Origin of the sequence: Streptomyces sp. NPDC057697 (assembly GCF_042799335.1) — a bacterium.
In the GTDB taxonomy this organism is placed as follows: Bacteria; Actinomycetota; Actinomycetes; order Streptomycetales; family Streptomycetaceae; genus Streptomyces.
In genome coordinates this window covers 1-57,671 of sequence record NZ_JBHVJA010000013.1, presented here as the reverse complement: position 1 = coordinate 57,671, position 57,671 = coordinate 1, and the positions used below count along the sequence as shown (strand labels likewise).

The 57,671-nt window shown below is 71.5% G+C and carries 43 protein-coding genes, 2 pseudogenes and 1 riboswitch (1 of these 46 running past the window's edge); of the genes and pseudogenes, 25 read left to right on the top strand and 20 right to left on the bottom strand.

The features are described from left to right. Positions 1 to 12, top strand: partial view of a carboxylesterase/lipase family protein gene (locus ACFVFH_RS28500; RefSeq protein WP_383773777.1) — the 3' end only. 1,515 nt of this gene lie to the left of the window's left edge; only the last 12 of its 1,527 coding nucleotides appear in the window; its start codon lies off the left edge, out of view; its stop codon occupies positions 10 to 12. A 181-nt stretch (positions 13 to 193) separates the two neighbouring features. Here the strand turns inward: ACFVFH_RS28500 and ACFVFH_RS28495 are convergent, their stop codons facing one another. Beyond that, complete coding sequence (locus ACFVFH_RS28495; RefSeq protein WP_383773775.1) at positions 194 to 1,018, bottom strand: SDR family oxidoreductase; 825 nt, start codon at positions 1,016 to 1,018, stop codon at positions 194 to 196. A 289-nt stretch (positions 1,019 to 1,307) separates the two neighbouring features. Between ACFVFH_RS28495 and ACFVFH_RS28490 the strand changes: the two genes are divergently transcribed. Next, complete coding sequence (locus ACFVFH_RS28490) at positions 1,308 to 1,616, top strand: hypothetical protein (RefSeq protein ID WP_383773773.1); 309 nt, start codon at positions 1,308 to 1,310, stop codon at positions 1,614 to 1,616. A gap of 104 nt (positions 1,617 to 1,720) precedes the next feature. Here ACFVFH_RS28490 and ACFVFH_RS28485 read toward each other — a convergent pair. Further along, positions 1,721 to 1,849 (bottom strand): annotated as a pseudogene (locus ACFVFH_RS28485) (TetR family transcriptional regulator); the annotation flags it as partial. Between the two features lie 217 nt (positions 1,850 to 2,066). Here ACFVFH_RS28485 and ACFVFH_RS28480 point away from each other — a divergent pair. After that, on the top strand, positions 2,067 to 2,567 hold the full coding sequence (locus ACFVFH_RS28480; protein ID WP_383773771.1) for an NUDIX hydrolase: 501 nt from the start codon (positions 2,067 to 2,069) through the stop codon (positions 2,565 to 2,567). Between the two features lie 192 nt (positions 2,568 to 2,759). Here ACFVFH_RS28480 and ACFVFH_RS28475 read toward each other — a convergent pair whose 3' ends face one another. From ACFVFH_RS28475 to ACFVFH_RS28465, 3 genes are all read right to left on the bottom strand, one after another. After that, positions 2,760 to 3,083, bottom strand: coding sequence for a hypothetical protein (locus tag ACFVFH_RS28475; RefSeq protein ID WP_383773769.1), 324 nt, complete (start codon positions 3,081 to 3,083; stop codon positions 2,760 to 2,762). A gap of 126 nt (positions 3,084 to 3,209) precedes the next feature. After that, the gene (locus tag ACFVFH_RS28470; protein WP_383774084.1) at positions 3,210 to 3,860 is read right to left on the bottom strand and encodes a response regulator; all 651 of its coding nucleotides are present in this window, start codon (positions 3,858 to 3,860) and stop codon (positions 3,210 to 3,212) included. 50 nt (positions 3,861 to 3,910) lie between these two features. Next, positions 3,911 to 5,125: a sensor histidine kinase gene (locus tag ACFVFH_RS28465; protein ID WP_383773767.1), complete on the bottom strand. Its 1,215-nt coding sequence runs from the start codon at positions 5,123 to 5,125 to the stop codon at positions 3,911 to 3,913. 172 nt (positions 5,126 to 5,297) lie between these two features. Here ACFVFH_RS28465 and ACFVFH_RS28460 point away from each other — a divergent pair, with 172 nt between their 5' ends. From ACFVFH_RS28460 to ACFVFH_RS28445, 4 genes are all read left to right on the top strand, one after another. Next, the gene (locus ACFVFH_RS28460; protein ID WP_383773765.1) at positions 5,298 to 5,786 is read left to right on the top strand and encodes a hypothetical protein; all 489 of its coding nucleotides are present in this window, start codon (positions 5,298 to 5,300) and stop codon (positions 5,784 to 5,786) included. Positions 5,787 to 6,343: 557 nt separating this feature from the next. After that, entirely contained in the window at positions 6,344 to 7,609 is a 1,266-nt protein-coding gene (locus ACFVFH_RS28455) for an ABC transporter substrate-binding protein (RefSeq protein ID WP_383773763.1), read from the top strand. Between the two features lie 32 nt (positions 7,610 to 7,641). Continuing rightward, the gene (locus tag ACFVFH_RS28450; protein WP_383774082.1) at positions 7,642 to 8,556 is read left to right on the top strand and encodes a carbohydrate ABC transporter permease; all 915 of its coding nucleotides are present in this window, start codon (positions 7,642 to 7,644) and stop codon (positions 8,554 to 8,556) included. 3 nt (positions 8,557 to 8,559) lie between these two features. Then, positions 8,560 to 9,435, top strand: coding sequence for a carbohydrate ABC transporter permease (locus ACFVFH_RS28445; protein WP_383773761.1), 876 nt, complete (start codon positions 8,560 to 8,562; stop codon positions 9,433 to 9,435). Between the two features lie 44 nt (positions 9,436 to 9,479). On the opposite strand, the gene ACFVFH_RS28440 is transcribed toward ACFVFH_RS28445, so the two are convergent. Next, complete coding sequence (locus ACFVFH_RS28440; RefSeq protein WP_383773759.1) at positions 9,480 to 9,671, bottom strand: hypothetical protein; 192 nt, start codon at positions 9,669 to 9,671, stop codon at positions 9,480 to 9,482. A gap of 180 nt (positions 9,672 to 9,851) precedes the next feature. On the opposite strand from ACFVFH_RS28440, the gene ACFVFH_RS28435 reads away from it, so the two are divergent. Both ACFVFH_RS28435 and arr read left to right on the top strand, forming a co-directional pair. Next, positions 9,852 to 10,985, top strand: coding sequence for a glutathione-independent formaldehyde dehydrogenase (locus ACFVFH_RS28435; protein WP_383773757.1), 1,134 nt, complete (start codon positions 9,852 to 9,854; stop codon positions 10,983 to 10,985). Positions 10,986 to 11,148: 163 nt separating this feature from the next. Next, positions 11,149 to 11,559, top strand: coding sequence for an NAD(+)--rifampin ADP-ribosyltransferase (gene arr / locus ACFVFH_RS28430; protein ID WP_383773755.1), 411 nt, complete (start codon positions 11,149 to 11,151; stop codon positions 11,557 to 11,559). Positions 11,560 to 11,622: 63 nt separating this feature from the next. Here the strand turns inward: arr and ACFVFH_RS28425 are convergent, their stop codons facing one another. Next, a complete protein-coding gene (locus tag ACFVFH_RS28425; protein ID WP_383773753.1) occupies positions 11,623 to 12,192 on the bottom strand; it encodes a hypothetical protein in 570 nt (189 codons plus the stop codon). Between the two features lie 102 nt (positions 12,193 to 12,294). Here ACFVFH_RS28425 and ACFVFH_RS28420 point away from each other — a divergent pair, with 102 nt between their 5' ends. Then, positions 12,295 to 14,268, top strand: coding sequence for a trypsin-like serine protease (locus ACFVFH_RS28420; RefSeq protein WP_383773751.1), 1,974 nt, complete (start codon positions 12,295 to 12,297; stop codon positions 14,266 to 14,268). 64 nt (positions 14,269 to 14,332) lie between these two features. Here the strand turns inward: ACFVFH_RS28420 and ACFVFH_RS28415 are convergent, their stop codons facing one another. Continuing rightward, positions 14,333 to 15,802, bottom strand: a complete 1,470-nt coding sequence (locus ACFVFH_RS28415; protein WP_383773749.1) for a M1 family metallopeptidase — start codon at positions 15,800 to 15,802, stop codon at positions 14,333 to 14,335. A gap of 669 nt (positions 15,803 to 16,471) precedes the next feature. Between ACFVFH_RS28415 and ACFVFH_RS28410 the strand changes: the two genes are divergently transcribed. The 7 genes and pseudogenes from ACFVFH_RS28410 (at position 16,472) to ACFVFH_RS28380 (ending at position 31,630) form a co-directional block, all read left to right on the top strand. Further along, positions 16,472 to 17,143 (top strand): hypothetical protein, encoded by a 672-nt coding sequence (locus tag ACFVFH_RS28410; RefSeq protein ID WP_383773747.1) that lies wholly within the window; start codon positions 16,472 to 16,474, stop codon positions 17,141 to 17,143. Positions 17,144 to 17,386: 243 nt separating this feature from the next. Then, positions 17,387 to 18,253, top strand: a complete 867-nt coding sequence (locus ACFVFH_RS28405; RefSeq protein ID WP_383773745.1) for a DUF4132 domain-containing protein — start codon at positions 17,387 to 17,389, stop codon at positions 18,251 to 18,253. Continuing rightward, on the top strand, positions 18,250 to 23,172 hold the full coding sequence (locus ACFVFH_RS28400) for a DNA-binding protein (RefSeq protein WP_383773743.1): 4,923 nt from the start codon (positions 18,250 to 18,252) through the stop codon (positions 23,170 to 23,172). The genes ACFVFH_RS28405 and ACFVFH_RS28400 overlap by 4 nt, the downstream gene beginning before the upstream one ends. A 164-nt stretch (positions 23,173 to 23,336) precedes the next feature. Then, positions 23,337 to 24,491 (top strand): AAA family ATPase, encoded by a 1,155-nt coding sequence (locus tag ACFVFH_RS28395; RefSeq protein WP_383773741.1) that lies wholly within the window; start codon positions 23,337 to 23,339, stop codon positions 24,489 to 24,491. Continuing rightward, positions 24,488 to 28,609, top strand: a complete 4,122-nt coding sequence (locus ACFVFH_RS28390) for a DUF5682 family protein (protein ID WP_383773739.1) — start codon at positions 24,488 to 24,490, stop codon at positions 28,607 to 28,609. The genes ACFVFH_RS28395 and ACFVFH_RS28390 overlap by 4 nt, the downstream gene beginning before the upstream one ends. After that, positions 28,606 to 30,534 carry a hypothetical protein gene (locus ACFVFH_RS28385; RefSeq protein WP_383773737.1) on the top strand — a complete coding sequence of 643 codons (1,929 nt, stop codon included), beginning with the start codon at positions 28,606 to 28,608 and terminating at the stop codon, positions 30,532 to 30,534. The genes ACFVFH_RS28390 and ACFVFH_RS28385 overlap by 4 nt, the downstream gene beginning before the upstream one ends. A 463-nt stretch (positions 30,535 to 30,997) precedes the next feature. Next, a pseudogene (locus ACFVFH_RS28380) lies at positions 30,998 to 31,630 on the top strand (dihydrofolate reductase family protein). Positions 31,631 to 31,788: 158 nt separating this feature from the next. On the opposite strand, the gene ACFVFH_RS28375 reads toward ACFVFH_RS28380, so the two are convergent. After that, positions 31,789 to 32,250, bottom strand: coding sequence for an SUKH-4 family immunity protein (locus ACFVFH_RS28375; protein WP_383773735.1), 462 nt, complete (start codon positions 32,248 to 32,250; stop codon positions 31,789 to 31,791). A 152-nt stretch (positions 32,251 to 32,402) separates the two neighbouring features. On the opposite strand from ACFVFH_RS28375, the gene ACFVFH_RS28370 reads away from it, so the two are divergent. Both ACFVFH_RS28370 and ACFVFH_RS28365 read left to right on the top strand, forming a co-directional pair. Further along, positions 32,403 to 34,211 (top strand): Imm49 family immunity protein, encoded by a 1,809-nt coding sequence (locus ACFVFH_RS28370; protein ID WP_383773733.1) that lies wholly within the window; start codon positions 32,403 to 32,405, stop codon positions 34,209 to 34,211. Between the two features lie 338 nt (positions 34,212 to 34,549). Then, positions 34,550 to 35,842: a PP2C family protein-serine/threonine phosphatase gene (locus ACFVFH_RS28365; RefSeq protein WP_383773731.1), complete on the top strand. Its 1,293-nt coding sequence runs from the start codon at positions 34,550 to 34,552 to the stop codon at positions 35,840 to 35,842. 81 nt (positions 35,843 to 35,923) lie between these two features. On the opposite strand, the gene ACFVFH_RS28360 is transcribed toward ACFVFH_RS28365, so the two are convergent. From ACFVFH_RS28360 to ACFVFH_RS28350, 3 genes are all read right to left on the bottom strand, one after another. After that, on the bottom strand, positions 35,924 to 36,457 hold the full coding sequence (locus ACFVFH_RS28360) for an NUDIX hydrolase (RefSeq protein ID WP_383773729.1): 534 nt from the start codon (positions 36,455 to 36,457) through the stop codon (positions 35,924 to 35,926). A 42-nt stretch (positions 36,458 to 36,499) separates the two neighbouring features. After that, positions 36,500 to 36,868 (bottom strand): hypothetical protein, encoded by a 369-nt coding sequence (locus tag ACFVFH_RS28355; RefSeq protein ID WP_383773727.1) that lies wholly within the window; start codon positions 36,866 to 36,868, stop codon positions 36,500 to 36,502. A 460-nt stretch (positions 36,869 to 37,328) separates the two neighbouring features. Then, a riboswitch (Fluoride riboswitch) is annotated at positions 37,329 to 37,392 on the bottom strand. A gap of 760 nt (positions 37,393 to 38,152) precedes the next feature. After that, positions 38,153 to 39,097 carry a bacteriocin fulvocin C-related protein gene (locus ACFVFH_RS28350; RefSeq protein ID WP_383773725.1) on the bottom strand — a complete coding sequence of 315 codons (945 nt, stop codon included), beginning with the start codon at positions 39,095 to 39,097 and terminating at the stop codon, positions 38,153 to 38,155. Positions 39,098 to 39,393: 296 nt separating this feature from the next. On the opposite strand from ACFVFH_RS28350, the gene ACFVFH_RS28345 reads away from it, so the two are divergent. Next, a complete protein-coding gene (locus ACFVFH_RS28345) occupies positions 39,394 to 39,960 on the top strand; it encodes a hypothetical protein (RefSeq protein WP_383773723.1) in 567 nt (188 codons plus the stop codon). A 655-nt stretch (positions 39,961 to 40,615) separates the two neighbouring features. Then, positions 40,616 to 41,782, top strand: coding sequence for a cytochrome P450 (locus ACFVFH_RS28340; RefSeq protein WP_383773721.1), 1,167 nt, complete (start codon positions 40,616 to 40,618; stop codon positions 41,780 to 41,782). 293 nt (positions 41,783 to 42,075) lie between these two features. On the opposite strand, the gene ACFVFH_RS28335 is transcribed toward ACFVFH_RS28340, so the two are convergent. Further along, positions 42,076 to 42,768, bottom strand: a complete 693-nt coding sequence (locus tag ACFVFH_RS28335) for a class I SAM-dependent methyltransferase (RefSeq protein ID WP_383773719.1) — start codon at positions 42,766 to 42,768, stop codon at positions 42,076 to 42,078. A 158-nt stretch (positions 42,769 to 42,926) separates the two neighbouring features. Between ACFVFH_RS28335 and ACFVFH_RS28330 the strand changes: the two genes are divergently transcribed. The 3 genes from ACFVFH_RS28330 to ACFVFH_RS28320 all read left to right on the top strand — a co-directional run bounded on the left by ACFVFH_RS28330 (position 42,927) and on the right by ACFVFH_RS28320 (position 46,634). Beyond that, the gene (locus ACFVFH_RS28330) at positions 42,927 to 43,595 is read left to right on the top strand and encodes a macro domain-containing protein (protein ID WP_383773717.1); all 669 of its coding nucleotides are present in this window, start codon (positions 42,927 to 42,929) and stop codon (positions 43,593 to 43,595) included. Positions 43,596 to 43,719: 124 nt separating this feature from the next. Then, complete coding sequence (locus ACFVFH_RS28325) at positions 43,720 to 45,384, top strand: ADP-ribosyltransferase domain-containing protein (protein ID WP_383773715.1); 1,665 nt, start codon at positions 43,720 to 43,722, stop codon at positions 45,382 to 45,384. Positions 45,385 to 45,950: 566 nt separating this feature from the next. Then, the gene (locus ACFVFH_RS28320; RefSeq protein ID WP_383773713.1) at positions 45,951 to 46,634 is read left to right on the top strand and encodes a DUF4232 domain-containing protein; all 684 of its coding nucleotides are present in this window, start codon (positions 45,951 to 45,953) and stop codon (positions 46,632 to 46,634) included. A gap of 87 nt (positions 46,635 to 46,721) precedes the next feature. Here the strand turns inward: ACFVFH_RS28320 and ACFVFH_RS28315 are convergent, their stop codons facing one another. The 4 genes from ACFVFH_RS28315 to ACFVFH_RS28300 form a co-directional block, all read right to left on the bottom strand. Continuing rightward, positions 46,722 to 47,162 carry a VOC family protein gene (locus tag ACFVFH_RS28315; protein ID WP_383773711.1) on the bottom strand — a complete coding sequence of 147 codons (441 nt, stop codon included), beginning with the start codon at positions 47,160 to 47,162 and terminating at the stop codon, positions 46,722 to 46,724. A 366-nt stretch (positions 47,163 to 47,528) separates the two neighbouring features. After that, positions 47,529 to 48,812: a hypothetical protein gene (locus ACFVFH_RS28310; RefSeq protein ID WP_383773709.1), complete on the bottom strand. Its 1,284-nt coding sequence runs from the start codon at positions 48,810 to 48,812 to the stop codon at positions 47,529 to 47,531. 393 nt (positions 48,813 to 49,205) lie between these two features. After that, the gene (locus tag ACFVFH_RS28305; protein ID WP_383773707.1) at positions 49,206 to 50,801 is read right to left on the bottom strand and encodes a hypothetical protein; all 1,596 of its coding nucleotides are present in this window, start codon (positions 50,799 to 50,801) and stop codon (positions 49,206 to 49,208) included. A 393-nt stretch (positions 50,802 to 51,194) separates the two neighbouring features. Then, positions 51,195 to 53,297 carry a WD40 repeat domain-containing serine/threonine protein kinase gene (locus ACFVFH_RS28300; protein WP_383773705.1) on the bottom strand — a complete coding sequence of 701 codons (2,103 nt, stop codon included), beginning with the start codon at positions 53,295 to 53,297 and terminating at the stop codon, positions 51,195 to 51,197. Between the two features lie 324 nt (positions 53,298 to 53,621). Between ACFVFH_RS28300 and ACFVFH_RS28295 the strand changes: the two genes are divergently transcribed. Further along, positions 53,622 to 54,032: a hypothetical protein gene (locus ACFVFH_RS28295; protein WP_383773703.1), complete on the top strand. Its 411-nt coding sequence runs from the start codon at positions 53,622 to 53,624 to the stop codon at positions 54,030 to 54,032. A 108-nt stretch (positions 54,033 to 54,140) separates the two neighbouring features. Here the strand turns inward: ACFVFH_RS28295 and ACFVFH_RS28290 are convergent, their stop codons facing one another. The 3 genes from ACFVFH_RS28290 to ACFVFH_RS28280 form a co-directional block, all read right to left on the bottom strand. Next, positions 54,141 to 55,004 carry a DUF3592 domain-containing protein gene (locus tag ACFVFH_RS28290; protein WP_383773701.1) on the bottom strand — a complete coding sequence of 288 codons (864 nt, stop codon included), beginning with the start codon at positions 55,002 to 55,004 and terminating at the stop codon, positions 54,141 to 54,143. Between the two features lie 80 nt (positions 55,005 to 55,084). Next, positions 55,085 to 56,176 carry a hypothetical protein gene (locus tag ACFVFH_RS28285; RefSeq protein WP_383773699.1) on the bottom strand — a complete coding sequence of 364 codons (1,092 nt, stop codon included), beginning with the start codon at positions 56,174 to 56,176 and terminating at the stop codon, positions 55,085 to 55,087. Between the two features lie 1,260 nt (positions 56,177 to 57,436). Continuing rightward, a partial coding sequence (locus ACFVFH_RS28280) for a hypothetical protein (RefSeq protein ID WP_383773697.1) occupies positions 57,437 to 57,671 on the bottom strand: 235 nt, incomplete at its 5' end.

Sequence of the window (57,671 nt, the reverse complement as noted above, 5' to 3'; positions counted from 1 at the left end):
GCCAAGGGCTGACGGTCGGCCGGACGCCGCTACGGGCGCGCCTCTGAAGGCCGCACCCGGGTACGGATCGACGTACTCGGGTTCAGCCGTTCAGCCTTTGGGGCGTTCAGCCGTTCGGGTATTCGGCTGTCGGACATTCAGCCTTTCAGCCTTTCGGACGTCCAGGCGTCCAGGCGTCCAGGCGTCCACGCGGTCAGGCCTTCCGGCGGAAGGCGTCGACGTTCTCCGAGGCCCACTGCTGAAACGGCCGGGCCGGTGCTCCGGTGATCCGTGAAACGGTGTCACGCACCCTCAGCAACTCGTCGTTCACGTCTCCGCCGGTGACGTCGAGCACCGCGTCGGCGGCCTCCGCCTGCGCGTGGGCCTCCCGGCGGCTGATCCCGGCGAACGGAACCTCCCGGCCCAGCGCCGCCGCGATGGCCGCGACCTGCTGGCGGGCGGTCACCGGCTCCGGGCCGGTCAAGGCGTACGTGTGTCCCTGGTGGCCGGGCTCGGTCAGCGCCACCCGTGCCACCGCCGCGATGTCCGCGGGATGGATGGTCGGCAGCGCGGTGTCCGGGTACGGCGCGCGGACGGTCTCGTGGGCACGGACGGCAGCCGCCCACATCAGGGCGTTCGAGGCGAACTGGGTCGGCCGCAAGATCGTCCAGGCCATGCCGCTCGCCTTGAGCAGCTGCTCGACCGCCAGGTTCTCGGCCGCCGGGCCGAGGTGCGGGTGGGTCCGGACGGTGATGGACGACACCAGTACGACGTGCTCCACCCCCGCCTGCCGGGCGAGGTCGAGGACATCGGCGTCCGGACCCAGACGCGACACGAGAAACAGCGAGCGCACCCCGGCCAGCGCGGGTCCCAACGACGCCGGCCGCGTGAAGTCGCCCTCCACGGCCTCGACCCCTTCGGGGAAACCGGCCCGTGCGGCATCGCGGGTGAGCCCTCGTACCGGGCCGACACCGCGGGCGAGCAGTTCTTCCAGCAGAGCGCTGCCTATGTTTCCGGTGGCTCCGGTCACCAGGATCATGAGCGTGTCCCCCTTCTTCGGATGAGCAACCGGACGACACGCTAGAACCTCGATCATGCTTGAGGTCAAGGCGCCCGGCCGGACGGCGTCGGACGGTGCCGGACAGCGTCGGGCGGCATCGGACGGCGCCTGATGGCGTCGAAGGGTGACGTCGGCGCCTGATGGCGTCGAAGGGGAAGACCGAGCGGCAGCCCTGCGGGCGGGCCGGATGCGAGCCGCTCCGATCGAAGAACGGCCCGGCTCCGAGGGCGGCCCGTCGCCCCTTCGGCGACCCGTCTACCGTTGAGCCGTGACATGGGACGAAGCCGAGTACCTTGACTGCCTGCACTCCGAGCGGCATGGCTACGCCTGGGTCATGCGGCAGCACGGCGGGCTGACGCCCGAGGAGGCCAGGGAAGCCGCGCTGGAGCGCTACCCGTACCAACCGGCCGAGGCGCCGTACCGCGGGCTGATCTTTCACGACGAGGCATGGCACTGGGCGATGCGGGCGATCCATGGGGACCGGTACGCGGCGGACCACCCCGAGCTGGTTCATCCCTCGCCCGACTACCAAGCCCTTGAGTGGCCGGTCGACGAGCACGGCCGCACACCGAGGTGACTCCGCGACCGCTCCCCGGGATCCGCGCCGGAACCGATGGGATTGCCGCGCCGCCCGGACGTCGCGTTCGAGGCCGTGGGCGACGATGATCCGGACTGCCGACTGGCGGCTTGAGCCCAGCCGGCGACGTCTTTGACGCCGACCTGGTCGTAGCCGCGCTCAAGGAAGAGCTCAAGTGCGGCGTCGGCCGGAGACCGGCGGGTCTGGGCCTTCTTGCGCTCACGGCGCCCGGTGCGGTTGTTCGACGACTGGGACGAGAGCCTGCGCTCGGCCGCAGGGCCGTGCGCAGTCGCCGAGTGCCGGCTTGCGGGAGCGGAAGCGCTCCTGGAACGCGCCTGATGGCGGAGTCGGGCAGAGGAACTCTCGAAATGCCCTCTTGGAATGCCCTCTTGGAATGCCCGGACCGCCGACCTCTTCGACAGCGGTGTCCGGCACTGGCAGGCTGACCCCATGCGGATACCCAGACAGGCAGCCAGAGTCGCGGTCCTGGACCCGGAGGGGTCGATCTTTCTGTTCCGGTATGACAACGAGGAAGTCGGTGTCCACTGGGCGATGCCCGGCGGCGGGATGGATCCGGGCGAGACGCCGGGACAAGCAGCCGAGCGTGAGCTGTGCGAAGAGACCGGATGGACCGATATCGAGCTCGACGGCACCCTGCTGTGTCTTTGGGAGCACGACTTCACCCGGGCGGGTGTCCCTGTCCGCCAGCACGAACACATCTTTCTGGCGTACGGCCCCCGCCGAGATCCGGTCGGCGATCTCGCCGCCTCGCATGCCGCGGACAAGATCCTCCGGTGGCGCTGGTGGTCGCCGGAGGACCTGTCCGGTGGCACCGAGCCGCTGTGGCCGCCACAGCTGCCCGAACTGCTCGCCGACGTACGGAAAAACGGTGCACCGGCGACGCCGGTGGACCTGGGCTTCGTCCGCAGCGGAACGGACCGCACGGGCTGACCGAGCGCGTCCTCAGGAGACCTGTCGACCGCCGACTTCGGCGGTGTGGCCGCGCCGGTCCTCGGCTGCGGCCCGCCGCCGCATGACGGCAGCACCGATGTGGATGCCGGGAATGCGGGCGAACGAGCAGGGCTGACGGGCGCGCGTCTCACAGACCAGGATGCACCGGGTCGCCGGGGACGCCCTCGGTGATCAGGGGGGCAGGGGAGTCGCGAGAGCGCGGGGTGAGAACAGGTCGGGACCGCTGTAGTCGCCGATGTCCTGTGACCGCCACCAGCGGAGACCTCTGATGTTCGCGGCGGCGAGCTGATCACCCGTCATGGCGCCGCGTGGGTGGAACGACGCGGCGCGGACAAGGAAGTAGTCGTCGACCACGCCGTCGTAACTCTCCGCATGCCCGGGAGCGACGACTTCTTGGTGCCACACATGGGGCGGGCCGGTGCCGATGGCCAGGCCCACCTCTTCGTGCAGCTTCCGGCGTAGGGCTGCGAGCGGGGTTTCCCCGACGACTCGCACCCGGCCAACGACGAATCCCGGACCCGGACCCGGGCCACCAGGGGGTGTCCGACACGTGAGCGCCGGACACCGCGACGCCGCGGGCATGTGCCGGACACCCCCTGGGAAGTGTTCCGGGCCCCGGGGTCAGCGACCGGGCCGGGCACCCACCCCGAGGAAGCGCAGCACGGCCAGCACCCGGCGGTGGTCGGCGTCGTCCCTGGAGAGATCGAGTTTGGCGAGAATGCTGTTGATGTGCTTGGCGACCGCGCTCTCGCCGACCACGAGTCGGGCGGCGATGCCCGCGTTGGAGCGGCCCTCGGCCATCAGGGCGAGTACCTCCCGCTCACGGGCCGTCAGCCGGTCCAGGGGGTCGCTGGACCGGCGCACGAGCAGTTGGGCGACGACCTGCGGGTCCAGTGCGGTTCCGCCGTCCGCCACCCGCCGCAGCGCGTCGACGAACTCCTCCACGTCGGCGACACGTTGCTTCAGCAGATATCCCACACCGCTGGTGTTGGCCGCGAGCAGATCGGCCGCGTAGCGCTCTTCGACGTACTGGGAGAGCAGCAGCAGGGCGGTCGACGGCCGGCTGCGGCGGATCGACAGGGCCGCGCGCACTCCCTCGTCGGTGAAGCCGGGGGGCATACGGACGTCCACCAAGGCCAGGTCGGGCCGGTGCTCCTCGACGGCGGTCAGCAGCCCCTCCGCGTCGCCCACCTCCGCGGCCACCTCGAAACCGGCCATTTCCACGACCCTGACCAGCCCCATCCGCAGCAGCACGGAGTCCTCGGCGATCACCGCGCACCGTCTGCCGGTCCCGTCCCGTCCCGGACCGGTGGTGTCACTGCTCAGCTCTGGCACGGCAACTCCACACTCACCATGGTCGGTCCCCCCACGGGGCTGCTCATCCGGAACGTTCCGTCGACCGACCGTACGCGCTGGGCGAGCCCCGTGAGGCCGCTCCCCCCGAGGGGGTCGGCTCCGCCCAGGCCGTCGTCCACGATCACCACGCGCAGTATTCCGCCCAGCAGGGTGACCGTCACATCCGCCCGGGTCGCCTCCCGCGCGTGCTTGGCGACGTTCGCCAGCGCCTCGGACACCACGAAGTAGGCGACCGCCTCCACCGCCGGTGCCGGTCGTCGCGGCAGGTCCGCCCTCAGCCGTACGGGGAGCGGGGCGCGGGCCGCGAGTCCCGAAAGGGCGGCGTCCAGACCGAGTTCGTCCAGCACCGCGGGGTGCAGGCCGCGTACCAGATCGTTCAGCTCCTCGATGGCCTCCATCGCCTCCCGGTGCGCCGCGTCCATCACCTCGCGCGCCTCCGGCGGCAGATCCACCAGCGTGGCCCTGGCCAGGCCCAGGTTCAGCGCCAGCGACACCAACCGCTGCTGCGCGCCGTCGTGGAGATCCCGTTCGATGCGCCGCCGCTCCGCGTCCGCCGCGTCGACCGCGCCGGCCCGGCTCTCGGTGAGGTCCTGGACGCGTCGCGCCAGATCCTCCTTCCCGCCGGGACCGAGCAGGGCGGGCCCCACCCGGCTCTCCAGGCGTACGAGGGCGGCGGCCGCACCCGGTACGGCGAGCAGCACGAGCAGCCCCGCCAGGGAGACGTACACCGCCCGGGTCGAGTAGCCGAGGTGCTCGATCCGCCACTGCCAGGGCAGCGCGTACACCCACACGGTGGCCAGCGACGCGACCACACCGGTCAGCAACAGCCCGACCACGATCCCCTCAAGTGTGCCGAGCACCACCCCGGCCAGGCAGTGGTAGCCGATCCGTCGCCACGGCCGGTGCCGTCCCGAACGGCGGATGCCGATGCCGAGCAGCGTCCGGAAGCGCCAGTACTGGGTGGCCGTCAGCCCCGGCACGCAGAACGCAGCCAGCACCAGCACGATCGCCAGGGCCACCGGCGCGTTGCCGTCCCTGCCCTCGACCGTCTTCCACGCGAGGCCGAAGGCGATGAACAGTACGACCCCCATGGCGAGATGGAGCGGCACCCCCAGCGCGAGGAAGGAGACGTCTCGGACCAGGCGGGTGAGCGTTCGCCATGTCCGGGGCGGGATCTTCATCGTCCCACCGTAGGCACCCGCCCCGGGGCGCGCCATGAAACTGCTGTCCGTCCCTGGGGTGCAACTGGTGCCACCTCAGGAGGGAAAGCGGTGTTACTGACTCCGGCCGGTCGACATCGGAGGGTTGGTCGTGAGCCCGGAACCGGGCACACGACACCCGAAGGGAAACGCAGTGACCCTTGCCGCTTTCGGCCCACGCCTTCCCGGAGGCGGTTGCCGTACCGCCGACGCCGCCCGGGGCGCCGCCGCCCCTCCCGGCCGTGCCCGCCGCCGAAACGGCCTCGTGCTCACGGGCGCGGGCCTCGCCCTGCTGCCCTGGCTCGGCTACCTCGCCGGCTCCCTGCCGCCCGCCGAGTCCGCGGCCTGGGTCGCCCTCGACGCCCTGGAGGCCCTCGCGCTGCTGACCGCCGGTCACCGCCTGCTGCGGGCGGACGACCGTCACCGTGCGCCCGCCGCCGCGGCGGCGGTGCTCCTTCTGGCCGACACCTGCGTCGATCTCGCCACCGCCGCCCCCGGGGCGGAGCTGGCGGTCGCCGTCGCCATGGCCGTGGCCGCGGAACTCCCCCTCGCGGCCCTGTGCGCGGCGATCGCGCTACGCGGACACCCGTGCGCCGCCGGTCCGGACGGCTCGCACACGAAGGCTCCGGCGGACAGTCAGTGACGAGCCGCCCTCGCGGTCCCGCGCCCGCGCCGCCGGACTCCGCGCCACCTGAACGAACCTGGATACCCGCTGCGGGAGAGGGCCGGCCAGGACGTCGCCCCGCGGCCCGGACGCCATCCTCTCCCCGGACCTCGTCCAGCGTGCCTTCACCGCGCCCGGACCCGAACGGCTGTGGGCCACCGACCTCACGACGGTCCCCACCGACGAGGAACCGCTGTTGCTCTCCGCGATCCGCGACGCGAACTCCCGCCGCGTGGTGGCCGGGAGACCTCCGCCCGCGCCGCCACCGGCCTCGTCCTGCCCTCGCTGGAATACGCCCTCGCCTCTCTCTCCCTCCCCCCCCCCCCGCGGTTCCGGCAAGGCCGGCACCAGGGCCCCCGCACGGTCTCGTGGCCGGGGCCGAGCCCAAACCCCTCGCCACATGTCGACGACGGTCTGAACACCCCTGGCCGTATGTGACCGCCGAAGGCCCTGATCGCACTGCCCCTGCGGCCAAAACTGGCCGTTTCACGGACGGGCAACAACTCGTACACGTATCGGCGCCACACTGATGAACCATGCCCCCCTCACGCATCACAGCCAACAGCATCAGCCGCCGGCGTCTGCTGGCCGCCTCGGGCGCACTCGTCCTGACCGCCGCCTGCGGCTCCAACACCGGCCGGGCCGGCGGGACGGGCGATCGCCCCGCTCTCGACCAGTGGTACCACCAGTACGGCGAGGCCGGGACCGAACAGGCGGTGAAACGGTACGCGGCCGCGTACCGCAAGGCGGAGGTCACGATCGAATGGCGGCCCGGCAACTACGACCAGCAGACCGCCGCGGCGCTGCTGACCAAGAACGCGCCGGACGTCTTCGAGGGCAGTCCGACCCTGGACCAGATCCGGGGCGGACAGGTCGCCGATCTCACCGGCCTGCTGGACGGCGTACGTGAGGACTTCAACCCCGCGGTCCTCACGCCCAAGACGTACGAGGGCAAGGTCTACGGGATCCCCCAGGCCATCGACATGCAGATGCTCTACTACCGGAAGAGTCTGCTGGCCGCAGCCGGTGTCCGGCCGCCGCGGACCCTGGACGAACTGATCGACGCCGCGAAGGCCCTGACGACCAAGGAGGTCAAGGGCCTCTTCCTCGGCAACGACGGGGGAGCCGGTGTGCTCGGCGCCACCCCGCTGCGCGCCGCGGGCCTGGAACTGGTCACCTCCGGCGGAGCGGTGGGATTCGACGACCCGCAGGCCGCCCGGACGCTCGGCAAACTGCACCGGCTCCGCAAGGACGGTTCCCTGCTGCTCGGCGCCCCCACCGACTGGTCCGACCCGTCCGCCTTCCTCCAGGGCCTGACCGCCATGCAGTGGACGGGGCTGTGGGCCCTCCCGCAGATCGAGAAGGCGCTGGGCGACGACTTCGGCGTCCTGCCCTTCCCCCGCGACGGGGCGCACGGCAGGCCGTCGGTACCGGTCGGTGCCTACGGCGCGGCCGTCAGCGCGCACAGCGGGCACGTCGACGCGGCGAAGGCCTATGTGAAGTGGCTGTGGGTGGAACGGACCGACTACCAGGAAGACTTCGCGCTGTCCTACGGTTTCCACATCCCCGCCCGGATCTCGCTGGCGAAGAAGGCGGCCGGACTCGCCAAGGGCGCGGCGGCCGAAGCGGTCCACTTCACCACCGACCACGGCTCCGCGCAGCCCCTGCTGTGGACCGACCGGAGCCAGACCGCCTACCAGGACGCCCTGAGCCGGATCATCACCGAAGGCGCCGACCCGGAGGCCCAGATCAGGGCGGTCGTCGCGACGGCGAACGCCGAGCTGAAGCGGGTGCGGTCATAGCCCCCCGGACGGCTGCGGGGGCCAGAGAACCACTGGGACGGCGACTGCTGGGCCCCCAGAACCGCTACCTGTGGTTCTGGGTCTTCGTCGGCCCCTTCGCCGCCGGGCTCGCCCTCTTCACCTATGTACCGCTGCTGTGGAGCGTGTGGCTCAGCTTCTTCGACGCGCACAACACGGTGACCCCGACCGACTTCGTGGGCCTGGACAACTACACCGCGATCCTCGGCGACCCGGCCTTCACCTCCAGTCTCGTCACCTTCGTCGTCTTCTCCCTCTTCATCGTTCCGGCGACCTACGGACTCTCGCTCGCCCTCGCCCTGATGGTCGCCCGGCTGCGCTTAGCCCAGGCGTTCTTCCGTTCGGTCTTCTTCCTGCCGACCGCCTGCTCGTACGTCGTCGCCGCGATGATCTGGAAGCTGTCCATCTTCAACGGGGTGCGGTTCGGGCTGGCGAACACGGTGCTGGGCTGGTTCGGCGGCTCGGACGTCGCCTGGCTGTCGACCACCAGCCCGCCCTGGTACTGGCTGGTCATCGTGACCGTGCGGCTGTGGCTCCAGTCAGGCTTCTACATGGTGATCCTGCTGGCCGGACTCCAGCGGATCCCGCGCACCCTCTACGAGGCGGCGGCCGTCGACGGCGCCCGCCCCGGCTGGCAGGTCTTCAGGTACATCACGTTCCCGCAGCTGCGGGCGACCTCCGTCGCCGTGATCCTGCTCCTGGTGATCAACGCCTTCCAGGCCTTCGACGAGTTCTACAACCTGCTGTCGACGGCACGCGGCTACCCGCCCTACGCCAGGCCGCCCCTGGTGTACCTGTACTACCTGGCGCTGGGACAGGGCCAGGACCTGGGCCTCGGCAGCGCGGGGGCGGTCATCCTCGCACTGATCATCGCGGTCGTGGCGGTGGTACAGGCACGCTGGTTCGGCCTCGGACGCCAGGAGGACTGACGTATGCGACAGCACTCGACGGACCGGCCGACGGGCCTCTTGACGGCCCCCGCCCTCCGGCGGCTCGCGCGCGGACTGCGGCTCGTGCTGCTCATCGCGCTCGCCGCGCTCTTCCTCGTCCCGTTCTACCTGCTGGTGCGCAACGGTCTGGCCGCCGAGGCGGACATCACCGGGGCGGACTGGACGTTCTTCCCGCACAGCCTCCACTGGGGCAACCTGCGGGAACTGTTCGACGACAGCAGCGTCCCCATGCTGCACGCCCTGTGGAACTCGGCCGTGATCGCCGTCCTCACGACCGTCGGCACCCTGCTGCTCGCCTCGACGGCCGGATACGGGCTGGCCCGCATCGAGTACCCGTACGCGAACCAGGTCTTCTACGCGTTCCTGGTCACCCTGATGATCCCGGCCGCCGTCACGTTCGTCCCGAGCTTCGTCCTCGTGTCGTCGCTCGGCTGGATCTCCACCCTGCGCGGACTGATCGTCCCCACCCTCTTCAGCGCGTTCGCGGCCTTCCTCTTCCGGCAGTACTTCCTCGGCTTCCCCCGGGAGCTGGAGGACGCGGCCAGGGTGGACGGGCTCGGCCACTGGCGTACGTACTGGCGGATCGTCGTCCCCAACACACGGCCGGTCTTCGCCGCCGTGGGGGCGATCGTCTTCATCGGCTCGTGGAACTCGTTCCTCTGGCCACTGGTGATCGGCCAGCAGCGCGACTCCTGGACCGTGCAGGTCGCCCTCGCGACCTTCACCACGGCGCAGACGGTCAACCTGCACGAGCTGTTCATCGCGGCGGCCGTCTCGATCCTGCCCCTGCTGGTGGTCTTCCTGGTGCTCCAGCGCCACATCGTCGCGGGCGCGGAACGCTCCGGCATCGACGAATGACCAAGCGCCCGGGGCGCCGGCGCGGACCACCGCCCGCCCCGGGGTCAGCGGTCGACGACGTCCTCGCGGAGGCCGTCGCAGAACTCCCACCACGAGAGCGGCAGCCAGTCACCGTCGACGAAGGCATCGACAGTCGCGCCGCGACCGCGGACAGTCACCGCCGTTCCGGGCGGGTACGTGGTGCCGGACAGGCCGGGCACGGGGACGAGCAGGGTCCCGAGGCGTTGCGCAGCCACGCAGAGCCCTCCCTTTCCGATTTCGGTGCAATATCAGGGCAGTGGATATTCATCTATTCATTGCGATATTACCGGGTTGTCCATCTGCTCAAGCCGGAGAATCATGAGAGATGAGTCACGCGAAATACGGCAGTCGGGGGCGGGTGAAAAAGCGAACATCACCGAGCGGAGGTGGCAGCCATGAAGGCCGTCGTATACAAGGAACCGTTCACCGTGGCGGTCGAAGACGTCGAGAAGCCCACGATCCAGCACCCGAACGACGTGATCGTGAAGGTCACGTCCACCGCGATATGCGGATCGGACCTGCACATGTACGAGGGCCGTACCGCGGCCGAACCGGGCATCGTCTTCGGCCACGAGAACATGGGCATCATCGAGGAAACCGGTCCGGGCGTCACTTCGCTGAAGGCGGGCGACCGCGTGGTCATGCCCTTCAACGTCGCCTGCGGATTCTGCACCAATTGCGTCGAGGGATTCACCGCATTCTGTCAGACCGTCAACCCCGGCTTTGCGGGAGGCGCCTACGGATATGTCGCCATGGGGCCCTGGCCGGGCGGTCAGGCGGAATACCTGCGCGTTCCGTACGCCGACTTCAACTGCCTGAAGCTGCCTCCAGGAAAAGAGCACGAGACCGACTTCATGCTGCTCGCCGACATCTTCCCCACCGGCTACCACGGCTGTGAACTCGCCGGGGTCCGCCCGGGGGAGAGCGTCGCCGTGTACGGCGGCGGGCCGGTCGGGCTCATGGCCGCCTACTCGGCCCTGCTGCGCGGCGCGAAGAAGGTCTTCGTCGTGGACCGGGTGGCCGAGCGGCTGGAAAAGGCCCGCGAGATCGGTGCGGTTCCGGTCAACTTCGCCGAGGGCGACCCCGTGGAGCAGATCAAGGACCAGACCGAAGGCATCGGCACGGACAAGGGCATCGACGCCGTCGGCTACCAGGCGGCGGCGCGCGGCACCGGCCACGAGGAACCGGCGACGGTCCTGAACTCGCTCGTCGGTACGGTCCGGGCCACCGGGGCGCTCGGCGTGCCGGGCCTCTACGTACCGTCCGACCCCGGCGGCCCCGACGAACAGGCCAAGCACGGCATGCTGCTCGTCTCGATCGGCAAGCTCTTCGAGAAGGGCCTGCGCATGGGCACGGGGCAGTGCAACGTGAAGCGCTACAACCGGTATCTGCGCGACATGATCATCGAGGGCCGCGCGCAGCCGAGCTTCGTCGTCTCGCACGAACTGCCCCTGGACCAGGCGCCCTCGGCGTACGACAAGTTCGACAAGCGGATCGAGGGCTACACGAAGGTCGTGCTGCACCCGTAGCGGCAGGCCCGGCAGCGGCCGGTGGTCGCGGCCGCCGTGCGCGGGGCGGCGGCCGCCGGACGCCCGGGACGGTCCACGAGCCCGTGCGTGTCCAGGAGCGTCGGCGTCCGTGCTCTTCCGGGAAGCCCGTCGTCACGGCGGCCCCGTTTGGTAATCTGCGGCAATGGACGAGGTGTTGGACAAAGGGCCGTTCTTCCACGGTACGAAGGCCGAACTACAGGTCGGTGATCACCTCACCGCCGGTTTCCGTTCCAATTACCGGCCCGACATCGTGATGAACCACATCTACTTCACCGCCCTGCGCGACGGCGCGGGACTCGCGGCCGAACTCGCCGCCGGTGACGGGACACCGCGCGTGTACGCCGTCGAACCGACCGGCGAGTTCGAGAACGATCCGAACGTCACCGACAAGAAGTTTCCCGGCAATCCCACCCGCTCCTATCGCAGCAGGGAACCGCTCCGGATCGTTCGCGAGGTCACCGACTGGACGCGGCAGACCCCCGAAGCCCTCCAGATGTGGCGGGACCGGCTGGCCGCGACCCTTCAGGACGAGCGCGCCGAGATCATCAACTGAGCCCTTGAAGCGAAGAACGGAGCCGTTCGGCACCGGCTGGCGCTGAGGGCGGCGTTCCGGAGGTCAGGACGGGAGCCGGCGTCGGCGAAGGCGCAGCAGCACCCCGCCCACCGCCAGCGTCGCCACGGCGCCCGACACGGCCCCGATGGCCAGTCCGCCGCCGAACCCGGGCCCCTCGTCCGGCGCCACGCCCTCGTCCCGCTTCGCTACCGTCACTTTCGAGTGCAGGACGATCGCGGGATAGTCGCACACGTAGTCGCGGTCCTTTTCCGTCACGCAGTCGGCATTCGTGTGTCGGAGCGTGAAGGTCACCGGATACGTTCCGGGCTTCGCCGTCTTCTTGATCCGGCCCGCACCCACCCAGGCGCTCCCGGTGTCACCGAGCGCCGTGCCGTCGGTCAGCGCGGGACTCGACACCTCGACCGACGTCGGGTGCGGGTTGCCGGGGCGTTCCTTGACCGTGAGGTCCACCACCTCGCCGGATGCCGCGGGCCCACCGACGGAGTCGTACCCCTTTTCGGGAAAGGGGAGTTGATCGGCACGGGCCGCCCCGGCCGGTCCGAGCGACAACAACGGCAGGGCAATCGCGGCCAGTCCGCAACGGACGACGGACGAACGTGTGAAGTTGATCATATGCGTTTCCCCGTACCGGTAGTGGTTCTACGATCTTGACTGACCTTGACGCAGTCACGCCAGAAGGCTTGGTGTGCGTCGCTTTTCAGGTGGGGGAAATCCATGAGATTACGCAGAGCGCTGGGTACCGCGGCGGGGGCCGCGGCACTCATTCTACTGCCGGGCCTTCCGGCCATCGCCGACCAGGGCGAACCGACTCCTTCGGGGAACGTCACCCCGAGCATCCCGGCGGAGCGGCTGCCCGCTTCGCCGTCCGGCGTTCCGGAGCAGCCTTCCGTTCCGTCGGCCTCCGTCCGGCCGAAGGCGTCCTCCGTCTCGCCGACCCCTGCGCCGTCCGAGACGTCCTCCGAGCCGTCGCCCTCCGTTCCGGCGGAGGAGTCTCCCGTTCCGTCGACCCCCGTCCCGGCGGGCGGGGACGACGACGCGCGCGGGTTCACGCCCGCCGACGCCGACGACTACTGGACTCCGGAGCGCATGCGGGCCGCGAAGCCCGTCAAGGAGCAGGAGGCCAAGCACTTCCCCGTTCCGGCCAGGACGGAACGCGCCGCCAGCCGGCCGTTCGAAGGGCTGCCCGTCGTCGGCACCTTCTTCTGGAACGACGGCACCGAGACCGGCCGCTTCTGCGGCGGCACCGTCGTCAAGAGCCCCGGCAAGAACATCGTGATGAGCGCCGGTCACTGCTTCGACGACCAGGACGCGCGCAAGAACCTCGCGTTCGTCCCGCAGTACGACGACGGGAAGAAACCGCACGGCTCCTTCACGGTCAGGCCGGGGCGCATCTACGTCGACAAGCGGTACCTGGCCAAGGGCCCGGACGCCGCGGCCGACCTCGACTTCAACTTCCTGCAGCTCGAACCGCGCGGCGGCAAGAACGTGGAGGACGTCGTCGGCGGCGCCGAGCTGATGATCAACGCCGGGTACGACCACGACCCCGTCCGGCTCATCGGTTACCCGGCCAACCAGAAGCGCCCGCTGGACTGCACCGACAAGACGGTCCGGTACGACAGCACCGATCCCAAGATCCCGGGCAGCTTCCTGCGCATCGCCTGCGACAAGTACTCGGGCGGTGCCTCCGGCGGCCCGTTCCTCGTCGAGCGGGGCAGCGGCTGGGGCATCATCGGCGTCATCGGCGGCTGGAAGACGGGCGGCGACAAGGACGACATCTCCTACAGCTCCTACCTCGACGGCGACGCCAAGGCGCTGTACGACGACGCCGTCAACAACCGCCAGCCGGCGGGCCGCGGCGTCCTGGGCAAGGCCGAGACCTGGCAGCACGCCGACGTCATGGTGGGCGGCTACTTCACCGACGGCAACCCGGGATCCTGGGACTACTCCGATCTGATCGTGCGCTGGTCCGACGGCGAACTGACCCTGTACCGCGGCGCCGGGGAGGACGCCGACAACTTCGACAAGGAGATCCGTCTCGCCGCGCCCAACGACACCTGGAAGCACGCCGCGACCATGGCCGCAGGCGACTTCACCGGAGCCGACCGCGACGACCTCATCGTCCGGTGGACGGACGGCGAACTGACCCTCTATCCCGATGTCGACGAGAAGGGGCTCCACGAGGAGATACAGCTACAGAAGCCCAACGACCTCTGGAAGCACGCCACTTCCCTCACCGGGGGCCGCTACACGACCACCAACAAGTGGGCCGACGACCTCCTGGTCCGCTGGAGCGACGGCGAAGTCACCCTGTACACGGACGTCAACCGCGACGGCTTCCACGGCGAGAAGAAGCTCGCCGCGCCCAACGGCACCTGGACGCACGCCTCGACCATCACGTCGGGCGACTTCACCGGCAACGACCAGCACGACCTCATCGTGCGCTGGACGGACGGCGAACTGACCCTCTACAAGGACATCGACCAGAACGGTTTCCACGGCGAGACCCAGGTCAAGAAGCCCAACCGGCTCTGGACGCACGCCACCGTCCTGGGAGCCGGTGACTACACGGAGAACCGCCACCCGGACGACTTCCTGGTGCGGTGGTCCGACGGCGAGGTGTCCATGTACCCGGACGCCGACGAGAGCGGGCTGAGCCGCGAGATCACGCTGGTGTACCCGCCCGCGTAGGTCCTCCTGCCGATGGGAGAAGGGCCTTCCCCTCCGGGGAGGCCCTGCTCCGCGTTCGCCCTCCTCACACCCGGGAGGGCTTCTTCCTGCCGAAGAGCCAGGCGTCGAAGAGCGCGCTCAGGTCCTTCCCGGACCTGCTCTCGCACAGGGCGATGAACTCGCCGGTGTCGGCATTGCCGTGCCGGTGCTGCCGGGCCCAGAGCCGGAGGATGTCGAAGAAAACCGCGTCACCCACGGCCCTGCGCACCTGGTGCACGACCATGGCCCCGCGCCCGTAGACCGGCGGGTCGGAGACGCGCCCCGCGCTCGGCGGATCCGCGGGCGGAAACGCCCAGATGCCCTCGCTCTCGGAGTCCGTGCCGTCGTAGAAGTCCCCGAAGATCTCCGTGCTGCTCCTGCCGCCCCGCTCCTCCTCCCAGAGCCACTCCGCGTAGGTGGCCAGGCCCTCGCTGAGCCACATGTCCTTCCAGGTGCGCGGGGTCACGGAGTTGCCGAACCACTGGTGGGCCAGTTCGTGCACGAGCAGGGTCTCGTCGGGGGCCGCGCCGAAGTAGGGCCTGGTCTGGGTCTCCAGCGCGTAGTCGAGTCCGGGCAGGTGGTCGACGACGGCACCGGCCGAGGAGAAGGGGTAGGGACCGAAGTGTCGGCCGGCCCAGCCGATGATCTCGGGCACCAGGTCCGCGACATCGGCGGAACCCTCGGCCTCGTCGGGGTCGATGGCGATGTGGACGGGCACGCCGTCGTCCGTCCTGCCCCGGTGGATCTCGAAGTAGCCGACGGAAACATGTGCGAGATAGCCGGCCATGGGTTCCTCGACGCGCCAATGCCGGGTCACCGTCCGGCCGCTGTCCTTCTCCGCGACCAGCCTGCCGTTGCTGATCACGTCGTAGGGGTCGCCGTCCTCGTCCTTGGGCACGGTGACGGTGATGTCGTAGGTGGCCTTGTCCGACGGGTGGTGGTTGCCCGGGAACCAGGTCATGGAGCCGGACGGCTGACCCAGGGCCGTCGCCCCGTCGTCGGTCTCCAGCCAGCCCTCCAGGCTGCCGTCGTCGCCCTTGAGCGTGCGCGGTGTGCCGTCGTAGCCGACCACCGTCCTGAAGACCTCGCGGTCCTTCACCGTCTTCGCCGGTGTCACGACCAGTTCGTCCTCCGAGCGGGCGACTTCGGCCTCGGCGCCCTGCACGGTGACGGTGCGTACATGCAGCCCCGACAGGTCGAGGTCGAAGCGGCTGAGATCCTGGGTGGCCCGCGCCGTGATGACCGCCGTGCCCTTCAGATGGTTGGTCTCGGGTACGTAATCCAGCGTCAGCCCGTAGTGCACCACGTCGTAGCCGCCGTTGCCGAGTGCCGGAAACAGCCGGTCCCCCACTCCGGCCGCACCGGGCGTGCCGGCCGCGACGTCACCGTTTCCCGGCGCCGAGCCGGTGCAGGACGTCGTCACGGCCAGGAGGAGTGCCGTGGCCGGAGCCCAGCCGGACAGACGGCCCAGGACCGCGGGCCGGGACCGGCGGTTCCCCACCGTATGCGGTGTCATTTCGTGTCTCCTGTCGATCGCGGGGCGCGAGACGTCAGAAAGCCGGAGCCGTCCGTTGGTTGCTTCGGCACGGGAGAAAGTCCGAAGACCATTCTTCCGGGGCGCTCACGGGCACGGCCGTTCCCACCGCGACGGTCCCCGCCGTCACGGACGACGTCCCTGCCGCAGGGGCCCGGCCGGGTCGCGGAACCCGTACTTCCGGGCCTCCGCGATGGGTAGGATCTCGCCGCACGCGGGGCGGGCGGTCGCCGCGCCCCGCACGGCGCGGGCCCCGACACCGGGCCGCGCACGGCACAGGCCGAAACACCGGGGGTACACGGCATGAGCACGAGCGGCAATGGTCACTGGGGTCCGTCGGGCGCCCCCGGCCCCGGACCGGGCGGGCCACCGGGCCCGGGGCCCTACCCGGGGCCGGGCCCGCAGCCCTACCCCGGGGCGGGACCCCTCCCGTACCCCGGCGGTCCCGGCGCGGGGCCCTACCCGCCGCAGGGGCACCCGGGACATCCGCCGGGCTGGGGCCCGTACCCGCCACAGCCGCACGGCGGCGGTCCGCGGCCGCCGTTCCCGCCCCCGCCCCGGCCACCGCTGACGCGCGGCCGACGCATCCTGAAGTGCGTCTACAACCCGTTCTACGCCGCCCAGCGGGCCTTCCGCCCCTCGCGCCCGGACATGGTCGAGGACCTGACGGTCCGCAGGATCCAGATGTGGCGGACCGGGCTCGGCATCGCCGCCTGGCTCGTGCTGGTCATGTCGTACAAGCCGGTCGACACCGCCGAGGGCGTCGGGAGCGTCGCGGACGACAAGTTCGACCAGAGCTGGATCAGCACCCTCGTCCTCGTGTGCGCCTTCCCGTTCGTGATCGCCCTGTTCGTGTTCGCCGCACAGGGCGCGCTGCGCGGGCTCTACCTGCGCCGGTCCCTGAAGTCCTTCGGGGCGGTGGCGGCCCTGATGGGCTCCATGGCCACGTTCCCCCTCGCCGTGGCGCCCGACCCGCAGACCACCGGCTTCCGCGACGCCATCGGAACCCCGGGAATGGTCGTCCTCATCACCCTCTGCGCCTGGTCACTGGGCTTCGCCCTGTACGGGATCGCGCTCTGCCTCATGCACGTGTTCCGCACCGCCGACATCCACGAGGTGCTGCCGCCGCTCCTCGCCACCTTGCTGGTGTGGGTGATGGCCGCGCTCGACGTGATCAACAACCAGAACGCGGAGGTACCCGCCGTCGCCCGGATCGTGTTCCTGCTGGGTGCTCCGGTGTCGGTGACCGCGCTGTCGTGCTGGGAACTGCACCGGCTGCGTAAGCACCACGGCCTGACCGTACGACGGGCCCTCGGCCGCTGAAGGACCTCCCGTGAGCGCGCCGGTCCTGCCGTGAGGCGCCGCCCGCCCCCGCCGAACCGGCGTCGCCCTCCGCCGGGCACCGCACGGCAGGCGGCAGTTCGAAGACAGGTCCGAGGGCACCATGCGCCGACCCGCTCTGTCAGTGGCCCTCGTTAGTCTCCCCTCATATCGCAGTTCAGGGGCTTCGCGGTCCCTGGTTCGCGCTGCGCTGACATCTGATGGACAGGCGGAGGGGCACGGCTGATGGCGTGGCTGACAGCGGGTGAGGGGTATGAGATCACCCTTGAGGACGGACGTGTGGTGGCACGGCGCGCCGGGGGGAGGCAGCTGAAGACGCTGCCGAAGGCCCTGCGCGACAGTCCCGAGGTCGACCGGCTGAAACAGCTGGCCGAGTGGCTGGACCGGCACGCGGTCTCGTGCGTGGCCCAGGTGGATGCCTGGATGGTGTCGTCGCTGCCGGTTCCGACCGAGCTGATCGCCCGGGTGTGGCCGGACGAGGCGTGGCAGGCGGCGCTGCGCGACATGGCCGTCGTGGGCGACGATCCGGACGAGGTCGGCTTCCTGCGCGACGTCACCGGCGACGGGGAGCTCAAGGTGGTCGACCTCGACGGCGAGACCGTGCGGCTCTCGCCGCGCACGGTGACGCTTCCCCACCCCGTGCTCCTGCCGGACCTGGACGACGTACGGGACTTCGCGGCCGACCTCGGCATCGCCCAGAAGGTCGAGCAGATCCACCGCGCGACCTGGGCCAGGCCGGACGGCCCGGACGCCGGCAGCCCGGAGACGGCCACGGAGGTGCGCGACTACGCGGGCGGGAAGTTCGCCTCGCGGTTCGGTCTCGCGGCGCGCGCCACGGGCCTCGGCTACCGGGTCTCCGGCGGCTACGCCACGTGCAAGGTGCGCGACGGGGGCCGCAGCACGGTGGCGTCGGTGTGGATCGGCGAGCCGTACTGGGACGGGGAGTCCGAGACCGGCGGGCTGAGCTGGCAGGACGAGGACGGCCGCGCGGTGCGGCTGACGGAGGTCGGGCCGGTGGCCTGGTCCGAGGGGATGCGCATGGCCGCTGCGCTGTACGCCGGCCGCACGATCGAAAAGGGTGGGGACGCGTGAGCGGGACGGTCGGGAACGACAGCAACAAGGACAACGAGGAACTGCTCGCGGCAGGCGCGGTCCTTCCGGCCGACGTGCCGGACGCGGGCCCCTCGGCGGTCGAGCTGACCGCGCGGGCCTATCGCCACCCGGTGCTCGGCGAGGGCCGGGCCGTCGTGCGGCTGGCCGCGGCCGAACTGGGCCCCGCCGAGGACCTCGCCGCCGGCTTCCTCGGACTGGAGCCCGAGGGCGAGCCCGCCGTGGTCGGTCTCGGCCGGCGCCAGGAGCTCGGCTTCCCCGAGTGGGTGCTGGTGCACCACCCCGAGGACGGGCACCACGCCCTTGCGGTCGTGCCGGAGCTGGACCGGCTGGCCCGGCAGGCCAAGACCAAGCCCAAGGCCGCCCTGGACGCCTGCCACGAGCTGGCCGGACGGCTCGCCTCCGCCGTCCCGCACTTCCTGCCCGTCTTCTACGAGCAGGCCGCGCGGATCTTCCTCGGTGTCGAGAACAGCACATACGCCGGACAGCTGTTCGGCCGTGCCCGCGCGAGTGAGGCGCAGCACGGGCTGACGGTCGACCAGGACCGGCTCGACGCCCTGTTCCTGGAGTTCGCCCTGGCCGGCGCGCTGCCGGTGAAGGTCCTGACCGGTTACGGCAAGGACCTGTCGGCCCGGCTCGCGCCCGCCGAGGCGTACGAGCGGTTCCGGCGGCTGTGCGTGCGCCGGACCGCCGGCGGTCTCGCGCCGTCCGCCCAGGCCGCGGTGGAGCTGAGGCGGCTCGCCCGCGCCGCGGCCCTGTCCGGCGCCGAGGCGGAGCAGGACTACCTCGCCGAACTCCTCCCGCTCCCCGCCACCTTGCGCGCCGCCGTCGGCTGGTGGAAGTCGCACCGCGCCGCGCTGATCGCGCTGGCCCGGCGCGTTCCGTCCGTGCGGGGCACGCTGCTGTCGATGATTCCGCCCGGGGACAGCGGGGAGATGACCGAGCTGTGGCTCGGCGTCCTGGCGGATTCGGGGGCCGACGCCGGTCTCGCGGACGCCGGCCTGCCGCAGGAGGAGCAGTGCCCGGACGGCGCGGCGGGCTGGCTGGAGCGCTTCCACGGCGCCCGGCACCGCGGCTGGGGACCGCGCCCGACACCGCCCGCCCTGCTGGAACTGGTCGAGCGGGCGGCCCCCCGGCTGCGCGCCGATCTGGCGGCGCGGCCCGAGGGCGAGCGGTTCCTGAGGATCGGTGTCGAGGACGTGAACCTGCTGGACCTCCTGCTCTCGCTGGAGATCGCGGTCGCCGACCCCGAGGAGAAGCCCGCCCGCCACCGCACCGACGCCCTGGGCCTGTCGGACTGGGCGTGCGGCGAGGAGCCGAGGGACCTGGTCGCGCTGGCGGCCGACCCGCGCTTCCGTCCCGCCTTCCAGCGCGAGGCCAACGGCTACAGCAACGCGTCCTCCGGCGCGGACGTGATGCGACGGCTGGCCGCCTCGCCCGGCGGACGCCCGATGCTCACCGAATGGATGCGCGAGGTGGCCGCCTCGTCGGTGGCGGCCGGTCTGCCCGGACTGCCGAAGGCGATCGAGCGGCTTTCCTGGCTGCCCTCCGAGGCGCTCGCGCTCGCGCCGCAGGAGGTCGCGACCGCTGCCGCCGCCGACCTCGGCGAGGCCGTGGCGCGCACGCTGCGGGGCGGGCTCCTGGAGGAGCTGCGCTGGCCGGCGTGGGAGGAGGCGCTGACGGAGCTGGCGCCGGGACCCCACAGCACCGACGGACTGACGGTCGCCGAGGCCTGGCCGTATCTGATCGTGGCCAACGCGACGCAGGTACGCGTCATCGACGCCGACTCCACCGTTCTCGTGCACGATCTGCGCGTGCCCGGCACCTCCGTGTGGCGGAGGGGCTTCCACTACGTGGACGGTGCGCTGCTGGTGTTCTGGAGCACGTACGGCCGCGGTGAGCCGCAGGGCTACTGGCACACCGCACCCGACACGGTCTTCGCCCTCACCGGCACCAGCCCCTGGGCCATGCGTTCGGACCATCTCAGCCTGCAACTGCCCGGCGGCGGCCGCACCACCGGCAGCGGGGTCCTCCACAGCGGCGACACGAAGCTGCCCGCGGAGCGCGCCCTGTTGTCCGACGGCACGTCGTACTGGGTGTGGCAGAACAACGACGGGGCGGACGAGGGCGGCTGGCAGGAGTACGACCCCGTGGGCGGCGCGTACGGCCGGCGCTCGCAGCCCGGCTTCCTCACCGACGCGTCGGCGCGGCACGCCCCCGGGGCCGAGCTGGTGGCCGTCTCGTGCCGGCTGCTGCCCGCCCCGGAGGTGCGGGGTTCGGCCCAGGGGACGTCCCCGGACGGGCTCCTCGGCTGGCGGGTCGTGCGGCTGCCCGGCGGCGGCTACCACGGCGAGGACACCACCGGACGGTCCGTCACCCTTCCCAGGGGCGCCGGCAGGCCGGTCGCCGCGCTGACGTTCCCCGGCGACGACCGGCCCCGGGCGCTCACCCAGGAGTGGCGCGAGCTGTCGCTCAGCGACCCGGAGGGCACCGTCACGGCCTCGGTGCAGTTCGACCACCGCAGCGAGCTGCACGCGACCGCGGCTCATGCCCTCCCGCCGCTCCCGTACCTGCACATGCTGCGCGCCCGTGACCCGCGGGGGTCGGCGGCGCTGCGGGGCGCCGACGCCGAGTCGGCCGGGCTCCTGCTGAAGGCGGCCGCCCTCGTGGAGCGGGTGGCGGACCTGCCCGAGCTGGTGAGCACCGCGCTGCCGCAGGTCACGGCACCGGAGATGATCGCAGGCGTGGTGAAGGTACTGCGCTTCGCGGTACAGCAGCAGAAGGCGCTGGACGCGGTGGCCGCACGGCTCGACCTCACCGCCGAGCCCACGGACGCCCGGGTCCAGGGACCGAGCGACCACGTACTCGCCAAGGCGCTGGACGGCATCGTCCACACCGGCTACTACCGCTACGGCGCGGACACCGACGTGACCCAGTGCTACCTGGAGGCCCTGGAGTCGGTGCGCACGGACACCGACGCCACGGCGCTGCCGGGCCTCCTGCACTTCGACCTGCCGTCGCTGCCCTACTCGGGACTGCCGTTCGTCTCGCTCCTGGACGAGCCGGCCGCGCTCGCCTACCGGGCCGTCGCACCCGGCAGCGACCCGGCGCACCGGGCGGCCCTGCTCGGCATACTCGGCCGGGTGGACGCGCTGGGGCTGGCCTCCGCGGCCGCCTCCGCCGCTCACTGGCGCCGCGTCCTGGTCCACCTGCCGACGCCCCACCTGCACACGCCGGACGGCCAGCGGCGCAGCGTCGCCCACCGCAGCGTGCTGCCCCTGGGCGGCGGAGCCGCGCTCGGCTTCACCGAGTACAACTCCGGCGTCGACGACGGCTGGGAGTTCGGCGCGCTGCTCCACGACCCGAGCGGTCGTTTCGAGGTGCCCGGCCCCTACACCCTCAAGAACGCCGCGCCGGTGGGCGACCGGGGGCGCGGCGCCGACTGGCTGACCGGCTTCCTCCGGGAGGCACGGTCCCATGAGGCGGCGCCCTTCCTGCCGGAGGCCGCCGACGAGTTCAGCCGACTCACCGGCGTGACCCGGGCGCTGGCCCGGATCGTCCTCGTGGGCATGCCCTACGTGGACAGCTGGGAGAGCAACTTCCTCCCCGCCGAGCTGCGCAAGGAGCTCGGCCTGAAGGTCGCCGAGGCGGGCCACGCCCGCGACGAACTGCGCGCCCTTCCGGTCGAGACACGCCGCGCGGTGCTCGCGGCCTTCCTGCCCGACGACCCGGCACGGCTGTGGAACGAGGGCCCGGACGTGGCATCGGCCGCCGCCGTGTGGAACGAGAAGGTCGGACGGCGCCGACAGGTGCCGGACTGGCTGGTCGCGGAGGCGGCGCGCGCCACGCCCAGCGGCTGGCCCGTGCACCGGGCGCTGCCGGCCCTGCTCGAACCGGCGTCGTCGCCGGAGCTCGCGCTCGACGTGCCGTGGCGCATCGAGGGCGATCACCCGGCGACGGCATCCCCCGCCGACGCGCCGTTCACCTCCGAGGTACTGGTCGGCTCGATGGCCCTGACGGCCTGGCTGGCCCACCGGCTGCCCGCAGGCGATCCGGTACGCGCGGCGCTGCCGAGTGCGCTGACCGCCGTGCGCCGGCGTCTCGCGGCACCCGAACTGCTGCTCTCCGTCGGGCACTACACCAGCCTCCCGGACTTCCGGAAGGTGGCCGGCGCCCCGACGGAGACCGCACCGGACCACGAGCGGTACGGCGCGGTGCTGATGGCCACCCAGGACGACCGGCCCCGGCCGGCCGTACGGCCCGTCCTGCTGGACTCCACCGGATCCGACCCGTACCTGGTGGCGCTGCGCGGCGCCGATCAGCAGCCGACCGATCCCGAGGCGGCCCTGCGGTGGGCGCACGACCCGGCGTTCGCACGGCTGCTGGCCGACCCGGGCGCGCCCGCGGCCGGCGCGGCGGACGACGAGGGCCTGTGGTGGCCGCAGGATCCGTCCCGTTCGGTGCCCGAGCGGGTGGCCGAAGTCGCCGAGGCGCGCGGTCTGACCGCCGACGCGGCGACGCTGTACCTGATGCTGCTGGCCATGCCCGACCCGACGGACCGCAACACCGCGCGGTGGACGGGGTGGAAGCCGGCCCGTCTCAGGAAGGCACGGGCCGAACTGACCGAGACCGACCTGGTGGTGTCGGCCGTACGGGCGCGGGCGGGACGCTCGATGTTCCTGCCGGGCGCCTGGGCGGAGCACTCGGCGCCGCTCCTGCCCGTGGAGCAGTGGAAGCTGCCGATGTACGGGGCGGCCCCGGGCAGCCGGCCGGCACTGGGTGTCCTGGTGCCGACCGAACCGGTCGCGGAGCTGTTCACCCGGGCCTGGCAGCGCGTCCTCGACGGCGACCTCCCGCGCTTCGAGGAACTGAAGGTGCGGCGGACCAAGCGCCGCCGCTGACACACCATCACCACCAGGCAGCCGACAGGCTCCCGTGCCGCCGCTGACCGGCCGCCCGACGTCAGCACGGCGCGGCGCGCCCGCCCCCGGGCGGCGCCGCGCCGCTCCCCCCGTACGCACACCGCCGAACCACGACGCGCCGAACCACGACGAAGGAAACCCGCATGACCGTCACCGAACAGACCGCACCAGTCCGGCAGGGCCAGCCGGCCGAGGAACGGTACGCCGCCGAACTCGCCTTCCTCGCCGCCCAGGACCTGGGCCCCCGGCCGCCCGGCTGGGCGCTCACCCCTCGCGCGGTGGTCACGTTCGTCTGCGGCAGCGACGGCGAGGAACTGGCCCTGCCCCGGCGCCGCGCCGGTCTGCCGTCGAAGCTGGCGATCACCCCGAAGTTCGTCGGCGAGCGCGCACTGGTCGAACGCTGCGTGGTCACCCTCGCCGGAGAGCGCGGGCTCCTGCTCACCGGTGAGCCCGGTACGGCCAAGTCGATGCTGTCGGAGCTGCTCGCGGCCGCCGTCAGCGGGACCAGCGCCCTGACGGTGCAGGGCACGGCGGGCACCACCGAGGACGCGTTCCGCTACGGCTGGAACTACGCCCTGCTGCTCGCCCAGGGCCCCACCCCGCAGGCCCTGGTGGACTCCCCGGTCCTCGCCGCCATGCGGACCGGACGGGTGGTGCGGGTCGAGGAGATCACCCGCTGTCTGCCCGAGGTCCAGGACGCCCTCGTCTCCATCCTGTCGGACCGCCGGATCAGCGTGCCCGAGCTGACCGCCACCGAGGACGCGGTCGTACGCGCCGCCCCCGGCTTCACCGTCATCGCCACCGCCAACCTCCGCGACCGGGGCGTCTCCGAGATGTCGGCGGCGCTGAAGCGCCGGTTCAACTTCGAGACCGTCGACCCGATCGCCGACGCCGACGCCGAGTCGGTCCTGATCCGCCGCCAGGCCGTCGCCGCCGTGCAACGGGCGGGCGCCGCCTTCGCCGTCGACGACGCCGTCCTCGACGCCCTCGTCACCGTCTTCCGCGATCTGCGCTCCGGCCGCTCCACCGAGGGCTGGGACGTGGAGCGGCCCGGCACGGTCATGTCCACCGCCGAGGCCGTCCAGGTGACGGCGTCCCTGGGGATCGCGGCCGCCTATCTGCCCGCCGAGGACGTCCTCGACCTGCTCCCGGGACATCTGCTCGGCGTGGTCCGCAAGGACGACCCCGCCGACCACGCACGGCTGCTGGGCTACTGGGACGGCCCGGTGCGCCGCCGCGCCGAGAGCGGCTCGGCGATGTGGCGCCGGCTCTGGGACCTGCGCGGGAGCCTGCGTTGACGAACGTCGATCCACGGGCGGCCGTGGACGCACTGGCCGCGTCGCGCGCGCCGTACCTGCTGGGAGTGCGCCACCACAGCCCCGCGCTGGCCGCGGTGATACCCGCCCTGCTCGAAGAAGCCGGGGCCGAGGTCGTCTGCGTCGAGCTGCCGACCGACTTCCAGCCCTGGCTGGAACACCTCGCGGACCCCGAAACCATCGCCCCCGTCGCCCTGGCCGGGGCGGGCGGGGGCGGAGGGGTCGCGTTCTATCCGTTCGCGGACTTCTCCCCGGAGCTCGCCGCGATCCGCTGGGCCGCGAGCCGTGGGCTGGAGGTCGTGTGCTGCGACCTTCCCCTCGGCGACCCGCGCTGGTCGGCGAGGGCCCTCGGGCCGGTGCGCGATCCGGACGGCAACGAGGCCGTGGACCCGCGGACCGGCGCGCCCACGGGTGCCGAGGGTGCCACGGATCCCGAGGGCGCGCCCGGCACCGGCCCCGCCGCCGTACCCGCTCCCGCTCCCGGCGACGGTACGGCGCGGGTACGGCGTTCCTACGCCGAGGCGCTCGCCGCCGCCGGAACCGGCCGGGACGGCGACGACCTGTGGGACCGCGCGGTGGAGGTGCTGGCTCCGGGGTGCGCCCCGGACGCGGTGCGCAGAGCCGCGCTGGGCGTGGGCTGGGCCCTGCGCACCGACGCCGCCGTACCCGCCGTCGACCTGGCGCGGGAGGAACGGATGCGGCAGGTGATCGCCGCCGCCTCGGCGGACGGCCGCCGGGTGGCAGCCGTGATCGGCGCCTTCCACGCACCCGCGCTCCTGACGTCGGGGGAGACGGGCGCCGGGGCCGGAACGGCGGGAGTCTCCGGCGCCACGCGGCGGACGACCGCCCCCTCCGAATCGGACGGGGACACGGGACCTGGCGCACGGGCGGCCGGTAGAGGCGGGGACGACAGGCAAGCCGGGGGCGGCCGGGGCGGCGAGGAAGGCGGTGTTGCGGGCTCCGGGGCGTGTGGGGCCGATGGGACCGGTGGGGACACGGCTGGAGCGCGGAAGGCCGACCGGGCCGAAGAACACGGTGCCGCGGTGACCGAGGACCCGGCTGTGACCCCGGCTGTGACCTCGGCTGTGACCTCGGCTGTGACCTCGGCCGTGACCTCGGCCGTAACCTCGGCTGTGACCCCGGCCGTGACCTCCCTCGTGCCGTACTCCTTCGACCTGCTCGACTCCCGGTCCGGCTACCCGGCCGGAATCCGCGACCCGTTGTGGCAGCAGGCGGTCCTCACCGCCGCCGGCGATCCGGAACGCATCCGGGACGCGGCGGCCGACGCGCTGACCGCCCTGTGCCGCGAGATGCGGCGCGGCGGCCACACCGCGGGGACCGGCGAGGCCGCCGAGACGCTGCGCCTGGCCTGCGACCTGGCGATTCTGCGCGGACTGCCCGCGCCCGGCCGCGGTGAGCTCCTGGAGGCCGTCACCACCGTCCTCGGCCAGGGCGAACACCTCGGCCGGGGCCGGGCCCTGGCCCGCGCGCTGGAAGCCGTGTTCGTCGGCACCGTACGCGGCCGGATCAGCCCGCACGCCCCCCGGTCCGGCCTCGGCCCCTCGGTCGAGGCAGAGCTCGCGGAACTGCGGCTGCCCCGGCCGGACGACCCCGACCGCCGCGAGCTGCGCCTGGACCCGCTGCGCTCGCCCCTGGACGGCCGCCGCGAAGTGCTGCTCCAGCGGCTGCTGGTGATCGGCGCCTCGTACGGCGAACCCCTGGACGTGGCGAGCACGGGCGACGGCACCGCGCTCGGCACCAAGTGGCGGCTGACCTGGACGCCGACCGTGCCCGCGCGCTTGGACCTCGCGGGCGCGCGCGGGGTGACCGCGGCCCAGGCGGCGGCGGGCACGCTTGCCGCGACCGCGCGCCAGGAGGCCGCAGAGGGCGGCCCCACCCCGGCCCAGATCCTCACCGGGCTGACCGCCGCCATGCGCTGCGGCCTGCCCGAACTGGTCGACGCACGCCTGCACGAGGCATCCGCCGTACTGCCCGACAGCGCCGATCTGCCCGCACTGCTCCAGGCCCTGGACCTGTTGGAGGGGCTGCGGCGCGGTCACTACCCCGGCACGACGCAGGACGCCCGCACGACGGCCGGCTCGCTCACGGAGGAACTCCTGGAGGCGGCGGTGCGTTCCCTCCCCGGCCTCGCCGGGAGCGACAGCGACGCCGACGCCGGGGCGCTGGTGGCGCTGGCGGACCGGGCGGCCGCCCGCCATCTGGGCCTGCGGCTGGACCGGGCACTCGCCGAACTGGCGGCCGAGGGCTCCCCGCTCATCCAGGGCGCGGCCCTGGCCGTACGCGTGCTGCTCGACCTGGACGACGCGGCCGCGCTGGGCGAGCGCACGGCCGGCTGGATCGACGGGGCCACGGCCCCGGACACCCGCCGGGCGCTGGCCAAGCGCCTTGCCGGGCTGCTCACGGCCGCCGGCCCCCTGCTCCAGGCGTCGCCGGACGCGCTCGCCGCGCTCATGGACCGGGTCGACGCCCTGGCCGACCAGGACTTCCTCGACCGGCTCCCGGCCCTGCGCGGCGGCTTCGACACGCTGGCCCCGGCCGCCCGGGACGGACTGCTCACCACCGTGACGGAGCGGCTCGGCGACCGGCTCGACCTGTCCCTCGACGCCCCGCCGGAGCTGCTCGCCCTGTGGGCGGCGGCCGACGCGGCCGGATCGGCGGCGCTGAAGGCCCTGGGCCTGCCCGGCGCGTACACCGAAGCCGAAACGGCCCCGGACCCGCGCCGGGATTCGGACCCGCGCCGGGATTCGGATCCGCGCCGGGATTCGGATCCGCGCCCGGATTCGGATCCGCGCCCGGACTCGGCCGACGGCCCCCGCTCCGCATCCCCGTCCGGAGCACACAGCGCCACCGCGGACGGTACGGATGCCGCGGACGGTACGGATACCGCGGACGGTACGGATGCCGCGGACGGTACGGATGCCGCGGACGTCGTACACGCCACGGACGACAAGGACCGGCGGATCGGCCGTGCCGACCGCTGGCGGCTGCTGCTCGGCCGCCACAAGGAACGGCTCACCGGCGACGCCCGCCGCTACGCCCACGCCTTGGACGAGCTCTACGGCCGCGGCCGCGGCGAGGGCACCCAGGACCTGGACGGCGGCGTTCCGGGGCAGGGCGGCGGTCAGGACCCGTCCTTCCCCACCGCACGGGAGTGGGCCCAGGAGCTGGAGGCCCTCTTCGGCACCGACGTACGCGAGGAGGTCCTCGCGGAGGCCGCCGACACGGGGCGCACCGACGTGCTGGCGCAGCTCGATCCGGCGTCGGTACGGCCCTCGGTGGAACTGCTCGGTTCGGTGCTGTCCCTGGCCGGAGGCATGCCCGAGGCCCAACTGGCCCGACTGCGTCCGCTGGTGAAGCGGCTCGTCGACGAGCTGTCCCGGGAGCTGGCCACCCGCCTGCGCCCGGCGCTGAACGGTCTGGCCACCCCGCGCCCGACCCGGCGGCCCGGCGGTCGCCTCGACCTCGCCCGTACGCTGCGGGCCAATCTCGTCCACACCCGGCGGACGGAGGACGGCGGGCTCGTGGTCGTACCGGAGCGTCCGCTGTTCAGCACACGGGCGAGCAAGGAGGCGGACTGGCGCCTCGTCCTCGTCGTCGACGTCTCCGGCTCGATGGAGGCGTCGGTGATCTGGTCGGCGCTGACGGCCGCGGTCCTCGGTGGGGTGCCGACCCTGTCCACGCACTTCCTGGCCTTCTCCACGCAGGTGATCGACCTGACCGACCGGGTCGAGGATCCGTTGTCGCTGCTGCTGGAGGTCCGGGTCGGCGGCGGTACTCACATCGCTGCCGGACTCGCGCACGCGCGCTCGCTGATCACCGTGCCGAGCCGCACGCTCGTCGTCGTGGTCAGCGACTTCGAGGAGGGCGCACCGCTCGGCGGACTGCTGGGCGAGGTGCGTGCCCTGGCATCCTCGGGCGCCCATCTGCTGGGCTGCGCGGCGCTCGACGACACCGGCACGCCGCGCTACTCGGTCTCCGTGGCACGCCAACTCGTCGCGGCCGGCATGCCGGTGGCCGCGCTCAGCCCGCTCGAACTCGCCCGCTGGGTGGGCGACCGCCTCCGTGGAGAACCCCGTTGAGCACCGAACTCCTGCCTCCCGTCGCCCCCGACGTCCTCGCCGATGCCGTGGAGCAGCTCAGCGCACGACTGCGCAAGAAACTCGACGCGGCGATCTCGGGCTGCGCCGACCGGGCCTCCGCCACGGCCGACGGGGCGGTCGAGGTCCGCTTCGGCGAGGACGCCGCGGTCACACTGCGTCCGGGCCCGTCCGGCACGGTCACGAACGCGGAACAGGCCGTGTGCAGCTGCCTGTTGGCCCCGCGCTGCCTGCACCGGGCCGCAGCCCTGGGCGCGGCACCCATCGCCGAGGGCGACGAAACGGACCGGGGCGACGAAACGGACCGGGGCGACGAAACGGTCCGTGACGACGACGCGGTCCGGGATGACGACGCGGGTACGGGCAAGGCCGCGGGTCCGGACACCGCCTCCGACACGGGTACGGGACGGAAGGAGCCGGCATCCATCGCCCCCACCGACGGCATCGCGGCCACGGCGGCCGCGCCCACCGTCCTCACCCCGGCACAGGTCCTTGCCGCCACGGCGCTGTGGGACGCCGCGGCCGAGGCCCTGTCCGCAGGTGTCACGGCGGGCGGCGCCGTGGTCCAGGCCGAGCTGCTCCGCGCCGCCCACACCGCACGGCTGGCCGGACTCCCGCGCGCCGAGGCGGCCGCGCTGCGCGTCGTACGGGGCCTGAGGGCCGCGCGGGAGCGGAGCGGGGGACAACGACTCGCCGACCTCACCGGAGCCTTTCGCGAACTGCTGGCCGACGCCGCGCTGCTCGCCTCCGGGGCGGCCGACACGGACGCGGCGGGCTCCGCGCGCCGGGTTTACGGACAGGGCGGCAGCCTGCGGGTGTACGGCCTGTGCCGGGAGCCGGTGCTGTCCGCGACGGGGTACGGCGGAGTGACCACCCACCTGGTCGGTTCGGACGGCGCCGGTTACACGGTGTCCGACGTCCGCCCCGGCGGCCTCGCCCGCGTGAAGGGCGCGGGGACCGCCTCCGTGGCGCTCGGCGGCGGCGTTCTCGACCACGCCGGGCTGGCGCGCGGGGGACTGCGGATCGTCGGCGCGACCGTCTCGGCAGACGGGCGGCTCGGCGCGGGGCGGGGGGTCGGCGCGACGCCCCTGCGCGGAGTGGACTGGTCCGAGGAACCCGCCGCCGCCCTCTTCACACGACCGGTGCGGGAGGCGATGGCCGCCTTACTGGCCGACAGCGCGCCCGGGACGGGCGGGCCCGGGGCGGGCGGTACGGCGCCGGGTCTGCTGGGCTGCGACGTCGAGGTGATCGGTGCGGCCGGCGACTCCGTCGTCGTACGCGTCACGGGCGAGGGACCGCTGCTGCGGCTCCGCCCCGCCCACCCCCATCCGGAGCTGCCGCACGCCGCCAACCTGCGCCGGATCGCCGAACACCCCGGGCTTGTCCTGCGGGTGCTCGGCCGTCCCGACCTGGACCGGGCGGCGACGCTCCGGGCGCTGGCGGTCGGGCCGGTGCCGGAGGCGCCCGCCACGCTGCGGCTGCCGGACGCGTGGAAGGGCCATGCCGACCTGGGCTACGACCGGCTCCAGGGCGAGCACTTCCCCCGCGAGACAGCGGGGTCCGGGGCCCGAGAGCCGGTCACCGCGGGTCCCGACCCGTTGGCGGAGGCGCCGCTGTGGCGGGTGCGGAGCCTGCTGGAGACGGGCGTCGCGGGCGGTCGCCGTGCCGTGGCCGAGGCGGGCCGAGGGACGGACGCGGCCTCGCTCTCCGCCCGCCTGGGCCGGGCGGGACTCGGCGCGGCCGCCCGGCTCGCGCAGTCCCTGACGACAGAGGCGGCCCGCCGCCCCCGCGACGCCTTCGGCCGCCTGACCGACCCCTCGGCCGCCGCCTACGCGACGGCCTGGCTCGCCTCGGCCGTGCATCTGGCGGCTGCGGAACGCTCGTTGGTGGCCGCGTCCTGGTCGTGACCCGCCTGGGCCCACCGGACCGCCGGTGGGCCCGCGCGGCCCGCTGGGCCCTTCCAGCGGTCCGCACCCGGGCATGGCAACCGGCCCGCGAACCCCTCCCCGATCCGCTCCCGCACCACCGCCCTGCCACACCACTGAACCACCGCCCTGCCACACCACTGAACCACCGCACTGCCGGGCCGCTGAACCGCCGCACCGCCGCACCGCCGCACCGCCGCACCGCCGGGCCACCGCATTGCCACACCGGCGCACCACCGGCCCGGCAGTCATGGCCGACCACTCCCCACCGCGTCCCGACCGCACGTATCCCCGCGCCCACAAAGAGCGGCAGCCACGATCTCCCCAGCGGCGCCGACGCGTTACCGGCCTGCCCGACCGGGCGAACCAGGTGCGCGGCGATGATTCTGAGGCCGTCCACAGGTCTACCTCTTGACGGGACCGATCGATCCATCAGGAGCACCCCATGGGCCTCATCCACATCACAGCGTTCGCGACCCTCGACCTCGTCGGGCAAGCACCCGGCGGCCCCGACGAAGACCCCATCGGGTTCCCGTTCGGCGGCTGGCGGGCACCCCTGCTGGACGAGGCCACCGGCGCCAGGGTCAGGGCCGCGTACGAAGGCACGGACGCCCTCCTGCTCGGGCGGCGGACGTACGATATCTTCGCCGCCTACTGGCCGCACCAGCAGGACGAGTTCGGCACGCTCTTCAACAGCATCCCGAAGTACGTGGCCTCCCGTGGCGAGCCCGACCTCTCGTGGGCCGGTTCCTCGCGGCTCGGCCCGGACCTGGCCGGTGCGGTGCGTGAGATCCGCGACCGGCACGAGCACGTGAAGGTCGTCGGGAGTCTGAACCTCGTGTAGACGCTCCTGCGCGAGAAGCTCTTCGACCGTCTGGACCTCTGGCTGCATCCCGTCGTGCTCGGTGTCGGGAAGAAGGTGTTCGACGGCGGCGCGGTGCCCACCGACGTCACCCTCCTGGAACCCCCTGTGGCCGGCCCGAAGGGCATCGTGCACCTGCGGTACGGGCTCGTCGCGGGGACACCCGCCACGGGCGCCATGGCCGCTCCCGGCCATGGCTCCGGGAGCGACGACTGAGGCGCGCATTCCGGTGCCGCCGGGACCGGCTGCCCCCTCACGAGGGCGGCCGCCCGGCCCGAGCGACCGATCCGAGCGACCGATCCGAGCGACCGATCCGAGCGAGCGATCCGAGCGAGCGGGCCGAGCGGCCGGGCCGCTCCGCATGGCCTGAGTGGTCAGACGCTCATGCCGTAGCCCAGTTCCTCGGCCGCGATGTGCCAGTAGGAGTTCTCGTCGGCAACGGCCTCGGCATCGACCGCGCCGAACCGTTCCAGCAACGCTTCGGTGAGCGCGTCGGCCGCCTGTTCGGCCAGGTCCACGGCCTCGTCGTCGTCGAGACCGTCGCCGGGCCCCTCGTAGTCGGCGGCCTCGGCAGCGGCCTCCTCGTAGGCGCGGTTGAAGGCGACGAAGGCGTCGATTCCGGAGTTCACCAGCTGGGGAGCACCGTCCTCGGCCAGATACCACAGCGAACCGTCGTCACGGCGCAGGGCGAGCGCGCTCAGCCCCGGATCGACCGCGACCAGGGCGTACCGCACACCACCGACCGTGCGTTCCGCGAAGGGAGAGTCCTGCCACTTGCCCGGGTACGGGAAGCGAGCACATCCGGCCAGGAGCGAGGCGGCCTCGGCATCGTTCATGTCGTGAACATAGCCACCTCGTCGGCGCGTCATCAAGCCGGTGAACCCACGCGGCCCCAGCACGGCCCGGTTGCGGCCCGTGCCCGAGGGCCCGCAGCCTGTCAGACCCCGCACCTAGGCTGTCCGCAGGGATTCGAGCAAGGAGCAGGGCAGTGCGGATAGAGCGTCACCAGGTGGGCGGGGCCGTCGTGTCGGCGGCGCGCGAGGACTTCACCAACCGGATCGGGGGCCAGGTGCGGTCCATGTCGCGGGCCGACCGGATGACCACCTGCGAATGGCAGATGATCGCCGACGAGTTCCTCGACTACCTGGGCGCCCTCTCCGTCGAGACACCCGACCTCGGCACCCCGGAGGCCAAGGCCGTCCTGAAGGACGCCTCCGAAGCCGCTGCGGGCGCTGTCGCCTACGCCGCGTACCACCCGCACTGCGGCTTCCAGATCTTTCTGGAGTACGTGAACTTCGGCATGAGCTACGACCCGGGCGAGGACGCTCCCGCAGAGAGCGTCACACCGGGGCAGTGGACCGCTGCGCTGTGCCTGTCCGTCCTCCGGGACACAGCGCAGCACCACGGCGAGGCCTTCCACTTCGCCCGCCGGAAGTTCGCCGCACAGGCGCAGGGGACGCCCATCGGCGAGCTCGCCACAGGACTGATGGCCGTGGTCCTGGACGACACCGGCAACGACGAGGAGTACCCGCCGAGCGCGCAGGCCAGGCTTGCCGCCGTCGACGCGGCCCTGGAGCGCGTCCGCACCCGCGCCGCGGGGACCGGCGAGCCCCTGCTGAACCGGATGGACAGTGCGGCGCTGCGGACGCTGCGCGCGCTGGCCGCCGAGGACCAGGAATCCTTCGACGCCGCGCTGGGCGACCTCCTGACCAGGTACGCCACCCTGCACGGCCCCTCGGCCTCCCCGAGCACGCTCCTGCCGCTCGTGCCCCTCGCCCTCGCCGCGCTCGCCTACCGGACCCTGGGCTGGCGTCCGGCCGTCCGTACCGACTACCTGCCGCACGCGCTGATCACCGGCTTCGAGACGCCGGGCCCACGGGTCGCGGCGTTCGGCCGGGACCGGCGGCCGGACGCGGTCGCCGCGCTCGCGGCGGGCCCGCTGGTGGTGGAGCGGCCGTCCTGCGGTCGGACGGTGACCCCGGAGATGGAGGCCACGTACGAGAGGCGCCTGCGGAGGGCGTTCGACGCCGTCGACGGAGCGCCCCTCGACGTCTGGCGGCTCGGCAGCGTCCTGAGCGATCAGGAGCGTCTCTTCAAGTGGCGCGCGGAGGGATCCGGCCACATGACGGACGCCCAGCGCGCGAACCTGGAACTCGCCTCGCGGGCCGGGGCCGCCCAGTTCCGCATCGCCCTCGCGGAGCCGGGAACGGAGGTCGAGGTGACCATCGACGGCCGCGCACTGCGCTACCCGGCCGAGCGCGTCGAGAAGACGGGCGCCGGCACCTGGCAGACGGCCATCGCCTTCGCCCTGATCACCGGCGTACGCGAGAACCTGGCCCCGCTGGTCCTCGCCGGTCCTGCCTTCGCGGGCCCGGACGAGTCCGCCTCCGCCGCGTACCGGGAGGCCCTCCACACCTACCTCAAGGGCGCCGCCGATCCCGAACCGGCCGTGCGGCGGGCCGTGCGACAGGAGGAGAAGGCCAAGGAATGGGGCTTCGTGATGCCGCCGGCCGTGCTGTTGTCGCAGCTCGTGGAGGGTGACGAGGAGAGCTTCGATCTGGCCCTGGCCGACGCGCTCGAAGCACACCGCGACTACTACCAGGTAGCCGACCGCTCCGACGATCCGGACGCCTCCATCAACCTCGACATCCTCGCCCTGGCCTGCCACGCGCGCCGTCGCGGCTGGGCCGTCCGCGTCGAGTCCCCCTACCTTCCGCAGGAGCTCCTCCGGGCCGCGGAGCAGCAGCGCACCCCCGGACACCGGGCCGAGGAGCCGGAGCACCAGCCCGGGGGATGAGGCACGGCGCGGAGAGACGAGGCGCGGCGAGGGTGATGAAGCGCGCGAGGGAGGGGATGAGGCGCGGCGGGCCCGCGTCCGAGCCGCCGCCCGAGACCGGATCACGGAGATCGGCGGCCCCGTCCGCGTGTCGTACCCGAAAGAGCTCAGATCTGAGAAGTACGGGCGATGCATGCCGTGTCCGTCCTTGGGAGTGGGCCTTTTCTGGTGAACTCGTCCCACACGCCGCCGACGGACCGTTCGCGGGTCCTCGGTCGCTTCGGCCCCGGTCGCTCCGGCTCCTCGATCGCTCCGGCTCCTCGGTGACGGTGTCACAGCGGCACTAGGGAAGGAGCCTGATGAAGAAGGAGCCCCAACAACCAGGAGCGTTGGACCGGCAATCCACACTGGAGGCAGCGGCCCGACTGCGTCTGCTCGCGGAGGCAAGCGCGGCACTGGCCTCGGGCCTGGACGCCGAGGAGTCACTGCGCCGACTCGCCCGTCTGGTCGTCCCGCACCTGGCCGACGCCTGTGTCGTCGACGTGCTCGAAGGGGAGCAGCTGCGCCGTATGACGGTCACGGACCGGGATCCGGAACGGGTCCTGAGAGTGCTGCCGGGTGGGCTGCTGCCCGTGCCCGACGACTCGGCGGCGGCCCTGGCGAAGGTACTGCGCGGAGCGGGCAGCCTGGTGGTGACCGATTTCGGCGCCCCCGATCCGCACGACTCGTTGCTGGCCGCGCAGTGGGCCCTGTACCGCATGCTGGGTGCCGAGACCTCGTTGATCGTGCCCATGCGGGTGCGACGGCAGACCCTGGGCGCTCTCACCTTCGTCCGCCGGGCTCCGGCCGATCCGTTCGACGAACAGGAGCAGGCCATCGCCGCCGACCTCGGCCACCGTGCGGGGCTCGCGCTGGACAACGCACGTCTGTACGCACTCCAGCAGCACATCGCCGAGCAGTTGCAGCTTTCCCTCCTGCCGGATCTGAGCGGCCTCGCCCAGCTCCAGCTCGCTGCGCGCTATGTGGCCGCCCGCGAGCGGGCGGAAGTGGGCGGCGACTGGTACGACGCCTTTCCGCTCCCGGACGGCTCGGTGGTCCTCGCCATCGGGGACGTCATCGGCCACGACCTGGCGGCCGCCGTCCGCATGGGGCAGCTGCGCAACATGCTGCGTGCGCTTGCCTACGACAGCGGAGACGCCCCGGCCGGTGTGATGAGCCGCCTGGACAAGGTGATGCAGGGCCTGACCAACATCGAACTCGTCACAGCCGTCGTCGCCCGCATCGAGACGCCCACCACGGGACCGTGGCGGCTGCACTGGACCAACGCCGGCCACCTCCCGCCGCTGCTCGCCCAGCCCGACGGGCGCACCCTCTTCCTGGAGGGCGGGCACGCCCCCGTGCTGGGCGTCGACCCCGAACTCAGGCGTGAGACCGCGAACATCGCCCTGCCCGCCGACTCGACGCTGCTCTTCTACACGGACGGCCTCATCGAACGCCCCGGTGAGGACATCGGCCGCGGCCTCACACGGCTGCGCCAGCACGCGGCCGCGCTCGCCCGTGAACCCCTGTCCATCTTCTGCGACGAACTGCTCACCCGCATGGGCGATGACCAGCACGACGACATCGCGCTCCTCGCCCTGCGCACGCCCTGACCGACCGGGCGGATCACCCGATGGTGAGGAACCCGGTGATGAGGCACCCGGCGGTGCGGTCGACGGAGTCGGACCGGTACGTCACGGTCCGGCGCCGCCGAGGACCCGCCCGAGGAAACGCGAGAACGTGTCGGCGGACGTCGTCGTGCCGACGCTCTCCGGCCCGGGGCGCCAGAGGTTGCCGAGGTAGGGCGCGTACCGATGTGCGCTCTGGGCCGCCAGGCCGGGTAGGTGCCCGGCCAGCGGGGGACGCAGGTCCAGGTACGGCAGTTCGCGGAAGGGCACGAACTGCGGTTCCGTGTCCGGCTCACGGGCGCGGGGAGTCTGGCCGTGGGCCGATCCGGTCACGGTGAAGACGAGATCCACGGTCCGTGGTCCGCGGTGGGGTTCCATGGATTCGAGTACGAAGGCCACGCGCACGGGTTCTGCCGAGATTCCGGCCTCTTCGGCCAGCTCGCGGCGCGCGCAGGCGGCCATGCTCTCCCTCTCCTGCGGCGTACCGCCGGGAAGCACCCAGTAGTCCATCCCGGCGAAGGTGCGATGGAGCAGGAGCACTGTCTCCTCGCGGAACAGAGCGGTGGAACAACGGAGTTCGATACTTTCCGGCATGGCCATGGTGCGTCTCCCTTCGGTGGTGCGCGAGTGGGCCGCGGGACTTCATCGGTCGCCCGCCCTCATGTGCACGGTGACTCCGCGGTGCGGTCTCCCGGCCTCTCGCGCCAGGGCCCGAGCCGCCGCGCGCACGCTGCGGCAGGGGCCGATCTCATGGGCCGTGGCGGCGGGGACGGCGACCCAGCGGGCGCCCCGGCCGGCTGTGCGGCGGCGAACGCGCCCCAGGAGCCGGCCGTCGTAGGCGACGACCTGGATGACCGGGTGGCCCGGAATCAGGGGCGTACAGGTCAGTCCGGGGCGGGCGGCGAGTTCTGCCAGAGCCTGTTCCTCGTACCAGTGCCACTTGGCGTTGATGACGGTGCGTTCGGCCTCCCGGATCGCCTCGGCCGCCACGGTTTCCTCGAAGATCGGCATGATGTCCTCCGGTCGCGGCAGGCCACATCGGGCACGGGCGAGAGGTATGGGGCACGGGGGCATGGGGCACGGGGTGTGAGGCATGAAGGTGCGGGGCACGAGGCATGCGGCACAAGGCATGCGGGTCTTGCGCGTGGCGCGGACGTACGACGCCTCTGCCTCTGCCTCTGCCCCGGCCTCCGCCGTCCCGTCACGGAGGCAGAGGCACCGATGCGGCCCGGAACCATCCATCCCGGGAGAGGGGGCCGGAGACGTCTGCGGGGATCTCGTCCCGGCGCGGCGCGCGAGGGGATGCCTCGACCAGGGGCTCGGGATCCGGTCCCGGCGGATCGGCCATCCCTCATCCGTACGAAGCGCGCCGTGCCGCACGTACGAGACCAGGCCAGCCGCCACGGGCTGTGCAGGACCGCTTCCCGGCATGACACACCTCTGTCCTCGTATGCGCCCCGAGAGACGCACATCGGATACAGAGGCCATCAGCGGGGGAGTCCGCGGTTGTGGCGAGCCTCATCGCCGTATGAAATCAATCGTCCCGCGACCCCGCCTGATCAGCAAGACAGGGCCGGGCGGGTCGGTCGCGGCCCGGCCTCCGCCCGGACGGCACACGGCACATGGCACACAGGACACGGGGACACGGGGAAGCGGGCACACGGCTCATCCAGCGATCGGCTTCCGATAGCGGACGTACTCGTTCCGGCGGCGGCCCCGGCGACCTCGTCCGCCGTCTTGAGACCCTCCACGACCGAGCGGACATCGATCCGGTCCCGCTCCCCGCAGCCCAGCCGCACGGCCGCGGCCATGGCGTCGTGGTTCTCATGGCCGCGTTACGGCCGGAAGACACAGCCGAGCGGCCGTTCCAGCGGTGCGAGTCCGTTGCCGTTGCCCATGCTCACATCAAGGTCCCCGGTGCGTCGGATGCGCGGTGTCACCGATCGCGGTACTCCGCCGAGGTGCGGTGCCTCGGCGGAGCACGGGCAGTGGGCCCCTCCTGGCCGCACCCCCTCCTGGCCGCACCCCCGAGCAGCGCCTTCTACCGCGCGGAACCGCCCTCGTGGTGTCCGAGGCGGACGTACGCGGCCGGCGGCTGCGTATCCCTGGCACGGAGTGCGCCGGCCGAGCGGGACATCACGTTGACCTGTGTGTCGAACGACGTGGGCGGCCGCCACGCGGGCAACGCCCGCCGGACCGGCGTACGGCCGGCGGACCCGACCGCCGAGTGCGGCCCGACCGGCCTCACGTGCCCGGCCGCCCAAGGGGAGGCGCGAGCTCCGGGAAAGGGTGGCCTCAGGAGATGCAGAACCCGCTGCACGGTCCCAGCCACAGAGGGCCGCAGCCGTGATCGGTCCAGTTGCAATACCCTTGGTCGTAGCACACCGTGTCGCAGCTTCCGGACCCCGCGCACTGCGAATTGCAGTCGAGGACCTGGATGTTCTGATCGCCCCGGGGCGCCGCGCGGTGCGTGTCCGCCGGGCCGAGCATCATCAGAACCGCCCGCGCCTCGCTCTCGCCGAACGCCTCCGCGGTCGCCGCCTCCAGCTTCTCGACGGCTGCGCCCTGCTGACGACCCGCGATGATCTGCGGCGCCAGCCGCGTCGCGTCGTCCAGGGCGGCGGACTGCTCGGCCGACAGACCGGAATGCGTCTTCCGGTAGTGCGCGAAGTGTGCCACCCACAGATCGCTCCGGGCCGAAACGGACAGCGCGCCGTAGATCGCGCGCCGATACTCCGCGGGGTAGGAGACGAACTCGGAGTACTCGGAGGGCAGCCGGCCTCGGTTGGCCTTCACCCACCGCGACGCCTTACTGCCCTTGGCGCGGCTCACGGCCTGTGCGGGAGAGGCCGCCAGACCACCGGTGACCAGGAACGTTCCCAGGGCCAGCCCCGGTACGGCCTTGAGGACTCCTCGCCGGCTCGGAGGCCGCAGCACATCGAGGTCGCGGAGCGCACGCACCACCCGCAGTGAGTCCGACGGCCCCAGCAGCCGCGCCAGGCGGAGGGACAGTGCGGTTCCGGTCCAGGCCCGCACCTGCTCGCCGTCGACCGCCAGCAGAGTAGGGGCCCACTCGGCCCCTACTCCCAGGGCACGCTCGCGCAGCTCGCGAATACGGGGCTCCGTGAGGCCCGCGGTGGTCAATGTGCCGTCGACGGATAAGCGAACCCGATTCACGACTTCTTCACAGAATTGGCAATCGGCGTCGAATGCCAACACCCATTCGGTCACAAGCTTCACCCCATGTTTGTCTGACGACTCGTCTCATGGTGCTCGTCCGTTGCGAGTTTCAGGCCGTTCCGGAGCGCGCCGTTCGGGAACCGTCGCGTGCTTCGGCCGTACCCGAGGAGGAATTATTTACCGAGCCGTCCGGGAGCGTCAATCGGGCGTGGAAGCAAAGGATTTGATCGCGGGACGGAGCAATCGCGAGTGTACGTAATTGTGCGTACGGCAGACACCTTCTTCCTCTTTGGGTGTACGTGCCATCCTGCCGCTACAGGCCAGAAATCCGCAGATCGGATGAACAGGAGAAAGCGATGCTACGCAAAGCCGCCACCCTTGCCTCCGTTTGTGCACTGCTCATCGGCTTCGATGTCGCCGGTACGGCGTCGGCCGCCGCGCCCGACGGGGGCTCCCGGGCCACGGCCTTTGCGGCTCAGGCGCAGGAGGCGGGCCTCAGTCGCACGGACGCCGCCGCTCTTCAGCGCCGCGTGGACGGCTACCTGACCACCATGGGCGGGAAGCAGATCGCGGCCAACAAGATCGATCTCGGCGGCGGAAGCTCTGTCGTACTCACTCTGCCCGGGGAGAAACGCGCACGGGAACTCACCGGCTCGAAGAAGATCCTCGACAGCTGCAACAGCAAAACCTTCTGCGCCTTCCAGAACGCGCAATGGTGGGGCGACGAGATCCAGATGGTCGCCTGTAGCGACTACATGATCCCCTGGACCGCCGTCGGCTCCTGGATCAACAATCAGACGACGGGGACCGTCGCTCAGTTCAAGGACAACACCGCAACCGTCCGATGGGTCGATGGCGGGGCCTTCGCCCAGGACGACACGGCCGACTGGAGCTGGGTGCTTTATGTGAACAACTGCCGGTGAGCGATCGGCCGATCGCCCTCGGCGGTCAGGAAGGCGACCCGGAACGCCTGCCATTGCTGACACGAGGGAATGGGGGCCGCCTCCTGGTGTGACGGACTGGACCACCGGCGAGCGCGGTGCCCTTGGCACCGGAGCGCGCGGTCGGCTGCCGGACCGTCACGGACCACACGGCCCCGCAGCACGGTGCGGCGAAGGAACGGCACGGCCGGGACAGCGCGTCCTCATCGGTTCCTCCCTGGGGTCCTGGGGCCCTGGGGGCGACGGGCATCGCGACCGTCGACCCGCCCCTCGGGCAGGAGCATGACGAAGCGCCCCACGCCGGTGAGCTGCGCCGCGTCCGCGAAGGGCGGCCGAGCGCGGTGACCCGCCGCCCCCGGCCCGTGAGACGACGGGCTGCGGCAAGCACGCCCGGCCGTGACCAGCAGGACAACCACGCAGACTCGACACGTACAGTAATCGATCATGCACTCTCTGTTCAAGCAGATGTGCGAGAGTTGGCACCGAGGCTGCGCTGCCCCGGGCCGGAAGCGACGACCACTCCCCTCCGCCGCCGCCCGTCCGCAGCACCCGCCACACGCCGCCGCACCAGCCCGTATACGGGGATCCGGAATGCCGCCGCCCCCGCATCACAGGCCACCGCTCGCTCAGGAGAATCATGACCGACGACGAGGAATCCCTTCCCCTGCACCGGCTGACACTCGATGCTCCCGGGCCGCCCCGGCGCACGACCCTGCCCGACGGCAGCCCCGCCTGGCACTTCACCCGCTACGACGACATCCGCCAAGTACTGGCCGACGACCGGTTCGTCCGCGCCGTCCTGCCCGCCGCAGCCGCCTCGCCCCTCACCGACACCGCCGACGCCATGGCCAAACAGGACGGGTCCGCTCACGCGCGGCTGCGCCACACCGCCAAAGGGGTCTTCACCCCCCGTGCGATCGACCACCTCGCCCCGATGGTCGCCGAGATCGCCGACCGGCTGGTCGAAGACCTCGTCGGCCACGGCGCGCCCGCGGACCTCGTCGACCACTACACCCGGCCCCTCCCCATCGCCGTCATGAACGCGCTGCTGGGAATCCACGACCTCGACGACACCCGGCTGCTGCACTGGACCGAACGCGCCTTCCCCAACGCCTCGGTTCCGCAGAACGAAACGGCGCAGGCCGCCCAGGAGTTCACCGAGTTCGCCACCCGCCTCATGGCCGACCGCCGACACGCCCCCGGTCCCGATCTGATCAGCACCCTCGTGCAGGCCGCCGATCGCGAAGGAGGCATCCCCGAGCCCCAGCTCGTCAACCTCGTGACCTCCCTCGTCGTGGCGGGCTACGACACCACCATGACCATGCTGGGCAACAGCCTTCTCTATCTCCTGAACGAACGCCCGCAGGACTGGGCCCGCCTGGGCTCCGACGAAGCGGCCGCGGGCGCAGTGGCCGACCGCCTGACGCACCTGCTCCCGCTCAACGACCCCGACAAACGCACCAGCCCGCTCCGCGCCACCGAAGACCTGGAGATCGTCGGCACGGCCGTCCGAGCCGGAGACCTCGTCACCCTGGACCGCTGCGCGGCCGACCACGACCCCTCGGCGTTCCCCGGCGACCCCTTCGCCGACCTGTTCGCCCCGCTGGAGCACCCCACCCTCGCCTTCGGCGGCGGACACCACTACTGCCTCGGCGCCTCCCTGGCCCGCACGGAACTCCGCCTCGCCCTCCACCGGCTGGCCGCCCGCCTCCCCGACCTGCGCCTGACCGTCCCGGCCGACACCGTCGAATGGCGCAGGAGCGCCCTCACCAGGAGCCCTCTGCACCTTCCCGTGACCTGGTAGCCGCCTTCCCCGCCCGCCATCGGGGCGACACCATGGCCCCATGGATGCAAAGGACCCCAGTGAATTCGTCGTGCGTCGCGCCAGGGAGTCGGAGACGGACGAGCTGGTCGGCATCGACTCCGTTGCGGCCGAGGGCGACAGGGAGCGAGTCGAGAGTATCCGGCGGTGGTGCGGGCAGGGGCTGGCCGTCGTGGCGGAGGGGGCGTCCGGCCCGTGCGGCTACTGCGTAGTCGAGTACACCTTCTTCGAGCAGGGCTTCGTCCGTCCGCAACCGTGGGCCCGCCGAGTCCGTATCAGGCGGCAGGGCCGCGCAGTCGGCGCGCGCGCAGCACCAGGTCGTCGGTGTGGTGCGCGCCGGCACCCCCGTCCGGCGCCACCCGCGGCCGCTGCTCGTCCACCTCCACCACCCAGTCGTCGTCGAGCAGAGCGGTGACCATCGAGGGCCAGACGTAGTCGGCCGGGTCGAAGCCGCTGTCCTGTGCGGGCTGGGTGTCCATCCCCGCGTGGTGGACGAGCAGCAGTACGCCGCCGGGCGCGACGGCCGCCAGGAGCGCGCGCTCGGCGGCGGCGTCGGGGGTACGCAGCAGGGCCGGGTACTGCGCGGAGACCAGGTCGAAGGAGGCCGGCGGGAGCACCGCCTCCGTGAGTGCGGCGTGCACCCAGCGAATGGTCTGCCCGGCGTCCCGCGCGTGCCCGGCCGCCCGCTCCAGCGCGATGCCCGAGACCTCCAGCGCGGTCACGTCCCAGCCGTTGCGCGCGAGCCAGACGGCGTCCGCTCCCTCGCCACAGCCGACATCGAGCACCCGTCCAGGGGTGAGCCCGGCGGTTTCGGCCACGAGCGCACCATTGGGCTGGCCGCTCCACAGCTGTTGCCGGTCGGCGTACCGGCTGTCCCACTCCGCCCGCACCGCGGGATCTCCGACGTAGCCGTCGACGGACGAGGTGATGTCGGACATGGGTGCTCCTGCCACGATGTTGTCGGTCACGGGCCCACCGTCGCCCATCGCCTTCGAGCCACGCCACTCCTGTTGCCGGACCGGCAAAAACCCCACCGCCGGGCGCCAACGACTCTGTCGGACAGCACTGTCAGTGGTGCGCGGTAGCTTCGGGATTGTTCGAGATCACGGGTGAGAGGGGTGGATTCGTGGGCGTCAGGCATGCGTTGGGTGTCGTCCTGGTCGATGTCAACGATGAGGTGGTGACGGCCTGGCGGTCCGCGTTCGCGGACACGCCGGAGGTGGAGATCAGGCGGGGCTCCCTTCTCGACGTGGACGCCGACGCCTGGGTGTCCCCCACCAATGAGCGCGGCCGGATGGACGGCGGGGTCGACGCCGTCGTCAAGCGGTACCTCGGCGCGGGCATCCAGGTGCGGGTGCAGCGGGCGATCCGCGACCGGTTCGGCGGACGGCTGCCAGTGGGCAGCGCCGTGTGCGTCCCGTCCGGCGCGGCCATACCCCGGTACCTCATCTCGACCCCCACCATGCGCCAGTCGTCGCAGAACGTCAGCCACACGATGAACGTGGCCCTGGCCTGCGCGGCCGCCTTCCAGGCCGTGCACCTGCAGAACCGGGCGAAGCCGGGCAGCATCCGGTCGGTGGCCCTCGTCGGGATGGGCGCACAGACCGGGCAGGTGCCCGCGAAGGTGTGCGCCAACCTGATGTGGACCGGCTACACCCTCTTCCACGACCACGGCTTCACGGACTACGACGAGCTGCGGGCCGCCGTACTGGCACAGCTCGACGACATCGAGGGAGCGGGGTCCGTACGGCGGATCCGGATCAACGTGCCGCAGCGGCCTTCCTTTCGCCACTGACCCGAAGACCGCACAGGCCGGTGCCGCCCAGGGCGCGGACACCGGCGACGACCCTGCCACATCTGTTCAGCACACCGGGACGCCCGTGGAGGCGCCCGGTCCGAGCAACGGGAGTCCCACCCTCGTGAGTGAAGTCGACGCGACGGCCGCGGACGCCGCCGGTTCCCCCACCGGAGATCCGCTGGGCCTGGCCGGCCTGTTCACCGACGGCGGCGAACCCTGGCTGCCGCTGCTCGCACCGGTGATCGAGGCACAGCCGGGAGCCGCCGACTTCATCGGCCCGAAGCGCAGCCCGGAGGTCGTCCCGGTGCGCGAGCTGACGTTCCAGGCGCTGAAGCCGCATCCGCCGGAGAAGTGGAAGGTGGTCGTCTTCGGACAGAACCCCTACCCGCGGGCGGAGAGCGCGACCGGCATCGCGATGTTCGACAACACCTTCAACGACTGGAAGGACAGCCAGTTCGGCCGGGTCGTCAGCATCCGCTGCCTCATCAAGGCGGCCGCGATGTGGAAGTACGGCATCGTCAAGAAGACCCCGATAGCCGACATCCGCGCCCTCCTGAAGAAGGAGGACACGGTACAGCCGCCCGAGTGGTTCCAGGCGATGCTGACCCAGGGGGTGCTGCTGCTCAACGCTTCCCTGACGGCGAGCGCGGACGGCGCGATGGCCACCGACCGGCACACGTCGTTCTGGCGCCCCGTGGCCGAGCAGATCGTCGAGGAGATCCTCCGGGCGAAGCAGAACGCGACGGCGGAGGACGACCGCGGGGTGGTGTTCGCCTGGTGGGGCGCGCACGCCCGGAGCCTGAAGAGGGTCGTCCAGCGGCTGGAGAAGAAGTACCCGGAGGTGCAGGTCCGCCACCTGGACCATGCCAATCCGGCCGCACAGGGCGATCTGTTCTGCGAGGGCGACCACTTCGCCCAGGTGAACGACGCCCTGGCGGCGGTGGGGACCGAGCCGGTCGACTGGCTGCCGCAGAAGGGCTGGGACCAGGGCGCAGGCGGGACCGACGTGCCACAGGACAGCGGAGTCGCGCAACGCATGGGCGCGTTCATCGCATCCACGATGGAACTGCACCAGCTGTATCTGGAGCGGCTCACCAGCGTCAAGGACGAGGGCCTCGTCCTGCCACCCGTCACCGGGGTGTTCGACACCCCGCTGATGGACTTCCGCAAGGCCGTCGAGCCGGTCTCGCGGGTGCTCGCGCACCTGGAGCGGCACATCGACCTGGCGAGCCGGTTCGGGGAGACGAAGGCCGCAGAGGCGGCACCCGCGGGCACACCGTCCGCGAAGACCGTGGGCGCCCTGTCGGCCGACGCGATATCCGCCCTCTACCTGTACACGTGCGAGTCGGGCTTCTACCGCGAGATCAACGCCGTGCTGCGCTCGTCGGACCGCGATCGTGTGGTGCCGTACCTGCCGTACCTGCGGTTGCTGTTCTCGGCGATGGAGGCGCTGCCGACGCACGCACGGCCGCTGTGGCGCGGTGTGGCGCTGGACCTGCGGTCCCAGTACCAGCTGGGCCGGACGGTGACGTGGTGGGGCGTGTCGTCGTGCACGTCCGAGCTGGGTGTGGCCCGAGCGTTCCTCGGCGGACGTGGCCGGCGGACGCTGTTCGAGGTGACACCCGCGCGGGCGGTGGGAATCCGGCGGTTCTCCGCGTTCACGGGCGAGGAGGAGTACATCCTCGCGCCGGGAACACAGCTGGAGGTCACCGAGGTGAAGGCCGAGCGCGGCGGTCTCTGCACCGTGCGTCTGACCGAGCTGGAGGGGGCCGGCCTGGTGTCATGACGTCGCCGATGTTTCCCCGACCACCGGGACGAAGTGGCCGGGGGAGCGCAGGGCCCGCAGAGATGGAGCCCGCAGAGCCTCTGCGCCGTCCGGGAGAGCCGCCCGCATCCCCGGGAGAGCCCCCGCGGACGAGGCGTCCCGGAGGAAGGGACGACGGGCCCCGGCTCCGGGCAGTGCTGTCGCCGCCGGAGGGCAGTACGTCGGCCCCATGGGACCGACTCGATGGGGCCGGAGTCCCCTGAGCCGCAAGGGCTGTCCCGCCAGGAATCGCGGGACAGCCCGTAGGCGATCTTGGGCGGCGATCCGGACCGATCGCCGCCCTGCACCGCTGCCGCGGTCCGATGGGAGCCCCCCGCTTCCCTGACCGGAGCGGTGCTCGTTCGCTCTCCGCCCCAGAAAACTGTCGACCAGTCAGTTCGGCTTCACGGCGGCGATGTCCCGGCGGATCGTGCGGCCCCTACGCCTGTGACGGAATGAAGACGTCGCGGGGGACCGCCTGTGACTCGGTGCGAGATACAAATACTTCCGACCGACCGCAAGCACCGCGCAACTCCTGGGGGAACACCATGAAGTACACCCGCGTCACTGCCCTCGCCGCCCTCGGCGTCGCCGCCACCCTCTCGCTCACCGCCTGCGGGAACGACAGCTCCGGGAACGACAGCTCCGGGAAGGACACGACCTCCAAGGGCTCCACGTCCTCTTCGCCCTCGGAAGCCGGTTCGAAGCCGGAAGGGAACCCGGGCTCCGGCTCCAACGGCTCGGAGGCCGACAACGCGAAGTCGGGCTCCGGCGAGGACACCCGGGCGCAGGCAGCCTCGAACGGCACGTCGAAGACCGGCGGCAAGGTCACGTTCTGCAAGACGGCGGACCTGGCCATCGACGTCAGCGACGCCGCGCCGGACCAGAACGAGGGCCGGATCGACATCACCATGATCAACCGGGGTTCGACCACCTGCTCGGCGACGGGCTTCGCGGGTGTCGACATCAAGGACGCCGACAACACCTCGAATCCCATCGAGCGCGGCCACGCCCAGCCGCGCATCACCACCCTGAAGCCCGGCGACGCCGCGGTCTTCAACCTCGCCTACCACATCGACAACACCGGCAACAGCCTCACGTCCCCGACCAACATCCTGGTGACGCCCCCGAACGAGACCCACACCGTGAGCCTGAAGTGGCCCGAGGGCGCGGGCGACATCAAGGGCGCCTACACCGACGTCGAGGTCTACCCCACGCACACGACCGAGTAGGGGCGGCGTGGCCGACCTGACGGCATCCGGCTACCCGAGCGCCGCTTTCCTGCCCCCTCGGCCGCACGGTTCGTCTCCCTCTCCTCCTCAGCTCAGTTGCTCGGCCAGCCCGACGATGATGCCCTCCGGGCCGCGGACGTAGCAGAGCAGATAGCTGTCCTCGAACCGGGCGATCTCACCGACGAGTTCGGCGCCGTGCGGGCGCAGGCGGGCAACGGTGTCCTCGATGTCGTCGACAGCGAACATGACACGGTGCATGCCGAGAGTGTTGTGCGGCCGGTTGCGCGGCCCGGCGCTGATCACAGCAGGGCTGCGGTACTTCGCCAGTTCGAGCCGGCTGTGACCGTCCGGGGTCCGGACCATCGCGATGTCACAGCGGACGCCGTCGAGCCCGGTGCACTGGTCGGCGAAGAGCCCCTCGACCTCCGCCCTGCCCTCCAGCTCCATACCGAGTTCCACGAAGAACGCGATGGCGGCATCCATGTCCTCGACGACGATGCCGACGTTGTCCATCCGCTGAATCGCCATGCTGGTCTCTCCTTCTTCCTCGTGCGGCCGCTCGTGGCCGTCGATGTCCCTGGGACGGAGCCGGTGACACGTTCTCGACATCCGCAGACCACCGGATTCCGAATCGTCTCGGCAAGGCCAGAATCTTCCCCCACACCCACCGGTGCACCTACGCCCTACGACGTCCCGACGCCGCCTGTGTCGCGCCGACCATCCTCCGAGCGGTCAGGGACCGCCGTCGGCCCAGCACCACCCAGGCTGATGCAACCCCAGGAATCACATCGGACTCATGAGGACGGGAAACGACCTCCACGGCGGCTGCGCGGCCATGCACCCCTGCCCCCGGCCCCTCCATGGCCCGGGGCAAGATGCCGGCCATCGCAGTTCTCACCCGCGCACCGACCCCGGCGCGTCCAGGCGGTCGCGGAGGTGGGCGAGAGCCTGCTGCGGCCGGCCGCGCCGCACCAGACGTTCAGCGAGCGCGATGGCACCGTCCACCGTTCCGGAGCGCAGAAGCTCCTCGTCGGATCCGGGGAAATCGACCTGTCCGGGGAAATCGCCCTGCTCCGCCTCGGCGTCCACGGCAAGGCCGCTCGACCTCATGACCTCGGCCTTCATGAGCGCCTGTTCCCGGGGGTCGCCACCGTGGCGGGTGCAGTAGTCGTCGAGCCGGTCAAGGGCGTCCTCGGCCCGCCCGGCACCGACCAGCACGCGGCAGAGCAGGTGCATCAGCCACTCGCCGTCGCCGCCGGCCGTCTCCACGGCCGACCACAGCACCTCGACCGCCTCGTGGTGGCGGCCATGACGGGCGAGGAGTTCGGCGAGGCCGGAGGCCGCATGAGGGTCCCCGGCCCCGGCGGGCTGCCCGAGCAGGGCAACCGCTTCCGGGATCCGGCCCTGCTCCTCCAGCAGCTGGGCCAGCGCGGCCAGGGCGTACTCCCCGCCGTCGTCGGCCGGGAACGCGCGCAGCTCGGCCTCACGTCCGTGACGGCCCAGGAGACGGGCGAGTTGTTCGGCGTGGTCCGCGTACACGACACCGTCGACACGCACGTACCCGGCCAGCAGCCGGACCGCCTCGTCGATCCGGCCTCGAAGCTCCAGGAACCTCGCGTGCAGGGGGACCGTGTCCGCCGCGTCCGAGCTCCAGGGTCCGAACGGGTCCGTCGGGCCGGTACCGACAGCGGGAAGCAGCGCGGCGATTTCAGGGTCGCGACCGCGGCCCGCGGCGAGCTCCACCAGCTCCTCGGCGAGCATGAGGTCTGCGGCCCGCGGGCCGAGCAGGGCGATGACCTCGTCGAGGTGGTCCTGCCGAGCCAGCAGCCGGGCCAGGTCGCGCTGGGCGTACCGGTGCCCCGTCCCGGCTAGCGGCCGAAGCAGCGCGATGGCCTCGTCGTGCCGGTCCCACTCGGCGAGCAGCCCGGCGACGGTCTCGACGGCAGGCCACCAGCCGGTGGCCGCGAACGGCTGGAGCAACGCCAGAGCCGTGGCCCGTCCGTCCGGACCGGACCCGGCAGCGACCTCGGCGAGCCGACGGGCGCAGAACCAGTCACCGCGGGCAGCCGCCCGGCGCAGGATGTCATGGTGGCCATGCTCGTGAAGGAGCGCGGCCACGGTGGGCGGTATCCAGCCGTCGTACGTGCGATGGCGGTGCTCAAGGTCGACTCTGTCCATGATCGCGAACCCTAGCGGGAGCGAAAGGCACCAGAGGCAGACCATCCCGGGGCCCGGGAGCCCCGGCACACAGGCAGGCCCGGACCGATGGATCTACGGTCCAGGGCCTGCCGCCCGCGTGCCGACACGGGGCTCCCGCCGCCGTCCGGTCCGGCTCAGGGCGTTCCGGGAGCCCCGCCGCCCGCGTGTCGCTCTGGCAGTCGGCGGCGTCCCGGACGTTCGGTATGCCCCGACGACCAGCCGGTGGCCGTACGCGCCGTGCGATGTTGTGAACGGAGCCCGTGCCGCCGGGACGTCGGGTGTGTGCACCGGCTTCCCGGCGGCCGACCGCTGTCGGCTGCCGGGAGTTCGGCACCGGCACCTGATTTCGGGCGCCCTCGACCGCTGTCGCCCTCACCGATTGCTGAAGGTCACTTCCTTCCCCTTCTCGTCGTAGTCGTAGTTGCCGGTGAAGCCCCAGTTCTTCCAGCCGCCGTCGCCCTTGTTGGTGATGGTTCCGCCGTCGATGGCGAACACGTCGACACCGTCCACCACCGCGAGATGTTCGAGGCCGGACACCTTGGTGAACGAAAGGTCGTTGAACGACTTCGCCACGATGATGTTCTTGTCGGGGAAGCTGCGGCTGTACTCCTCGATCAGTGAGTGGGTCAGTTCGGCGTCGTCGCCCGGTACCTTGCCGGTGTAGTCGGTGCCGGGGTAGGGGCCGCCATCCTTGTATTTCGGCGTCTCGTCGTTGAAGTTCACCGTGCCCGATCCGACGGGGTAGGGGTCGGCGTCGAGATCGGCCGGGTCCGGGGTGTCGAAGCTGACTTCGGAGCCGTCGCGGTCGACGTTGCCGTACCAAGCCCAGTTGGTGTAGCCGCCGTCACCGTCGTTGCGGAACTTGCCCTTGTCGAAGACGTAGATGTCGAAGACGGCTCGGCCCGATTCGATGTCATCTCCCTCTTCGTCGTCGTGGTACTCGTTCGAGTTCAGCCGGTATCGGCCCTCGTGGACGAAGGAATCCGGCTTCTCGATCCAGTGCGACTTCTGTTCCGAGTGCATCGCGACGACGTTGTAGTCGGGATAACAACGGCGCATGTCGTTCACGAGCATCCGTACCGCCTGGGCCGACCCCTCGTTGTCCAGCGGACTGTAGGTGTCGTAGTACCGATTCCGGTCGGGCGGCTCCTGGCCCTCGACCTGGCAGCCCTCGTCGCCGGGCTTCCACCCTTCCTTCCGCTTGGGCTTCGACGGCTCCTTGAACGTGACGGTGCGGCGGTCCTCGCTGACGTCGTACACCCCACGGAACCCCCGGTTCTTCCAACCGAGATCGGCATCCTTCGCCCAGGTGAACTTGCCGGTCTTGAACGCGTAGACGCGGTACGTCGTGCCGCTGATCTGAACGGTCTCGACCATCGCCGTCCCGTCCATCTCCTGCAAATTGCCCTCGTGCGGCTGCGCGATGACGATGTTGTAGCTGGGCAGGCACCAGGCGAGGTCGGCCAGTGCCTGCTTGACCCGTTTCTCCTTGTTCTTCTCGTTGCTGATCTTTTCGATCACGAAGTTGACCAGCCAGGAATATCCCCAAGCCGCTATCTTCCCGGGAATGCTGTTGCCCGGAATGGATACCGACGACTGTGATTCCCGCGCCTCGAAGCACATGTCGGGAAGTGCGTTCACCGACTTTTCGGGGGAGGTTCGGGCCGACTTGACGACGGGCTCGTCGACTTCTTTGCGATGGAGAGCACCAGACTTGACGGGCTTTTTCGAATCGGCCCGCCGAGCGGTGTTGACATCGTTGTCATCCGGGCAGTCGCCACCGCCGCCCGTCACCACACCGAGGCGGCAGATCTGACGGTGGGCGAGCTCGGTGATATCGCCCCCGATGGTCGCGGCGGTGATCGCACCAACCACGACTGCCACGATCCCCAACAGGGCCAGATACTCGATTGCAGTCTGTCCGCCGCATGCGCGGAGGTCCATGCGCACTCGGTCGCTTCGTTTCATGTGTCACCTCGTCATGGTTCTCTCTTCACCGCGGCCGTCTGCCTGCTGGCGCTTGGACTGTACCTATGACAACGGGGCCCATGAGTAGGGCCCGGGGGCCCGTGACCGGGGCCCAAAATCAGACCCACCCGCAGAGATGCGATCCGCAACGGGCGGCGCGGCGACCCGGAAGGGAACTGACGGCCGTTCTTGAGCAGGACCGGGTAGCACACCTCGGTCGTACTACGTCGCGAAACTGCGGTACGTGGCAGGTGGTAGGCGGCAGGCAGGCAGGTGACCGGCGACTGGTCGGTTTGTCGATTCGCCACGTTGTCCGGGGGACCGGACGGCAGTTCGCCGACGAAGGTCTCGCGGGTGAGCGGTGCCCAGCCCCGGGGCAGTTCCGCGGGCCGGTCAGGACCTCGGGATCTTCCACAGGTGGACGACATCGTCGGAGCTCGCCGACGCGACGAGCGTGCCGTCGGGGCTGAACGCCGCGTGCAGGACGTTCCAGTGGTTGCCGGTCAGCCGGTACTTCAACTTGTTCTCGGCCGTGTCCCAGAGGTCGACATCAGTGCCGTTGTACACGGCGAGGGTGGAGTTGCGAGGGCCGTACTGCACGCTCTGGACTGGCACGACCATCGTCTCGTCGACGGTGCCCGTGGAGCGGCCGCCGGAGGCGTCCCACAGCTCGACCTTCCGGTCCTTGGCAGCGGTGGCGATGGTTTTGCCGTCGGCGCTGTACGAGAGGCCATAAGCCTCCTCGGCGCTGAAGAGCTCCTTGCGCGTCTTGCGCCGGGCCACGTCCCAGAGCTGCGCGACCCCCCGCGAGCCGGGGCTCCGGTCGCCGATGTAGCCCACCGTGGCCAGCGTCTTGCCGTCGCGGCTGAACGCCACCTGCTTGGCCTGCATGGTGTCGTCGAGAACGGCGATCCGCTTGCCCAGATTCGGGCCGGTCCTTGCGTTCCAGACACCGGCGCCGTCCAGGCCGGCCGTGGCCAGAAGCCTGCCATCGGGACTGAATGCCACGCTGTTGACGGTGTCCGAACCGTATTTGCTCGTGGTGATGGAGGCGACCTGCCGCCGCTGGGCCACGTTCCACAGCGCCACCATGCTGCTGCCCGTTCCGGCGGCGAGCAGACTCCCGTCGGGGCTGAAGGCGACCGCGGTCACCGACACCCTGGTGGCGCCGGGCGCCGGGCGCAGGGCCAGGGTCGCGCGGACCTTGCGGCGGGCCACGTCCCAGAGTCGTACCTTGCCGTCCTTGCTGCCCGTCGCGAGGGTTTTGCCATTGGGACTGAACACCAGACGGTACGGTCCCATGCCCCTGGGGTAGCCGCCGAGCGTGGCGGTCGGTGCCATCTCGGTGGGTGCGTCGTGGCCGGAGGAATTGCCGGGCAGCAGTACGGCGACGAGTACGGCTACCACGGCCAGCACCCCGACCCCGCCCACCAGCGCGCCGACGGACTTTGGCGGCGTGTCCGTGACAGGAACGGGCCGCGCGGGCCCGGGTACGCTCACCACGCCCGGCGCCGGCCTCTGCCCCTGCGGCGCCGCGGGCGCGGTGGCGGCGTCGTGCAAGGCGGCTGCGGGGTCGAGGACGGTTCGCTGCGAGGGCAGGGCAGGAGCCGGCGGACCGCCCTGGCCCGCACGGCACAGCCGGATGACCTCGCTCAGGTCAGGCCGGTTCTGCGGATCCTTCTCCAGACAGCGGGAGGCTATGGTCCGCACCGGCTCGGGGCAGCCGTCGAGTTCCGGGGCCTGCTCCAGGATGCGGTACAGCACGCTGTGCCCGGCGCCACCGAACGCCGGCCGTGCCGTCGCGGCGAACACGGCGATGGCGCCGAGGGCGAAGACGTCGACCGCCTCGGTGAGACTCTCGCCCCTGATGTACTCGGGCGCCATGTAACCGGGCGTCCCGGCCAGCATGCCCGTACTCGTCACCGACGTGACGTCCGCGGCTCGGGCGATCCCGAAGTCGATGACCTTGGGACCGTCGGCGGTGAGGAGGATATTGGAGGGTTTCAGATCGCGGTGGATCACGCCGACCGCGTGGATGGACTGCAACGCCTCGGCCACCTGGGCCGTCAACGCCACCACCGCGGCGACGGGCAGCGGCCCGTGCCCGGCCACCGCGTCGTGCAGGGCCGGACCGGGAACGTACGCCGTGGCCAGCCACGGCTCGTCGGCGCCCAGATCCGCGTCGACGACCGGCACGGTGTAGAGGCCCTGGACCCGCCGAGCGGCGGACACCTCCTGCTCGAACCGCTTACGGAACGCCGCGTCGGCCGCGTACTCGCGGTGCACGAGCTTGACCGCCACCGCGCTGCCGGCCGGGGTACGCGCCAGGTAGACCCGGCCCATGCCGCCCGCACCGAGCAGGCCCTCCAGCCGGTACGGACCCGCGGTGACCGGATCACCGGAACCCAACGGGCGGACAAGCGGTGCATCGGTCGGCCACCCCGGAACACCGGCCAGGTGGGGAACCGCGCGCGGGCCGTGATCCGGTTGGGACATGCCGACTGTCACCCCTGGCTGGTCGTGTCTGCCCCACGCGGGCAGCTGTTTCGTACGAGGAGACACCACAACTCGCCCCCACCGTACGGACTTGGCGCTCCGTCGAGGCCGCGCCGGTTCGAGCGTCAGCGTAGTGGAGCCCCGGCCGAGGCGTCTGTCCCGGCTCCGTTACAAGCAGGGCTGCCCTGCGGGAGCCGCATATCGCGTGTGTCCTGGTGTGCGGGTCCAGGAGGGTGTGAGGGCGTCGAGCCGTGCAGCGAGGTCGGAGTGGGCGGCGTTGAGGGGGCGGATGAGCTCTGCTGGGTCATCGTGGGCAAGGGCCGCGTGCAGCTGACTGAGCGGGAGGCAGGCCGCGGTGGGGAGCTCGGTGAGGGCGGTGATCTGGCCGGCGATGCCGCGCAGGGCCGCTGCGTTGCGGCGGGCCCAGGTGGCAGTGGTCCGTTCGATGGCGCGGCGTTCGCGGGTGGTCCGGACGCGTTGTTCGCCGGTTGTTCCTGCTGGGCCGGGGCGACCGCGCAGATCCCCGACACCCAGCCACTGACCGGCTGGGCCCTCGTCGAGGACCTCGCCGCCCGCGCCCACGCACCCCTGGCCACCACTCGATGGGCCACCGGCTCCGTCTTCTCCGCTGTCGACGCGTACGCAAGCCCTGAGCTGCTCACCCGCATCCTCCACCAACTCCCCGCCGGCCACGCCCTGCTGTTCGGCCGCGCCGAACTCACCCCGGCCGCGTAGAGCGACGGGTCATGCCGGCGGGCCTCTGGTTGCAGCAGGTCATGGCCCGCGCCCCGGGCCCTTGAGGGCCCCCGCGCGGCCCGCTCGGCAGGCCCGCTGAGTTCGGTGTCACAGCGCGGCCACCCCCACCGCGGCTGCGGTCGCCACGATCAGAACACCTACGACGTTGGCGGCCATGTCCCATCTCCAGGAACGGCGTTCGGCCTCGACGTCCAGGACAAAGTTCGCCGGGTCGTCGGGAGCGTAGTGGATCGTGACGTCCAGACCCCGCGATCCGGCGGGGTCTCGGAGCCCCGACTCGCAGTAGGCCGTGACGGCCCTGCCGTCGAGGGTGGTGAAAGTGAGGACCGGCACCAGGTGGGTGGAGGTGTAGCCGTCATCGGAGTCGATGGTGACGCTCTTGAGTACGGCGACGACACGGCCGGGTACGGCGGCCATGGCGGCCAGCACGTCGATTCGGCGGTTCCTGTCGCGGACGTTCCCGGGCAGGTGGTACACGCCGGAGAGGGCCCAGGGTCCGCAGAAGCCGAGCAGCGCCCACGGCCAGCCCCGGTCGATCGCGGCGACAACGACCAGGCCGGCGTAGACGAGGAAGAGCGCGAAAGTCGGCCAGCCGAGTCCGCGCCCGCCTTCTGAGAAGTCGTTGGCGAACCGGAAGGCGTGGGGTCTTCCACGCGGATAATGAACGCCGATCTCCCGGCCCGTCCAGGCCACGCTGATCCTCTCGCCGCATTCGCCGTCGTTGGTGACGGTGAACTCTTGCCCGGTGGCGGGGTCCTGGAAAGAGACGACCACAGCTATCCCGTTACTCGGGGAGCTTCCGTGCCGGGGCTCATCCACCCGCTCGATCCGCCCCTTCGTCCGGACCGTCCGCTGCGCCCGGGTCATCCCGGCCAGCGACCTCCCGTATCCGGCCAGCGCCACCGTGCCGAACACACCACACCACAGCACCAGATATCCGTGCCAGCCCATCCGTCTTTCCTCCTGCCACTTCGGGGGACGGCCGCCAGGCACGCGCGTCGCCGTCCGGAACAGTGCGGCCCCGGGGCCCCTCACTTTGCGGGCGTGCGCCGTACCACCCTGCCCTGCCCGTCCGCCTCCAGTGACGCCGTGCCCCCGGGCCCGGTCACAACGACCCTGATGACGAAGGCTCCGGTGAGACGGTCGGCGGTGATCTGCCAAGTCTTCGGAGAGTGGACGCCGAGGATGTTCGTGGCCTTCTCGACCAGGGCGGGGAAACGGTCGTAGGGCAGCGCACGCGGGGCGAACCCCGGACTCTCCGTGCCGACAGGCGAGAAGACGACCGACAGCAGGCGCTCCTGTACGACGATGGTGAGCGCCTGGTGTGTGTCCCCACCCTTGGTGAGCGAGTCGATGGCCCGCTCCAGCTCGCCCTTGTCGAGAAACGAATGGCCCAGGCCCAGGGCGACCATTCCGGACGCCGACGACACAACCGTGGTCGACGACGTGGAGGAGACGGACGGCCGCGCAGCCGAAGGCGACTTCGCGCCGGTGTCCCGGTCGAACAGGTCCACGCGGAAGAGTAGGACCACGGCGGCCGCGCCGAGCAGCAGGCCAAGAAGCCCGACGAAGCCGAAGGCACAGACCTCCGGGGGCGCGGCCATTCTGGCCGCCCCCGGCACCGAATCGAGGCAGGCGGAGGCCACCCGGTTCTCCCACTCAGGCGTCGGCCGCTTGACGATACGGACCAGCCATGGCCGGTCCGGCGGGTACTGGACCACCACGACACCGCGCGGCCGGTAGTCGGGCAGGTCCACGAGGTTGATGTCCTGCGCGATTTCCACCCCGAACGCAGGCCCGTCGTCCGGTGTGACAGTGAGTCCGAACCGCACCGGTATGTCGCTCGACTCGCCCTCGACAGCCTCCAGACGCTCGATCATGGCGAGCGCTGTGCGGGGTACGACCGCCGCCTGCTGAGCACGCCTCGGTACACCGGCAAGGAAGAACAGCAGTCCGTAGACCACGGGCAGAACCAGCCCCGTGGCGAACAGCGGCCCGTTCTCGACGATCCCGCCCACGACGACCGAGGCGAGCGAGGCCCCGACCACGCCACCAGTCAGAAACCTCCGAGCGAGCGCGACGGGCGCTCTGCGCGCGGGCGTCACACCTGTGTCGATCGTCATACGGGTGATTTTGCTGGGTTCAGGTGACGACCGGTAGATCTCAGCATGGTCTCCTGGCAGTTCCGTACTCCTTGGCCAGGTTCGAGGAACAGGAACAGATCACGATCCGGCGATGCAGATACTCCCGCAAGAACCATGAGAGGCCCCGTTCCTGTGGACGATCCGAAGGTCTTTGGTCCGTGCCGGCACACCTAATCCCACGCGGCCGTGACGCTGTGCACGACCCGCAACAAAACGGAAAGAAAATCAACTATAAAAATTGCAAAGCAAATTGATGGAAGAGATTAGCTGCGAGAAGTGATCCACCGCCCCTGATGTTTCGGAAGAGGGCCCACAGAAATCTCAAAGTTTACATAGCATTTCTGCTTCCATAAGGCCAGCTTACTTTTCACTGACCATGAGTCAGTGAAAAGGAGATGCCCCGTCAAACAGCCAGAGACACCCAGGCCCTGACCTCCACTCACGTAACTGGCCGGGGTACGCGCGCGGAGCGCGGACCGTCGTCCTGATCGCGGAGCGAACAGGACCTGAGGACAACGGAGTTGGCCTCATGGGCCACGGAGTGGGCCGGCAACCCCGGACGGAGTCCGGGGAACAACGCACGGAGTGCGTTGTTCTTCCGCTGCTGTGAATGTGTGTGGGTGTCACGGGTGATCTGCAGGGTGTGTCACAGGCGCAAGATCACTTCCTGCTGTTCAGCAGCTCCTTCGGCCACCGGCTCACAGACCTGGCCCACGACGCCGCGGTAGACGTCCCAGCCCTCGGCCCCCTTCAGCCCGGCCCCGACTGGCACCACCGCGCCCGCTGTACCCGTCCGACCGACGCCACCCCGCCACCCGCACCGACCGACCAGCATCGCCCACACAAGGAAGGAAACCTCCAACTCACCGCTTCACCAAGCCTGTTGAGTACACACCAACGGGCCGAGCTGCTCACCACCATCGGTCCGCCGACCGACATCGCCCTCCCGCACGACCAGGCGGTCCCCCTCGCGGAGACCCTGCAGCATCACCTCGACCCCCGCCGTCCACTCGCTTCGGTCAGCGAGGACCTCCCGGCCGATCTCACAAGTCGGCATCTGCTGGACAACGCTTCGACTCCGCAGAGGCCGATGCTTCATCCAGACCTGCTTTTCGCACTATCAATCAGGGCCGAATAGGGGACCAGGAAAAAAGTAACCTTGGGGTAGAACTCGGGCTGGGAATCTTCTCAACCCCCTTGTTCAACAATGGAATTGACGGACCATAGGGTTCACCAGGATCAAAACAACCCGAACATCCGTTCAGGTTGAAGCTCTGCCCGGACGCACCGCACCCTGCCCCGTAGCCAGCCCCAGAAATTCGCGAAGCGAATTTCTGCAGGCCGAATTGCGGAGCAATTCGAGCCGTGGCCAACGGAGTTGGCCACACCGGCGACGGAGTCGCCGGCCAGCAGCGCGGAGCGCTGCGATCCATCCGCCGCGTAGCGGCGGCGCGTCGTGTCTGCGGAGTAGACC

Excerpts from the sequence above, each read along its gene's own strand:
- ACFVFH_RS28495 (WP_383773775.1), bottom strand. The coding sequence starts at position 1,018 with ATGATCCTGGTGACCGGAGCCACCGGAAACATAGGCAGCGCTCTGCTG.
- ACFVFH_RS28480 (WP_383773771.1), top strand. The coding sequence starts at position 2,067 with ATGCGGATACCCAGACAGGCAGCCAGAGTCGCGGTCCTGGACCCGGAG.
- ACFVFH_RS28465 (WP_383773767.1), bottom strand. The coding sequence starts at position 5,125 with ATGAAGATCCCGCCCCGGACATGGCGAACGCTCACCCGCCTGGTCCGA.
- ACFVFH_RS28455 (WP_383773763.1), top strand. The coding sequence starts at position 6,344 with ATGCCCCCCTCACGCATCACAGCCAACAGCATCAGCCGCCGGCGTCTG.
- ACFVFH_RS28445 (WP_383773761.1), top strand. The coding sequence starts at position 8,560 with ATGCGACAGCACTCGACGGACCGGCCGACGGGCCTCTTGACGGCCCCC.
- ACFVFH_RS28435 (WP_383773757.1), top strand. The coding sequence starts at position 9,852 with ATGAAGGCCGTCGTATACAAGGAACCGTTCACCGTGGCGGTCGAAGAC.
- arr (WP_383773755.1), top strand. The coding sequence starts at position 11,149 with ATGGACGAGGTGTTGGACAAAGGGCCGTTCTTCCACGGTACGAAGGCC.
- ACFVFH_RS28425 (WP_383773753.1), bottom strand. The coding sequence starts at position 12,192 with ATGATCAACTTCACACGTTCGTCCGTCGTCCGTTGCGGACTGGCCGCG.
- ACFVFH_RS28420 (WP_383773751.1), top strand. The coding sequence starts at position 12,295 with ATGAGATTACGCAGAGCGCTGGGTACCGCGGCGGGGGCCGCGGCACTC.
- ACFVFH_RS28415 (WP_383773749.1), bottom strand. The coding sequence starts at position 15,802 with ATGACACCGCATACGGTGGGGAACCGCCGGTCCCGGCCCGCGGTCCTG.
- ACFVFH_RS28410 (WP_383773747.1), top strand. The coding sequence starts at position 16,472 with ATGGTCGAGGACCTGACGGTCCGCAGGATCCAGATGTGGCGGACCGGG.
- ACFVFH_RS28405 (WP_383773745.1), top strand. The coding sequence starts at position 17,387 with ATGGCGTGGCTGACAGCGGGTGAGGGGTATGAGATCACCCTTGAGGAC.
- ACFVFH_RS28395 (WP_383773741.1), top strand. The coding sequence starts at position 23,337 with ATGACCGTCACCGAACAGACCGCACCAGTCCGGCAGGGCCAGCCGGCC.
- ACFVFH_RS28375 (WP_383773735.1), bottom strand. The coding sequence starts at position 32,250 with ATGAACGATGCCGAGGCCGCCTCGCTCCTGGCCGGATGTGCTCGCTTC.
- ACFVFH_RS28365 (WP_383773731.1), top strand. The coding sequence starts at position 34,550 with ATGAAGAAGGAGCCCCAACAACCAGGAGCGTTGGACCGGCAATCCACA.
- ACFVFH_RS28360 (WP_383773729.1), bottom strand. The coding sequence starts at position 36,457 with ATGGCCATGCCGGAAAGTATCGAACTCCGTTGTTCCACCGCTCTGTTC.
- ACFVFH_RS28355 (WP_383773727.1), bottom strand. The coding sequence starts at position 36,868 with ATGCCGATCTTCGAGGAAACCGTGGCGGCCGAGGCGATCCGGGAGGCC.
- ACFVFH_RS28345 (WP_383773723.1), top strand. The coding sequence starts at position 39,394 with ATGCTACGCAAAGCCGCCACCCTTGCCTCCGTTTGTGCACTGCTCATC.
- ACFVFH_RS28340 (WP_383773721.1), top strand. The coding sequence starts at position 40,616 with ATGACCGACGACGAGGAATCCCTTCCCCTGCACCGGCTGACACTCGAT.
- ACFVFH_RS28320 (WP_383773713.1), top strand. The coding sequence starts at position 45,951 with ATGAAGTACACCCGCGTCACTGCCCTCGCCGCCCTCGGCGTCGCCGCC.
- ACFVFH_RS28315 (WP_383773711.1), bottom strand. The coding sequence starts at position 47,162 with ATGGCGATTCAGCGGATGGACAACGTCGGCATCGTCGTCGAGGACATG.
- ACFVFH_RS28310 (WP_383773709.1), bottom strand. The coding sequence starts at position 48,812 with ATGGACAGAGTCGACCTTGAGCACCGCCATCGCACGTACGACGGCTGG.
- ACFVFH_RS28305 (WP_383773707.1), bottom strand. The coding sequence starts at position 50,801 with ATGAAACGAAGCGACCGAGTGCGCATGGACCTCCGCGCATGCGGCGGA.
- ACFVFH_RS28300 (WP_383773705.1), bottom strand. The coding sequence starts at position 53,297 with ATGTCCCAACCGGATCACGGCCCGCGCGCGGTTCCCCACCTGGCCGGT.
- ACFVFH_RS28290 (WP_383773701.1), bottom strand. The coding sequence starts at position 55,004 with ATGGGCTGGCACGGATATCTGGTGCTGTGGTGTGGTGTGTTCGGCACG.
- ACFVFH_RS28285 (WP_383773699.1), bottom strand. The coding sequence starts at position 56,176 with ATGACGATCGACACAGGTGTGACGCCCGCGCGCAGAGCGCCCGTCGCG.